The organism is Luteolibacter rhizosphaerae, assembly GCF_025950095.1.
Taxonomy (GTDB): domain Bacteria; phylum Verrucomicrobiota; class Verrucomicrobiia; order Verrucomicrobiales; family Akkermansiaceae; genus Haloferula; species Haloferula rhizosphaerae.
Genome location: NZ_JAPDDR010000004.1, coordinates 1 through 56,661 on the forward strand (window position 1 = coordinate 1; position 56,661 = coordinate 56,661).

General features: G+C 63.7%; 51 protein-coding genes (1 of these 51 only partly in view). 25 read left to right on the forward strand and 26 right to left on the reverse strand.

Translation table 11 applies throughout. The features are described 5' to 3' along the window. Positions 1-262: 262 nt before the first annotated feature. From OJ996_RS08180 to OJ996_RS08210, 7 genes are all read left to right on the forward strand, one after another. Entirely contained in the window at positions 263-910 is a 648-nt protein-coding gene (locus OJ996_RS08180) for a tetratricopeptide repeat protein (RefSeq protein ID WP_264513054.1), read from the forward strand. Then, entirely contained in the window at positions 907-1,254 is a 348-nt protein-coding gene (locus OJ996_RS08185) for a VOC family protein (protein WP_264513055.1), read from the forward strand. The genes OJ996_RS08180 and OJ996_RS08185 overlap by 4 nt, the downstream gene beginning before the upstream one ends. A 67-nt stretch (positions 1,255-1,321) precedes the next feature. After that, complete coding sequence (locus OJ996_RS08190; protein ID WP_264513056.1) at positions 1,322-3,694, forward strand: beta-L-arabinofuranosidase domain-containing protein; 2,373 nt, start codon at positions 1,322-1,324, stop codon at positions 3,692-3,694. Between the two features lie 51 nt (positions 3,695-3,745). Then, positions 3,746-4,255, forward strand: coding sequence for a hypothetical protein (locus OJ996_RS08195; RefSeq protein WP_264513057.1), 510 nt, complete (start codon positions 3,746-3,748; stop codon positions 4,253-4,255). A gap of 8 nt (positions 4,256-4,263) precedes the next feature. Then, complete coding sequence (locus tag OJ996_RS08200) at positions 4,264-4,725, forward strand: SRPBCC family protein (protein WP_264513058.1); 462 nt, start codon at positions 4,264-4,266, stop codon at positions 4,723-4,725. A 14-nt stretch (positions 4,726-4,739) separates the two neighbouring features. Further along, complete coding sequence (locus OJ996_RS08205) at positions 4,740-5,438, forward strand: gamma-glutamylcyclotransferase family protein (RefSeq protein WP_264513059.1); 699 nt, start codon at positions 4,740-4,742, stop codon at positions 5,436-5,438. Between the two features lie 10 nt (positions 5,439-5,448). Next, entirely contained in the window at positions 5,449-5,877 is a 429-nt protein-coding gene (locus OJ996_RS08210; protein WP_264513060.1) for a gamma-glutamylcyclotransferase family protein, read from the forward strand. 70 nt (positions 5,878-5,947) lie between these two features. Here the strand turns inward: OJ996_RS08210 and OJ996_RS08215 are convergent, their stop codons facing one another. Next, entirely contained in the window at positions 5,948-6,838 is an 891-nt protein-coding gene (locus tag OJ996_RS08215) for a phosphatidylserine decarboxylase (RefSeq protein WP_264513061.1), read from the reverse strand. A 122-nt stretch (positions 6,839-6,960) separates the two neighbouring features. Between OJ996_RS08215 and OJ996_RS08220 the strand changes: the two genes are divergently transcribed. The 3 genes from OJ996_RS08220 to OJ996_RS08230 are packed head-to-tail and all read left to right on the forward strand — an operon-like array spanning position 6,961 to position 10,909. Continuing rightward, positions 6,961-7,548 (forward strand): hypothetical protein, encoded by a 588-nt coding sequence (locus OJ996_RS08220; protein WP_264513062.1) that lies wholly within the window; start codon positions 6,961-6,963, stop codon positions 7,546-7,548. Positions 7,549-7,581: 33 nt separating this feature from the next. Then, complete coding sequence (locus OJ996_RS08225) at positions 7,582-8,883, forward strand: cytochrome c biogenesis ResB family protein (protein ID WP_264513063.1); 1,302 nt, start codon at positions 7,582-7,584, stop codon at positions 8,881-8,883. A 1-nt stretch (position 8,884) separates the two neighbouring features. Next, complete coding sequence (locus tag OJ996_RS08230; protein WP_264513064.1) at positions 8,885-10,909, forward strand: cytochrome c biogenesis protein; 2,025 nt, start codon at positions 8,885-8,887, stop codon at positions 10,907-10,909. 115 nt (positions 10,910-11,024) lie between these two features. Here OJ996_RS08230 and OJ996_RS08235 read toward each other — a convergent pair whose 3' ends face one another. After that, positions 11,025-12,311: an SGNH/GDSL hydrolase family protein gene (locus OJ996_RS08235; protein ID WP_264513065.1), complete on the reverse strand. Its 1,287-nt coding sequence runs from the start codon at positions 12,309-12,311 to the stop codon at positions 11,025-11,027. Between the two features lie 248 nt (positions 12,312-12,559). Between OJ996_RS08235 and OJ996_RS08240 the strand changes: the two genes are divergently transcribed. Then, positions 12,560-12,964 (forward strand): hypothetical protein, encoded by a 405-nt coding sequence (locus OJ996_RS08240; RefSeq protein ID WP_264513066.1) that lies wholly within the window; start codon positions 12,560-12,562, stop codon positions 12,962-12,964. A 9-nt stretch (positions 12,965-12,973) separates the two neighbouring features. Here the strand turns inward: OJ996_RS08240 and OJ996_RS08245 are convergent, their stop codons facing one another. Then, positions 12,974-13,438: a hypothetical protein gene (locus OJ996_RS08245; RefSeq protein ID WP_264513067.1), complete on the reverse strand. Its 465-nt coding sequence runs from the start codon at positions 13,436-13,438 to the stop codon at positions 12,974-12,976. A 111-nt stretch (positions 13,439-13,549) separates the two neighbouring features. Between OJ996_RS08245 and OJ996_RS08250 the strand changes: the two genes are divergently transcribed. The 3 genes from OJ996_RS08250 to OJ996_RS08260 are packed head-to-tail and all read left to right on the forward strand — an operon-like array spanning position 13,550 to position 15,423. Beyond that, positions 13,550-14,083, forward strand: a complete 534-nt coding sequence (locus tag OJ996_RS08250) for a glycine-rich domain-containing protein (RefSeq protein ID WP_264513068.1) — start codon at positions 13,550-13,552, stop codon at positions 14,081-14,083. Positions 14,084-14,086: 3 nt separating this feature from the next. Next, entirely contained in the window at positions 14,087-15,046 is a 960-nt protein-coding gene (locus OJ996_RS08255; protein ID WP_264513069.1) for a TIGR04222 domain-containing membrane protein, read from the forward strand. A 38-nt stretch (positions 15,047-15,084) separates the two neighbouring features. Continuing rightward, positions 15,085-15,423 carry a hypothetical protein gene (locus tag OJ996_RS08260; protein WP_264513070.1) on the forward strand — a complete coding sequence of 113 codons (339 nt, stop codon included), beginning with the start codon at positions 15,085-15,087 and terminating at the stop codon, positions 15,421-15,423. A gap of 186 nt (positions 15,424-15,609) precedes the next feature. Here OJ996_RS08260 and OJ996_RS08265 read toward each other — a convergent pair whose 3' ends face one another. From OJ996_RS08265 to OJ996_RS08305, 9 genes are all read right to left on the reverse strand, one after another. Next, positions 15,610-16,020, reverse strand: coding sequence for a DUF3471 domain-containing protein (locus OJ996_RS08265; RefSeq protein WP_264513071.1), 411 nt, complete (start codon positions 16,018-16,020; stop codon positions 15,610-15,612). Beyond that, positions 15,962-17,230, reverse strand: coding sequence for a serine hydrolase domain-containing protein (locus OJ996_RS08270; protein WP_264513072.1), 1,269 nt, complete (start codon positions 17,228-17,230; stop codon positions 15,962-15,964). Before OJ996_RS08270 ends, OJ996_RS08265 begins: the two co-directional genes overlap by 59 nt. Before the next feature lie 67 nt (positions 17,231-17,297). Further along, positions 17,298-18,446, reverse strand: a complete 1,149-nt coding sequence (locus OJ996_RS08275; RefSeq protein WP_264513073.1) for a hypothetical protein — start codon at positions 18,444-18,446, stop codon at positions 17,298-17,300. A gap of 16 nt (positions 18,447-18,462) precedes the next feature. After that, complete coding sequence (locus OJ996_RS08280) at positions 18,463-18,741, reverse strand: hypothetical protein (RefSeq protein ID WP_264513074.1); 279 nt, start codon at positions 18,739-18,741, stop codon at positions 18,463-18,465. A 3-nt stretch (positions 18,742-18,744) separates the two neighbouring features. Next, positions 18,745-20,028 (reverse strand): glutamate-1-semialdehyde 2,1-aminomutase, encoded by a 1,284-nt coding sequence (gene hemL, locus OJ996_RS08285; RefSeq protein ID WP_264513075.1) that lies wholly within the window; start codon positions 20,026-20,028, stop codon positions 18,745-18,747. Positions 20,029-20,074: 46 nt separating this feature from the next. Next, on the reverse strand, positions 20,075-21,586 hold the full coding sequence (locus OJ996_RS08290; protein WP_264513076.1) for an L-fucose/L-arabinose isomerase family protein: 1,512 nt from the start codon (positions 21,584-21,586) through the stop codon (positions 20,075-20,077). Positions 21,587-21,674: 88 nt separating this feature from the next. Then, on the reverse strand, positions 21,675-22,745 hold the full coding sequence (locus OJ996_RS08295) for a LacI family DNA-binding transcriptional regulator (protein WP_264513077.1): 1,071 nt from the start codon (positions 22,743-22,745) through the stop codon (positions 21,675-21,677). Between the two features lie 95 nt (positions 22,746-22,840). After that, complete coding sequence (locus OJ996_RS08300; protein ID WP_264513078.1) at positions 22,841-25,915, reverse strand: serine/threonine-protein kinase; 3,075 nt, start codon at positions 25,913-25,915, stop codon at positions 22,841-22,843. A gap of 56 nt (positions 25,916-25,971) precedes the next feature. Continuing rightward, positions 25,972-26,709: an RNA polymerase sigma factor gene (locus tag OJ996_RS08305; protein ID WP_264513079.1), complete on the reverse strand. Its 738-nt coding sequence runs from the start codon at positions 26,707-26,709 to the stop codon at positions 25,972-25,974. Positions 26,710-26,887: 178 nt separating this feature from the next. Here OJ996_RS08305 and OJ996_RS08310 point away from each other — a divergent pair, with 178 nt between their 5' ends. Beyond that, positions 26,888-28,357, forward strand: coding sequence for a sulfatase (locus OJ996_RS08310; protein WP_264513080.1), 1,470 nt, complete (start codon positions 26,888-26,890; stop codon positions 28,355-28,357). 6 nt (positions 28,358-28,363) lie between these two features. On the opposite strand, the gene OJ996_RS08315 is transcribed toward OJ996_RS08310, so the two are convergent. From OJ996_RS08315 to OJ996_RS08330, 4 genes are all read right to left on the reverse strand, one after another. Then, positions 28,364-29,542 carry a C25 family cysteine peptidase gene (locus OJ996_RS08315; protein ID WP_264513081.1) on the reverse strand — a complete coding sequence of 393 codons (1,179 nt, stop codon included), beginning with the start codon at positions 29,540-29,542 and terminating at the stop codon, positions 28,364-28,366. Between the two features lie 90 nt (positions 29,543-29,632). Further along, positions 29,633-30,229, reverse strand: a complete 597-nt coding sequence (locus tag OJ996_RS08320; protein ID WP_264513082.1) for a type 1 glutamine amidotransferase domain-containing protein — start codon at positions 30,227-30,229, stop codon at positions 29,633-29,635. After that, on the reverse strand, positions 30,226-30,555 hold the full coding sequence (locus tag OJ996_RS08325; RefSeq protein ID WP_264513083.1) for a DUF1737 domain-containing protein: 330 nt from the start codon (positions 30,553-30,555) through the stop codon (positions 30,226-30,228). Before OJ996_RS08325 ends, OJ996_RS08320 begins: the two co-directional genes overlap by 4 nt. A gap of 38 nt (positions 30,556-30,593) precedes the next feature. Continuing rightward, on the reverse strand, positions 30,594-31,073 hold the full coding sequence (locus OJ996_RS08330) for a hypothetical protein (RefSeq protein WP_264513084.1): 480 nt from the start codon (positions 31,071-31,073) through the stop codon (positions 30,594-30,596). 251 nt (positions 31,074-31,324) lie between these two features. Here OJ996_RS08330 and OJ996_RS08335 point away from each other — a divergent pair, with 251 nt between their 5' ends. Beyond that, entirely contained in the window at positions 31,325-32,620 is a 1,296-nt protein-coding gene (locus OJ996_RS08335) for a hypothetical protein (RefSeq protein WP_264513085.1), read from the forward strand. A gap of 6 nt (positions 32,621-32,626) precedes the next feature. On the opposite strand, the gene OJ996_RS08340 is transcribed toward OJ996_RS08335, so the two are convergent. Together OJ996_RS08340 and OJ996_RS08345 are read right to left on the reverse strand one after the other, a co-directional pair. Continuing rightward, positions 32,627-33,100 (reverse strand): hypothetical protein, encoded by a 474-nt coding sequence (locus OJ996_RS08340; protein ID WP_264513086.1) that lies wholly within the window; start codon positions 33,098-33,100, stop codon positions 32,627-32,629. Between the two features lie 131 nt (positions 33,101-33,231). Continuing rightward, positions 33,232-33,909, reverse strand: a complete 678-nt coding sequence (locus tag OJ996_RS08345) for an LURP-one-related family protein (RefSeq protein WP_264513087.1) — start codon at positions 33,907-33,909, stop codon at positions 33,232-33,234. An 87-nt stretch (positions 33,910-33,996) separates the two neighbouring features. Here OJ996_RS08345 and nagZ point away from each other — a divergent pair, with 87 nt between their 5' ends. Together nagZ and OJ996_RS08355 are read left to right on the forward strand one after the other, a co-directional pair. Further along, a complete protein-coding gene (gene nagZ / locus OJ996_RS08350; RefSeq protein ID WP_264513088.1) occupies positions 33,997-35,064 on the forward strand; it encodes a beta-N-acetylhexosaminidase in 1,068 nt (355 codons plus the stop codon). Positions 35,065-35,218: 154 nt separating this feature from the next. Then, a complete protein-coding gene (locus OJ996_RS08355; RefSeq protein WP_264513089.1) occupies positions 35,219-37,750 on the forward strand; it encodes a DNA topoisomerase 3 in 2,532 nt (843 codons plus the stop codon). Positions 37,751-37,850: 100 nt separating this feature from the next. Here the strand turns inward: OJ996_RS08355 and OJ996_RS08360 are convergent, their stop codons facing one another. Then, positions 37,851-39,395 (reverse strand): nitrilase-related carbon-nitrogen hydrolase, encoded by a 1,545-nt coding sequence (locus OJ996_RS08360; RefSeq protein ID WP_264513090.1) that lies wholly within the window; start codon positions 39,393-39,395, stop codon positions 37,851-37,853. Positions 39,396-39,546: 151 nt separating this feature from the next. Beyond that, entirely contained in the window at positions 39,547-43,122 is a 3,576-nt protein-coding gene (locus OJ996_RS08365) for a PVC-type heme-binding CxxCH protein (protein ID WP_264513091.1), read from the reverse strand. A gap of 113 nt (positions 43,123-43,235) precedes the next feature. On the opposite strand from OJ996_RS08365, the gene OJ996_RS08370 reads away from it, so the two are divergent. From OJ996_RS08370 to OJ996_RS08385, 4 genes are all read left to right on the forward strand, one after another. Continuing rightward, a complete protein-coding gene (locus tag OJ996_RS08370) occupies positions 43,236-44,000 on the forward strand; it encodes an AraC family transcriptional regulator (RefSeq protein ID WP_264513092.1) in 765 nt (254 codons plus the stop codon). Between the two features lie 19 nt (positions 44,001-44,019). Then, positions 44,020-44,391, forward strand: coding sequence for a hypothetical protein (locus tag OJ996_RS08375; RefSeq protein ID WP_264513093.1), 372 nt, complete (start codon positions 44,020-44,022; stop codon positions 44,389-44,391). Positions 44,392-44,460: 69 nt separating this feature from the next. After that, complete coding sequence (locus tag OJ996_RS08380; protein WP_264513094.1) at positions 44,461-45,264, forward strand: protein-disulfide reductase DsbD domain-containing protein; 804 nt, start codon at positions 44,461-44,463, stop codon at positions 45,262-45,264. 76 nt (positions 45,265-45,340) lie between these two features. Beyond that, entirely contained in the window at positions 45,341-45,949 is a 609-nt protein-coding gene (locus tag OJ996_RS08385) for a redoxin family protein (protein WP_264513095.1), read from the forward strand. Between the two features lie 127 nt (positions 45,950-46,076). Here OJ996_RS08385 and OJ996_RS08390 read toward each other — a convergent pair whose 3' ends face one another. Beyond that, positions 46,077-46,985: a M56 family metallopeptidase gene (locus OJ996_RS08390; RefSeq protein ID WP_264513096.1), complete on the reverse strand. Its 909-nt coding sequence runs from the start codon at positions 46,983-46,985 to the stop codon at positions 46,077-46,079. Positions 46,986-46,998: 13 nt separating this feature from the next. After that, positions 46,999-47,373 carry a BlaI/MecI/CopY family transcriptional regulator gene (locus OJ996_RS08395; protein ID WP_264513097.1) on the reverse strand — a complete coding sequence of 125 codons (375 nt, stop codon included), beginning with the start codon at positions 47,371-47,373 and terminating at the stop codon, positions 46,999-47,001. Positions 47,374-47,477: 104 nt separating this feature from the next. On the opposite strand from OJ996_RS08395, the gene OJ996_RS08400 reads away from it, so the two are divergent. Beyond that, positions 47,478-48,335 carry a hypothetical protein gene (locus OJ996_RS08400; RefSeq protein ID WP_264513098.1) on the forward strand — a complete coding sequence of 286 codons (858 nt, stop codon included), beginning with the start codon at positions 47,478-47,480 and terminating at the stop codon, positions 48,333-48,335. Between the two features lie 138 nt (positions 48,336-48,473). Continuing rightward, positions 48,474-48,947 carry a hypothetical protein gene (locus OJ996_RS08405; RefSeq protein WP_264513099.1) on the forward strand — a complete coding sequence of 158 codons (474 nt, stop codon included), beginning with the start codon at positions 48,474-48,476 and terminating at the stop codon, positions 48,945-48,947. 312 nt (positions 48,948-49,259) lie between these two features. On the opposite strand, the gene glnD is transcribed toward OJ996_RS08405, so the two are convergent. Continuing rightward, positions 49,260-52,004, reverse strand: a complete 2,745-nt coding sequence (glnD, locus tag OJ996_RS08410) for a [protein-PII] uridylyltransferase (protein WP_264513100.1) — start codon at positions 52,002-52,004, stop codon at positions 49,260-49,262. Positions 52,005-52,136: 132 nt separating this feature from the next. Continuing rightward, the gene (locus OJ996_RS08415) at positions 52,137-53,318 is read right to left on the reverse strand and encodes a zinc-dependent metalloprotease family protein (RefSeq protein ID WP_264513101.1); all 1,182 of its coding nucleotides are present in this window, start codon (positions 53,316-53,318) and stop codon (positions 52,137-52,139) included. A gap of 260 nt (positions 53,319-53,578) precedes the next feature. On the opposite strand from OJ996_RS08415, the gene OJ996_RS08420 reads away from it, so the two are divergent. After that, entirely contained in the window at positions 53,579-53,875 is a 297-nt protein-coding gene (locus tag OJ996_RS08420) for a DUF6172 family protein (protein ID WP_264513102.1), read from the forward strand. Here the strand turns inward: OJ996_RS08420 and OJ996_RS08425 are convergent, their stop codons facing one another. Further along, entirely contained in the window at positions 53,876-56,017 is a 2,142-nt protein-coding gene (locus tag OJ996_RS08425; protein WP_264513103.1) for a carboxy terminal-processing peptidase, read from the reverse strand. It abuts the gene before it with no gap. Between the two features lie 109 nt (positions 56,018-56,126). After that, positions 56,127-56,661, reverse strand: the 3' portion of a protein-coding gene (locus tag OJ996_RS08430; protein WP_264513104.1) for an RNA polymerase sigma factor. The gene runs 446 nt beyond the window's last position; 535 of the gene's 981 nt are visible here — the last part of the coding sequence; the start codon falls outside the window, past its right edge; its stop codon occupies positions 56,127-56,129.

Genomic DNA, 56,661 nt, shown 5'->3' on the forward strand with positions numbered 1-56,661 from the left:
GCGGGGATTGAGAAAGGAGAAGAACTGGAATGGGTACTGGAGGACCGGAACACGTTCGTGTTGAGACGGGTCAAACCGGCGAAGTCGGTGCTGAAAAAGCCGAAGGCTTAACCTGACGCGCATGCCCGTTGGGGCTTTAGAGATGGGCTGGTTGTCGGGGCTCGTCCCTGGCTTCTGCTGCTCCTGCCAAGGCTTTGGGCTGGATTCGTCGCGGGGGGATGGGCGAGGGTGGGGGCGAGATATGTCACGGGTCCTTTTGCTAATGGTTGCGGCGCTTTTGCTGGCGGGGTGCAAGAAGCCCTTGGTCGCGGCGAGCGATGACGAGAAGCGGCTGGAGCAGATCAATGCGCGCTTCCATGGCGGTGACCTTGCGGGAGCCGAGGAGGACCTGCTGAAGTACACGGTGGAGTATCCGAAATCGGGAGGGGCATGGGGCCTGATGGGCTGGGTGCACCTGAAGAAGGACGACTACGAGAATGCGGGGAAGTACTTCGACAAGGCGCTGGAGGTGGACCCGAACTGGGAGAATGCCCATGTGGGGAAGGGGGCGATGTATCGCGAACTGGGCGACACGGAGCGTGCGCGGAAGTCCTACCTGCAGGCGATCCGGATGAAGCCGGATGCCGCGGAAGCTTACTCAAGCTTGCTGGTGATCGAGCTGATGGAGGGCAACTACGAGAAGGCAGTGGAGCACGGGGAGAAGGGTTGGAGCTACCGCAAGGATCTGGGGACGATCGCGGCGAACCTCTCGGTGGCCTATCACTACACGGGGGACATGAAGAAGCGCCGCGAGTTCTACGACGAGGCGAAGAAGCTGGGCTATGCGAACCTGACCGTGCTTGAGGAAGTTTTCCGCGGCGAGCGGACGATCGGCCCGGGAACGCGGGCTACTGCCCCGGAGGAACCATGAGCGCGCGACTGAATCTCACGGTGATCCGGTGTGCGGATATCGAGGCCTCCGCGGCCTTCTACCGCTTGCTGGGCCTCGCCTTCGAGAAGCATCGCCACGGCAAGGGGCCGGAGCATTTCGCATCCACGGGAGAGGGGCCGACTTTCGAGCTCTATCCGGCGAGCGAGCGCTTCCCGGTGACTATGGGGACGCGGCTTGGCTTCGCGGTAGCCTCTTGCGACGAGGCGTGCCGGTTGTTAGAAGAGGCGGGTCATGTGATTGAGACGCCGGCGGCGGATTCGCCGTGGGGACGCCGGGCGGTGGCGATCGACCCCGGGGGGCATCGGGTGGAGATCGTTTCGTAGGTTGTGAACCCGGTTGAGAAGACGTCCATCGTTTGACAATTGGAACGCGTTTGTGCTCTGGTCGGGCATGAAGCTTGTTCCCGTTCTGATTGCTTCAGCGACCCTGCCGCTGCCCGTACTTGCCCAGGCGGTACTGCCCACGGAAGCGGTGCCGAATCGTGCGCCGCTGCAGCAGGCGCCCTTCGTGGCGCTGGCGCTCGGCAGTGTGGATGCGACGGGCTGGCTGGAGCACCAGCTCCGCCTGCAGACGAATGGTCTAACAGGTCATGCGGAGGAGGCGATTTCGGAGCTGGGGCCGGACAACGGCTGGCGCGGTGGCCCGGGCGAGGGTTGGGAGAAGGGACCCTACTTCCTGCGCGGTCTGGTGAGCCTGGCCTATGTGACGGATGACGCGAAGCTGAAGGCGCAGGGGCAGAAGTGGATCGAGGCGATCCTGGCATCCCAGACTCCGGAAGGACAGATCGGGCCGAAATCGAGCAACGACTGGTGGCCGCGGATGGTGATCTGCTGGACCCTGCGCGACTACTACGAGGCGACCAAGGACGAGCGGGTGATCCCGTGCCTGCTGAAGTACTGCCGCTACATGCTGCAGAAAATGCCGGAGCAACCGCTCTTCGAGTGGGCGAAGGCGCGCTCCGGCGACCAGATCGACACGGTGCACTGGCTCTACAACCGGACGGGCGAGGCATTCCTGCTAGATCTCTCCGCGCTGCTGGAGAAGCAGGCGAACCGCTGGAACTCCTTCTACCGCTCGCTGGATGGCAGCCCGGGCGATTTCCGGATCGTGCACGGGGTGAACGTCTCGCAGGGAATGAAGTTCCCGGTGACGAACTACGAGCGCACCGGCAGCACGGATGACAAGACGGCCTTCAAGGATGCATGGGCTACGCTGCGGAAGAAGCACGGGCTCTCCGTGGGGATGTGGAGCGGCACCGAGCCGCTGGCCGGGAAGTCCACCACGCAGGGAATCGAGATGTGCTCGATCGTGGAGCAGATGCTGAGCAACGAGGTGGCGATGGAAGCTTTGGGCGATCCGGAGATCGCGGACTGGCACGAGCGGATCGCCTTCAACCTGCTGCCCGGCGGGACGACGAAGGAGTTCAAGCAATTCCAGTATTACACGGTGCCGAACTGCCCGGTGGCGCGGAAGAACGAGAAGGGCACGCTGCCCTATGCGGACGATCACGGCGACGACCTGCTGGTGAGCCCGCACTCCGGCTTCCACTGCTGCTGCTACAACCTGCACATGGGCTGGCCGAAGTATGTGCAGCACGCGTGGATGGCGACGCAGGACGGCGGCCTGGCGGCGATGGCCTACGGGCCGACGAAGGTATCCGTGAAGATCGGCGGTACGCCGGTGACGATCGAGGAAGAGACCGACTATCCCTTTTCCGATGTGGTGAGGCTGACGGTGCGGCCGGGCAAGGACCTGGCCTTCCCGCTGAAGCTGCGCATCCCTTCCTGGGCGGTGAACGCGCGGGTGGCGGTGAACGGTGAATTCGTCTCCGGGGTGAAGCAGGGTGAATTCCTGACGATCCAGCGGACCTGGAAGGCGGGGGACAAGGTGTTGGCCGAGTTCCCGGCGGAGATCGAGACGGAGAACGGCTTCAACGGGTCCGCCTCGCTGTGGCGCGGGCCGCTGGTTTTCTCGCTGCGGATCAAGGAGCAGGTGGAGTCCGTGACGAAGATCGCGGGCGGGAAATTCGATGAGCTGGAATACAGGCCCGGCTCGGCATGGAACTACGCGCTGGATATCGAGCGCGGGAAGCCGGGCAACGTGAAGCTGACACGGGGCAAGATGCCGGAGAACCCGTGGCTGCCGGAGAGCACGCCGGTGACGCTGACGGTGCCGGCGAAGCGCCTGCCGAGCTGGGGTCTGGTGCGGCAGGAGCGGATGGCGGACGAGGTGCCGCTGAGCCCGGTGAAGAGCGAGGAACCGGTGGAGCAGGTCACGCTGGTGCCCTTCGGCGCGCAGACGCTGCGGATCACGGCCTTCCCGCTACTGCGTGGCGAGGCGGTGCTGGAACCGGGCTTCACGGCCTCGCATCATCACGGTGGGGATGCCACGGATGTAATCCTGAGGAACCCGACGCCCGCGTCGTCGCGGGGCGAGGGGATGCCGCGCTTCACCTTCTGGAACCATGTCGGAACCGCGGAGTGGATCCAGAACACCTACGAGGAGGTGAAGGAGATCTCCTCGGTATCGGTGTATTGGTTCGATGATTCGGACTCCGGCCGCTGCCGTGTGCCGCAGTCCTGGCAGGTGACCTACCTGGATGGCTCCGAGTGGAAGCCGGTGGCGAATGCGAGCGGCTACGGCGTGGCGAAGGATGCGCTGAACACGGTGAAATTCGATGCGGTGAAGACGCGGGCGATCCGGGTGGAGGTGAAGCTGCAACCGGAGTTCTCCGGCGGGCTGCTGCAGCTGAAGGCGGAGTGAGTCGAAGTTGCCGCTTGCGTGGAAATAGGGAGGAGATGAATCGTGGGGTCGATGAAAGCCCTCGTTCTATCCTCCCCGATCCTTGCATCGCTGGCTCTGCCGGGCCTGGCCGCGGATACACCTGCTCCGATTCCGCTGAAGACACTGGAGCCGGGCGTGATTCCCGCGCGGGCGGAGAGGGGTGGATTCTACCGCTTCTGGTACGGAACTCCCCTTTCCAATCAGGGGCTGAACGCGCGCAAGGCCTTCGTGCGGGTGCATGAGGTCCAAGGCGATTGGGTCTTCGCGGATCTGATCTACGAGGAGAGCATGGCGATGGCGATGCTGGTGGTAGCGGAATTGCAGAAGGGCGATCCGGCGCTGGAGAAGCTGCTGACGGATACCGGGAAGACGAAGGAGGAGCTGTTGGAGAAAGTCGCAAAAACGCCCCCGGGCGAGGCCGACATGCGCAGCCTGTGGATCAACCTGGTTCAGGTGGAAGCGGTCGAGCGGATCGACCTGAAGGCGGAGATGGAGAAGGCGAGGAAGAGAAAAGAGGACAAGGACATGAAGACGGAGTAAAGAGGAGCATGGCGACCATCTATCATCAGGTGTGGATCGAGGCTCCGGTGGCGAAAGTCTATGCGGCGATCGCGACGGCGGAAGGGCTGGGCAAGTGGTGGGCACCGCACACGACGACGGTGACGGACGACGGGCTGGTGCTGGCGCATGATCCGGGCGAGCGGCACGGCGAGGTGAAGCTGAAGGTGATCGACCTGATCGAGAACGAGCGGATCGAGTGGGAGGTGATCAGCAGTCATCCGGAGCAGAGCCCGGCCTCCGGGTGGATGGGCACGCGGATCCTCTTCGAGCTGGACGAGCGGGAGAATCCCGGCGGCTGGCTGGGGATGGAGGACGGCGAGAGGAAGCTAACGGTGCTGGAGTTCCGGCACTCCGGCTGGGCGGAGGACAGTCCGTTCCTGGGCTTCTGCAATTTCGCGTGGGGCGCGGTGCTGGGGATGCTGAAGGAGTGGGCGGAGAAGGAGGAGTGAACTCTGACAGGGTGATGGCCGAAGGGCTGGAAGAAGGGAGGGAGCTGGTGTTCGTCTACGGCACGCTCCGAAGCGGAGCTCCGGATGCCGTGCGGATGGTGGATATGGAGTGGGTGGGAAATGGCCGCGCGAAGGGTGTGCTCTACTCGATCGATTCGCGGCCCGCGCTGGTGTATGTGCATGACGAAGGGTGGAATGTCGTCGGGGAGATCCACCGGGCATCTGTCGCCTCGCTGCGGGAGTTGGATGAGTTTCACGGCATTCCTTCGGGAGAATCAAGCGGGTCACACTATCGGAGAGTCCGGAGAAGCATCGTGTCCTCGCGATCCTATTCCGAGCGACATGAGGTCTGGCTTTGGGAGTGGACTGGCGGGATGGAAGACAAGGTGAAGATCCGCTCCGGCAACTGGATGGAGGTGGCGATTCCGAGGACGACACCGATCATGACCTGGGTGGCATTCGGCTGCCTGCTGGCCGGGCCGCTGATGCTGTTTGCCTATCTGTATTTCGTATGGGACCCGATGGGGAGTTCCGACGATTTCATCGAGAATGTCGTCATGGTTTTGTCGCTGGCCTCGCCATTCGCGGGGTGTCTCGCCGTGTATCTCGCCGGGCGACGGAGGGAGCGGCAGAAGGTTTTCCGCTTGGTCTCGGGACTGCTGCTTGTCTCGGAAGCCTTGCTGGTGGTCTGGATCCTCGCGAACATGGGTTGAAGAACTTCCCATGAGCGACGAGGAATCTCACCGAGAATTGGTTTTCGTTTACGGCACGCTGCGGCGCGGCGGGTCGAATGCGTTCCGCATGGAGGGCGCGGGCTTTCGTGGTGCGGCGCGGGTGGAGGGTGAACTGCATGCGATCACGTGGTACCCGGGGCTGACACTGAAGCCGGGAGCGGGATGGGTGATCGGGGAACTCTATGCGGTGAGGCCGGAGCAGATGGCGGCGCTGGATGAGTTCGAGGGGCTTTCGGCCGGGGAGGTGGAGGGCTCGGAATACCGGCGGGTGAGGGTGCCGGTGGTCTCGGAGGATGGGGCCGAGGAGGAAGCTTGGGCCTACGAGTGGATCGGGCCGGTGGATCCGCTGCGGGTGGTGAGCTCGGGGGACTGGCTGCAGCGGGCGGAGGACGAAGGCACCGATCCGACGGTGAAATAGGACGGACGCGAGCAGCCGGAAGGACGAGAGTCCTTCCGCTACTATGAATGTAGTAGTACCTGCGGGCTGCTTACGGCGCGGCGTCGCCCATGGTGGTGCCGACCTTGGCGTAGAGTTCGACCTGGCGGGATGAGCATTCGACGAGATCGGGAGCGAGCGTGACCGCGCCGGGTTCGAAGATGGTGATGGTGGAGGAACCACCGAAGGCGAAGTAGCCTTTCTCATCGCCCTTCTGCACCGGCTTGCCGGGGGTGAAGGTCTGGAGGATGGAGCCGACGCAGGTGGCGCCGATTTCCATGAGCAGGACGGTGCCGAGGTCGCTGGTCTCCAACTTGGTGATCGTGCGCTTGTTCTCCCAGAGGTAGGCGAGGCGGCGGCGCAGGGCGATGGGGGAGACGGAGAAGAGCGGGCCGTTGATCAGCTTCACCGCGCCGGGGGTGCCGGTGGCGGGGAAGTGGAAGCGGTGGTAATCGACCGGGCAGAGGCGGGAGAGGACGAGCGAGCCGGTGGCGTATTTCGCGGCAAGCGAGTCATCGCCTAGAAGTTTCCCTAGGTCGAAGTTCTGGCCCTTCACGAAGACGCCCTTGATCTCGCTGGCATTCTGGAAGCCGAGGTGGCGGCCATCGGCTGGGAAGACGGCGGCACTGTCCGCGATGGGGCGGGCCTCCGGCTTGAGCTTGCGGTAGAAGAATTCGTTGAAGGTGGCGTAGCTGTCCGGGGCATCGGCGAACTCGGCGGGATCGAGGCCGTATTGGGCGATGAAGGGTGCGACTTTCGCCTTGGTGGCGGGGCTATCCATGCGGCGGCCATACCAGCGGGAGAAGCCGGCGCGCTTCACCATGGCGTGGAGCGGGAGGGCGCCGAGGGGGTTCCCGTAGCTGAATTTCAGGAAGCCCTCGCCGTAGACCTGTTCGGTTTCCTCGCGGCGGGTGTGTCGGTTGAAGTAGCGGATGGCGCTCACGTGGGGGAAGCTAAGGGTAAGAATTCCGGAATACTAAGCACGAATTCCCCTCCGCGTGCTGCTGCCGGATTGCAACCGGAATACCCTTGCCCGTACCGGAAGGGAGGGGTATCCGCAGCGCGATGAAAATCCGGGGAATCACCGCATGCCTCGGCGTGGCGCTCCTGCTGCCCGCCTGTCGCAAATCGGAAGAAACGGTCGATCACACGCGCGCGGTGACGCTGCGCGACCAGGATCTGCAGCTCGATGCGAGCAGCAACGAACGTTTTGAACGGCCCGGGACGGGGCCGATCGTGGCCGGGATGGTGCCGGAGGGCTGGCTGGAGCAGCCGGGCTCGCAGTTCCGCATTCTGAGCTACCGCTTCGGCACGGGTGGCGATGTGGCCGTGGGCTTGGCGGCGGGTGGCATGGCGGACAATGTGAACCGCTGGCTGGGCCAGTTCGACATGGATCCGCTGAGCGAGGCGGCGATCGCCAAGCTGGAGCAGGGGACCGTGACCGGGATCCCGGGGCTCTGGGTGGAGGCGGAGGGCGATTACATGCCGGGCATGGGGCAGGCCGCGAAACCGGCTCAGGCGCTTTACGGAATCATTGCCGAGAAGGATGGCCGGATCGTGACGGTGAAGATGACCGGCCCGACCGCCGAGGTGAAGGCGGAGAAAGAAAAGCTGAAGGCCTTCGTGGCCGCGCTCCGCAACCGTGCTGAATAAGTTCCCGCCCGCGACCCGTAACCTGCTGCCCTGATGAGTTCCTCCGACCCGGCAACCGAGCGTCCGAAGAAATCCTTTCCCGCGCACTTCATGGCGTGGCTGTCGGGCTTCGGCCTGGCGACCGCGCTGCTGGTGATCCTGATGGTGCTGACCTGGCTGGCCACGCTGGAGCAGGTGCACCACGGGCTGCACGCCACGCTGGAGAAGTATTTCACGCCGAAGGAACTCTGGGTCTTCCCGGATGCCGCGGTGATCTTCCCGGATCTGGCGGGCAAGGAGAAGTATCTGCCGCCGCTGCCGGGTGGCTACTGGGTCTGCGCGTTGCTGGTGATCAATCTCACTTTGGGCGGCCTGATCAAGCTGCGCAAAAGCCCGAAGACGATCGGCATCCTGCTGTCCCACTTCGGGATCGTCTTCATGATGATCGCGGGCGGTGTGGCGCAGCTTACCGAAGAGCGCGGGCTGATGATGCTGAGCGAAAAGGAAGGGGCCGGCCTGCCGACGACTTCCGACTACGCGCAATCCCTGACCGAGACGACGGTGGAGGTCATCGAGGTGAAGGACGGCAAGCCCGTCGGCCAGGTGCACTTCGTGGAGGACAAGTACTTCAAGGATCTGGAGAAAGCGGGAGACACACGGACCATCCGCATCCCGAGCCTGCCCTTCGATCTGGAGTTCGCCCGCTACGTGCAGAATTCCCGAGTGGTATCGGCGCAGAGCATGGCACCCTCCCGTGGCGAGCCGATTGTAGAGGGCTGGTTCCTCTATGGGCAGGACCCGGGCAAGATGACGGAGCAGGACACGCCGGGCGTGCACGTGAAGGTGCTGGGCCGCGATGGCAAGAACAGCGATCCCTTCATCCTGACGGTGCCGGAGGCGGATAGCTTCGCGCCGCGTGCTCCCTATACCTACCGCACGGGGGATCGCACCTTCGCGATCCGGATGGAGAAGCGGATCTGGCCGGTGCCGTTCCAGGTGCGCCTGAAGGATGCGCGTTCCGAGTATTTCCCGCACACCACCAAGCCGAAGTTCTTCGAGAGCGATATCGTGCGGATCGAGGATGGCCGCGAGTCGGACGTGTTCATCGAGATGAACGAGCCAATGCGTTACGCCGGGCTGACCTTTTACCAGCACACGATGATCAACAGCGCGCCGCGCGACGGCGGGGAAGCGACGATTTCAGGATTTGAAGTCGTGCGGAATCCGTCCGATCAGTGGCCGAAGTACAGCATTTACATCGCGGGTTTCGGGCTCTGCCTGCACTTCGCCCTGAAGCTGTGGAGCTTCATGACCCGCGGAAAGTCCAAGACCGCCAACGCCAACCAAGCCGCCTGAGATGAACGCGAAGACCGGACGCTGGATTGTATTCTTCCTGGGCCTCGCCAGCCTGGTTTACCTCGTGTCGCTCGTCTACAAGGACAGCACGCCGGAGGGAGCGGTGCGCACGATCCCGGCCTACAAGCCATGGGACGAGGAGACGGTGGAGAAGGCCTCGCTCCTGCCGGTGCAGGATGGCGGGCGCGTGAAGCCGCTGGGCACCTACGCGGGCTTCACCATGCTGAGCCTGCACGGCCAGCGCTCGATGGACATCATCGGCCAGGATGGCAAGAAGGTGCGCCTGAAGCCGCTGGAGTGGATGCTGGACTGCCTCTTCCGCCCGGAGCTGGCGAAGGATTTGCCGACCTTCCGCCTCGACAATGCGGACGTGCTGAAGGCGATCGGCGTGGCGACGAAGGACCGCCGCGACCGATATAGCTACAACGACATCGCGCCGCAGGTGGAGAAGCTGAAGCAATTCGCCGGCTCGTACAACCAGATCCCGGCGGCGAACCGAAAGACGATCGAGACGCAAACGATCGAACTCTATTCGAACGTGATGACCTTCGAGGCGCTGACGAACTACATGAAGTTCGCGCGCGAAGGCCTGCTGCCCGGCTCCGCCGAGCGCGAGAATGGCAAGAAGCTGCGGATCAGCGAGGTGATGGGTGCCGCGCCGAAGATCCGCCAGGCGGTGTCCGAATTCCAGCATCACGGCACGCCGCTGCCGGAGCAGGTGCAGACGATCCAGACGCTGATCGTGGAGCGTGCGAACGAGTCGAACTTCGGGCTGAAGCTCTTCCCGCCCTCGAACAAGGAGGATGTGACCTGGGTGAGCGCGGGCGACCGGATGTTCAACATCTTCACCGGCGTGACCCGCGAGCCGGAGCAATCGATCGCGGATGTGAAGCTGCTGGAGGAGACGGTGGAGGCGCTGGCCACGGGTGAGGGTGCCTTCCGCGACAAGTTTTCGGCGCTGGAAGATAGCATCGTGGCACGGGCGAAGGTCCGCGATGAATACAGCTCGATCCCGCTGGAGGCGGACTACTTCCGCAAGAACTGGCTGGTCTACGCGCTGGTCTTCTTTCTGATGGCCACGGTGACCTCGGGCGTCATGCTTTTCACCGGCGAGAGCAAGGCCGGGAAAATCAGCTACTGGGCGACGGTGATCACCCTCTCGCTCGGCCTGATCTACCTGATCATCCCGATCGTGAAGCGTTGCATCATCATGCAGCGCCCGCCGGTGGGTAACCTCTACGACACGATCATCTTCATCGACATGGCGATGGTCTTCTTCGCGCTGCTGGTGCTGTGGATGTCGAAGAAGAAGTTCGTGCTGGGGATCGCGCCGATCGGTGCAGCCTTCCTGGTGGTGCTGGCGCGCCGCTTCGAAGTGGGCGAGGGCAAGGACCATCTGGACCCGCTGATCGCGGTGCTGCGCTCGAATTTCTGGCTCTCCACGCACGTGATCACGATCACGCTGGGCTATGCTTCCGGACTGATCGCCGCGCTGATCTCGATCTGCTACGTGATGCTCCGCGTGCTGGGGCTCGACGAGGGCGATACCTCGCAGCGCCGGGCGGTGACCCGTGCGGCCTACGGCTGCCTGTGCCTCACGCTGGTGCTCTCGCTGATCGGCACGGTGCTAGGCGGGATCTGGGCGAACGATTCCTGGGGCCGCTTCTGGGGCTGGGACCCGAAGGAGAACGGCGCGCTGATGATCGTGCTGTGGACCCTGGCAATCCTGCATGCCCGCCTCGGCGGCTACATCAAGGAGTGGGGCCTGCACATGGCGTCGATTTTCGGTGCGGTGATCGTGGGCTTCTCCTGGTGGGGTGTGAACTTCCTCAGCGTGGGTCTGCACAACTACGGCTTCTCCGATAGCAAGAAGGGTGCGCTGCACTTCTTCTACGGCGCGATGCTGGTCTTCGTGGTTCTCGCGATCGTCGGTTGGGCGATGGAACGGGCCGAGAAGAAGGCGAAGGCGGATGCCTCCGCAGCGAAGAAAACGGAGGAAGGCGGCGGGAAGAAGCTGGAGGTGTGAGGGGTAGCGGGAGGACTCGCGTCCTTCCGCTAAGCTGAGTGTTGTGGCACTTGAGATGGCTTCGACCGCCTGAAGGCGGGACTACGTACCCTTGGTGGCGGGCTTCAAAAGCTTGTTAGAGGGGCTTCACCGAGATGCTGTGCTCGAGCGGTTGCAGTGCTTCGGCGATGGCCTTGGCGAGCGGGGCTCGGGCTTTCTCGGTGAGGGCGAAGGTGGCTTCGCGGTCGGCGGCACCTTCGGGGCCGTGGACGAGGGTTTTGATCTGGCGGGTCTCGTAGTTCTGCTTGGCTTCGACGGCATCCCAGACGCGCTTGAAGGCGGGCTGTGCGGGGTTCGTCTCGAAGTCCTTCGCGAGGTTGACGCCGGCCTTGATCTGATCGGCGCTGTAGGTGCGCGCGGTATCGCCCCAGCGGACCTCGTAGTTGGCGGCTGCAGGGGCATCGATCTTTAGGATGAAGCGGTTCAATTCTTCATCGAAGGGAATGAGTGCAAGCCCGGCGCGGATCACGTCGTCGTTCTTCACATCGCCGGGGCCGCCGCAGAAGGGGAGCTTCGCGCTGCGCAGGCGGATGGTGCCATCGGTGGCGGAGAGCACCTCATGGCCCGCGGTGGCGGTGGCCGTGTTGGATGCAGGGTCATAGGTGATGGTACCGATGTTGCCATCGAGCCCCATGCCCTTGAGGAAGGCGTAGGCCATCACGACCTGGCCGGCCCAGCCGGGGTGCACGCCGTCCTTGCCGGAGACCATGAAGCCGGGTCCGTGAAGCTTCTCCGCCTGATTGTCGGCCAGCAGCATCGAGCGATACACATCGGCGAAGCCCACGCCCTCCGCCTTGGCCACGGCGATGCCGATATTGCGGAACTTCGAGAGCGCGAGGTTCAGGTCCTCCTTGGTGCCCGCCGCGGACTTCACCCAGTGCGGCACGGTATCGATAATGCCCGGCGAACCTAACAGGACGCGCGCGCCCGTCTTCTTGAAAGCCTGGACCATCGCGGTCTCGTTCTTGCGGTATTCCTCAGCGATCGGTTCGTTGAAGGGCACGTAGCGGAAATCGTTCATGCCGTAGCAGGAGGTCGCGATGGTCGGCTGGAAGCGCAGGACATCGCTCTCCATGCGGCCGAGGAAGCCGCCCGCCTGTTCACCGCTCCAGCCGTACTGGCGGCAGCTCACCTGCAGCTCCGGCATGCAGGCGGCGAGGTAGGCCTCGATGATCACGGAGTAGCGCTTCTGCTCGGTGATCGAGTCGCCGCAGATCGCGAGGCGATCACCCTTCTGAAGAAGCAGGCCTGTAGGCTCCGGGGCGGCATCCAGCACGTAGGCAGAGAGCTCCGCGGGAAGCGGCGGGACTTCCTTGGCGAAGACCGGGGCGACGAGGGCAAGGCAGAGGAGCTGGCAGATCATGCACCCATGAGACGAGCGGGAAGCCGGGGATGTATCAAGGAACGAGTGCGCGGCGACGCGATGCCGGAGAGTTGCCTTCGCCGCAGGGGATGGATAGAAGGCGGATGATGAAGCCGTGGTGGATCCTCGCTGCCGGTGTCCTGCTCGCCGCCGGGTTGGCCATGGTCGGATGCCCGGGGCAGAACGGGAGGGATGCCGATGAAGAAGGGGAAGGCGGGCGCGGCAGGTCACCGGCACTTTCCGCGGGGATGGGGGGAGAAAGCGGAGGGCGTAAAGCCTCGAAGAGACAACGTAAGGAAGATGATGCGGCGCAGGCCGCCATCCGTGAGAAGCTGAAGTCCATCATCATTCCGAAGGTGGATTTCGAGGGTACGACGCTGGAAGAGTCGGTCGATTTCCTATGTTTACGAATGGCGGAACTGGATCCGGATCCAGATTTGGAGCCGACGCAGCGGGGGGTAAAGGTGGGATTCCGTGTGGCAGCGGGAGAAGACATTTTCGAGCGGCCCCTATCGGAGTGGTCTTCCCGGCGGATCCGGGACATAGCCCGAAACGATGTCTCGGCGTGGGAACTACTTTACGAAATCGCGCGCGAAACCGGGATGAAAGTGGAGATCACAGAGACCGGAATCGAGATGATGCCGCGCGAATGACCAAGGTTTTTATCCTGCCATCGTCCCTGGTTGTGTCGGGAACTCCGGTAGTGGCTTGCCGAGCGAGATGACCTTCGGCCCGCTGCTGCCTTTCGGGCTGACATAGAATAGCACGTCGAGCCCGGCATGTTCTCCGGTGAACGAGAGCGTCGCTTGCTTGCGGCAGCGTTCCACGACCTCGTCATGTTTCGCCCGGAAGTAATCCGGCATGATGCATTCCCACAGCGCCCGATCAGGAAAGATGAAGTGGCGATCATCGCTGCCGGAGAAGGTGAGCTGGCGGCCCTTGTCGAAGTATTCCAGCAAGGATCCATCGCCCGGCTCCCGCGGGCCGAAGATCCAGGCGCGCCGCCCGAAGCGGCGGCGGAGAGTCTCGACGGGACCGGCCCAGATCACCAGCGGCGCCAGCAAGGCGAAGACTGCTCCCGCGATCCAAGCCAAGGCATTCCAGAGGAAGTCGAGGAGCAGGTTCATCGAGTGGGACCTGTATTGAATCAGCTGGCCCGACGCGGAACAAGATCAGGCCGCATGGAATCGGGGCACTTGTTTTCCACCCGCGGGTCCGGGTATGAGACATGCAATCGCATGAGCCAAGGCAATGCCACGCTGCGGGAAAGGATCGAAGCCTTCGAACTCGATGAGGCCGGGGCCAGCCTACCCTTTACCAGCCGTCTGGCGCGCGAGCAGGGCTGGACGCATGCGGAGGCCGCGCGGGTGGTGCTGGAATACAAGCGCTTCCTGGTGCTGGCGATGGAAGCGGGTCATCCGGTGACTCCCTCCGAGTCCGTCGATCAGGCATGGCATCTCCACCTCGTTTACACGCGCAGCTACTGGCAGCGGCTCTGCGGTGAAGTGCTCGGCCGCGAGCTGCACCATGAGCCGACCAGCGGTGGCAGCACGGAAGGCGCGAAATTCCACGACTGGTATTCGCGCACGCTGGAGAGCTACCAGCGGATTTTCGATGAAGCGGCACCGGCGGAGATCTGGCCGCCCGCGGACGAGCGCTTCCACGAGTCCGGCAAGGGCCGCTGGGTGGATGCGGCGAGCCACTGGATCATCCCGAAACCTTTTCCATGGCTGCGTGCTGCACGCGGCAGTAAAAAGCAAAACCCCTCCTGAGCCATGAATGACTCGATTCCCCTCCTCGCTTTGAACCCGAACGTCTTTGACTGGGATGGTCCCGCCTTTCTGGCCTTCTACGCAATCTGCCTGATGATCGCGCTGATCTGGAGCTCGAAGCTCGGTGCACGCGTGATGAAGCGTTTCGATGTTCCGGGAGAGCCAACTCTCCACGATCCCTACGAGGTCGCCTACCTCTCCGGTGGTGCCTCTCGCGTGGCCCAGCTCGCCGTGGTGCGGCTGATCGCCGCGGGCAAGGTGAGGTGGGAAAAGAAGATCTTCGGCGACCGTCTGATCTTGGCAGGCGACTCCTCGCAATCCGGTCTCAAGACGGCGGAGAAGGCGATTCTGGATGCGATCCGCAGTCGTGGAGACAAGGGGCTGAAGGCCGCCGAAGCGGGCCTACAAGTCGGGCCGGCGGTGCAAGCGCTGGAGATCCGCCTGGCGAAGCTCGGGCTGCGCCCCACCGCTTCGGAGAAGGCCACGGCGGCGATCTCCAAGTCTTGGCCGGTCGCCCTTTTGCTGGTTCTCGGCGTGATCAAGTTGTTGGTGGGACTGTCTCGCGACAAGCCCGTGGCTTTCCTCGTGGTCGCGCTATTCGTAACCCTGATCCTGGTATTCGTGATGGGACGCACCGGTGGCTACCTGACGCCGGCGGGGGTGAATCTGTTAGGCAAGCTACGCCTCCAGCACCAGGACCGTCGCAGGATGCGGGTGAGCTCGGCTGCGGAAGACATGGCGGGCGTCTCGCTCGGGCTCGCGCTCTTCGGTGCCTCCAGCCTCTCCGCGGTCGCCGGCATGGAGCATCTGCAAAAGGATCTGGCGAAGCAGGTGGGCCCCGGCGGTGGCGATGGAGGGGGCGGCGGCTGTGGTGCCGGCGGAACCTCCGGTTGCGGGACTTCGGGTTGCTCCTCCGGCTGTGGTGGGGGTGGCTGCGGCGGTTGTGGTGGCGGGGGAGATTGATCGACTTCTTCTGCTGACTCGGCTAGGCAAGCGAACCGATGAAATGGAATCTGATCCTTCCGGCCTTCGCTCTGACTTTTTTGCCGGGCTGCGATGAAGCGCCTTCCGAGAAGGTGGCCAGCGAGGCCGCCAAGACGGAGGCGCGCAGCGAACCGCAGGAGTCTCCGGAGCTGAAAGCCGCGCGGGAGACTCTAGAGAAGGTGATCATCCCGGTAGTCGATTTCGATCGAACGTCTGCGGAAGAGGCCACGGGTTTCATCGAATTCAAGGTAGCGGAAGCGGTGCCGGATAACGCGGTGAAGATCGTTGCCAGACGACCTCGCATTTCGGATGAACGTCTGAAGGAGTTCGGGGTCACCCGGGAGCAGGGAGCATAGCGTAAAGTGCGAGTATCTTGCCCACGACTTCAGCGCTCGCGACATCTCCGCTTGGAAGCTGCTGGAACGGGTGGCCAGCGACAACCGCATGAAGATCGAGTGGACCAACGATCGCATCGAACTCCGACCGGTCGATGAGCATGGCCAGAGCATCGAGCCGCGGCCCTATTACGAGTAGCTTGGAGACTACTTCCGCTTCGCGCGTTGCTTGATGCCATTCTGGTGGAGCACGAGGCTTGCTACCTTGCCGTCATCTCCGCGCTCGAATTCCAGCGCCGCCTTCACAAGGTCGTATTCGAAGTGGTCGGGCTTGGTGGCGAAAACGGGCACGGCGGGTTGTCCGCTGAGCTGGGCGAAGAGGTTTCCGCCCTTGATCGTGATGGTGAAGGTTGCCAGCGGGCCGAGCGAATATTCGCCCGTGTAGGCCTGCAGCTCCTCCTCCGATGGGAAAAGGATCGCGGGTGGCGGTGCGTCTGTGCGCTTGGCCGCAATCTCGCGACCGTTCTGGTGGAGCACGACGGAGGCGACCTTCTCGTTCTCACGCGCGAACTGGAGTTCGGCGGGGACATCCAGATAGCGGAAGCGATCCTTCGCCACCGGCTTCACGCGCAGGAAGGTCTGGCCGGATTCGGACCCAGAGGGCATCATCTCGACGCAGGATGGTGAAGCTGCTGGCAGGGCCGATCTCGTAGGTGCCGGTGAAGGCATCGAGCTCGTCCGGTGCGAGCTTGATCTCCGGGGTGTCGGCAGCATTCGCTTGCTCGCGCGTGGCACCCAGCACGGCGGAGGCCGCGAGATCGGAATTGTTTACCAGCACCACGCGCACACGCTTGAGCGCGGGAATGACCTGGAGGGTAGAGCGATAGCCGCCGGTGCCGCCGTCGTGGGTGTATTCACGTTGGCCGTCGAGCTTGGCGATGATGATGCCCAAGCCGATCTCCGCGGACATGTCGCGGTAGGGGGCGTGGACTTCCATCATGCGGCGGATCGCGGGAGCGAGCGGTGCCTTTGCGGGGTCGATGAGTGCCTCGCCGAAGCGCAGAAGATCGCTGGCGGTGGAGCGCAGCCCGCCCGCTCCGACCATCGCTTGGAAGGTCCATGAGTGATTCGCCTTGTTGCCGGCGTAGGGCGGTGCGAGGCGGGACTTCTGTTCCTCATTAAGCACGACCACGGTATCCGACATGCCGAGGGGTCCGGTGATCTTTTCTTTCACCAGTTCTTCCCAGCTTTTGCCGGAAGCCTCCGCGAGCAGATCACCGAGCAGCCCCATCCCGTAGTTCGAGTAGGAGGCGGGGTAGGGCGGATCACCGGTGAGCTTGGCCTTGGCGAGATAGGTGCGGGCCTGCTTGCGGCCATAGTCGGCGTAGGGGTCTTCCGCAGTGTCGGGGCTCGGTCCGATGTTGTCCGGCAGTCGAGGTAGACCGCTGGTGTGGGTGGCAAGTTGGAGTAGGGTGATGCGGCCCACCTTGGGATCGGCGAACTTCAGCTCTTTGCCCAAGAGTTCGGCGAGCGTGGTATCCAGCCGGAGCTTGCCGCTCTCCACGGCATCCGCGAGGAGCAGGCCGGTGAAGACCTTGCTGATCGAGCCGATCTCGAAGATGCGCTTCTCCGTGGGAATGTCCGCGGGCTCGGCCTTGCCCGCGAGGGCGAAGCTTGCTTCACCCTTGAGAGATTCGCCGGTGACGATGCATCCGGCGGGGAGCTTCCCGGCGAGTTCGGCGGCAGCTTGCGCGAGGGGCTTGTCGGCCAATGCGCAGGAGATGCCTGCCACCGCTACGAGTAGTGCAGTGATCGGACGGGAAGACATGGTGGCGAGATTGGCCGGATGCTTGTCCTCCGGCGATCGGGAACTGGCCTCGCGTTTGGAATCGCGATCAGAACAAGCGGCGTCCCCGCTGACGTTTGTCAGCGGCCAGGTACTCGATCCTGGTTTCATCCGGCATGCCTGCGGCACGCGCGGACTCGCGAATGATGTCGATGCTGCGCTGACCGTCGAAGACCAGGAAGTCGATGTAGCTGCGCTGGATGCCGATGGCACCGCCGATGTGTTTGCCAGCCTGTGCCGCGGCAAGTTGGGCATCGATCCTCTCCTCGATGTCCCCGCGAACATCGACCGGGTTCCGGTCGCCGAAGAAGGAGGAGTTGAAGGACAGATAGATCCAATTGGCGCCAAGAGGGCAGAAGGGATCTTCAGCCGCCGCGGGATTGTCGAGAAAGCCGGCGAGCGGGCCGAAACAGAGACTGCTGCCGGAGATCGTGTCGAGACGTGGTCGGTTCAGGTCGATCTTGTCCTCCGGGATCCGATAGCCGCTCCAGAGATCGAAGGGCACGTGCATCTTCCACGCTCGCGATCTAACGGTCTCTTCCACGAACTCCTTCAGCTCGGTGATCGGAAGCGATTGGGCCAGCTTGTCCTTGCCGATGTCGATCGATCCGATCCAGCGTCCGGTGCCATATTCACCGAAGATCTCATCGAGGAAAAGGAAGAGAACCGTCTGGAATGCTCCTTTGTTCTCGCCATCGGCGAGCGGGTGCCAGACCGAGAGATCGACCCTTTCTTCCTCTTCGTCGATCACCGGGGTGACCCAGAACTCGATCGGCTTGAACTCGATCTCACCGATCCTAATGGTGAAATCGCCGGGATCCGGGGATGCCTGCCGCTCCGCGTAGAAGGTCCAACCCTCCAGTTTGGGCGCCCGTTTCCGCCATTCCTCGGCCAGGATTTGCTCGGGCTTAATGCCTTCTCCGGAGAGAGTGAGCGAATGGCCCCTCCTGTTTTCGCCGGGACCGTAATTCCATGCCAGACGGGGGAGGAAGCGATCGACGGCGGAACTCGTTTCATCGGTCAGGGTCGTGGACTGTTTGTCCTCGATCGTCTGATAGAAGCGGGGAGCCACACCTTCGAACCACTCCCAAAATCCTTCCACCCGCTGTTTGAAGGTGAACTCCGCGGGTCCCTCCGTGGAAGCGGGGGCGGGGAGGGGCTCCTGCTTCTTTCCGAACAAGCGCGATAGGAATGACATCGTGGGTGATTTCTCGTTAGCTTTCCACCGTGACGAAGGACCCCTTCACATACTTGCAGCGGAAGGGCTCGCCTGCAGCACGCGGGTTCCAGCCGTTGGCGAGGCCGCAGTCGATCGCCAGAGGGACCATCTCGCGGTTCACCACGCGCGGCACCTCGCCGATGAGATACTGGCCACCCACGGACGCGCTCATCTGGACCCAGAGCTCGTTCCTGCCGCCGCGGTTGCGGTAGATCCAGCGGTAGTGGATGTCCTTGTGGTTGAGCGGCGTGAGGCCTTTGGATGGGAAACTCATGAATCAGATTTTCGCGAGGACTTCGTCGAAGACGCCGAGGGTGTCATCGAGATCCGCTTCCGTGTGAGCCAGGCTGAGGAAGCCGGTTTCATACGGGCTGGGCGCGATGTAGATGCCCTTGTCGAGGCAGCCCCAGAAGAACTTCTTAAACAGCTCGAGGTCCTGTTTCATCACGTCGTTCACGTTCACGATCTCGCGGTCGGTGAAGAAAAGGCAGAACATCGAGCCGGTGCGGTTGAAGCGGTAGGGGATGCCCTTCGCGTCCATGATCGAGCGCAGGCCCTTCTCGAAGTAGGCGCCGAGTTCCTCCAGGCGCGGGAAGCCGGAGACCTTACCCAGCTCCTTGAGCTGCGCGAGTCCGGCGGCCATCGCCAGCGGATTGCCGGAGAGCGTGCCGGCCTGATAGACCGGGCCGATGGGGGCAAGCATGCTCATCACATCGGCACGACCGCCGAAGGCACCGACGGGCAGGCCGCCGCCGATCACCTTGCCGAAGCAGCTCAGGTCCGGTGTGAGATTCTCGATGCCTTGCACGCCTGCCTTGCCGAGGCGGAAGCCGGTCATCACTTCGTCGAAGATCAGGAGCGCGCCGTGCTTCTTCGTGATCGAGGAGAGCAGGTCGAGGTAGCCGGGGCGGGGGAAGATCAGGCCGGCATTCGCCGGATAAGATTCCACGATGATCGCGGCGATCCGGTCGCCCTGCTCGGCGAAGACTTTCTCCAGCGCTTCCGGATCGTTGTAGGGCAGCACGATGGTCTTCTCCGCGAAGGCGGCGGGGACCCCGGCGGAGTCCGGCTCGCCATGCGTGAGCGCCCCGGAACCGGCGGCGACGAGGAGCGAGTCACTATGACCATGGTAGCAGCCATCGAACTTCACGATGTAGTCGCGCTTCGTGAAGCCGCGGGCGAGGCGGATGGCGGACATGGTTGCCTCCGTGCCGGAGGAGCACATGCGGACCATCTCCACGGAGGGCACCCACTCGGTGATGGTGCGGGCCATCTCCACTTCGAAGGGATTCGGGATGCCGAAGGACACACCGTCCTTCGCCACCTCGTGGATGGTGTTTGTCACCACCGTCGGCGCGTGGCCGAGGATATTCGGGCCCCAGGAGCCGATGTAGTCGATGTAGGTCTTGCCATCCACGTCCTCGATCCGGCTGCCCTTCGCACGGCGCACGAAGAAAGGCTCGCCGCCGACATTGCGGAAGGCGCGGACGGGGGAGTTGACGCCGCCGGGGATGAAGCCCTTGGCGGTGGCGAAAAGTTTCTGGGATAGCGGACCGGTCACGGGGGGAGCTTGGAGCCCCTCCCCGGAAAGGTCCAGCGTGAGCTAATCAGCCTACGAAGCGGGATTGCGGGGTAAGTCCGGCGCGGAACACGTTCTCGCCGGGGTAGGGCATGCCATCGGGCAGCGGGGTATCGATCACCTCGATCCCCAGCAGCTTGAAGGCATCGTAGAGCACTCCGCCGACGTGCGCGAAGGCGACGGCGGCGTGGTGGTGGTAGCGGCCGAGCAGGACGTGGCGATAGAAGCGGTGGAAGCCCGGGATGTAGGCGGTGCCGGTGCAGCCGAAGGTCTTCGGGTCGAGATCGAGGAAGTGGCCCTCGCAGATGTAGGCGCGCAGCTTGTCGCCGTGGCCATGCACCTGGCAGACGGTGATAGGGGAGGCGGAGATCTGGCCCTCGATGGTGCCGCGGGTGATGTCCGGATCGGTATCCGGCTCCATCAGGCGCTTCATGATGAGCTGGTATTTCATTTCCGGATTCTTCAGCAGCTTGCCCGCGGTATTGCCGCAGTGGAACATGCCGACCATGTCCTTCAGCGGGTAGTGCTTCAGGGATTCATGGAGGTTGCCGGGGATCGAGTGGTTGATGTCGAGAACGGTGACGGTGTTGTCGCTGGCGTACTGCGCGAGCAGCTCGGCCACGAGCGAGTAAGCGTCGTTCTCGCAGGCGATGGGGAAGCCCTTGTCGGCCATGCGGCCGTTGATGAAGCAGGGCACGTGCTTCAGGGAGAACTCCTGCTCGGACCAGCACTGGCTGGCGGCTCCGGAGAGTTTGAGGCGTTCGCGGAAGTTGCGGATGGCCTGCTCGTAGTCGGAGAGGCGGGTCTTGAACTGCGGGTCCTCCGGGATCGAGGGCATGCCTGCCTTTTGCTCGCTGGCGATGGCGGAGGAAGCACCGGCTTGGATCGCCTTGATCTCGTTCTGCAGATCGAAGAGGCCGAGCTCTTCGATCTCCACGCCGATCGATTGGATCGAGGCGAGGTTGTAGTTGCAGGACTCGAAGTCGCGTGGGCGCGGTCCGAAGAGGCCGAGCGTCGCATTGCGGGCGCCCTTCACCACCTTGATCATCTTGATGAAGTGCTGGATCTCCGCGAGGCCTTCCTCCGCGGAGACGATCGGCAGTTCGGGGATGTGCACGCGGTCCTGCACGTCGCGCTTGCGGATCGCGAGGGCGGCGGAGAGCAGGCCGCAGAGGGCATCGCCGCGCTTTTGCAGCAGGGTCATCGCGTTCTCCTCGGCGGCGGCGATCAGCAGCACGGGGCCGGGGAAGGCTTTCACGAATGCGGCATCCTCGATCTCCGGGGAGAAGTTGCCGAGGAAGAGCACGGCGGCATCCACACCGGAGGCGATGAGCTCCGCGGCGGCATCCGCGGCGTGGGTGCGGGTCTCGATGATCGCACATTCACCTTCCGGGACGACAAGCTCGATCCCGGCGTCGCGGGACAGGGCGATGATGCGTTCCGAGCGCTCCGCGGCGAGGGCGCGGGGGAAGCAATTGCGGGATGCGGAAACGAAGCCGAGGCGGATATCGGGCGAGTATTGGCCGAGTGGCAGGTACATAGGGCAAGGAGGATGGGTAGGGCGCGGACGCTAAGGCAGCCGCGGTCTTCCTGCTATTATTGAAGCGACGAAGCGGAGCGGGATCGCATCATAGACGGCCCGCGGCATCCGGCGCGATCCTCGTGGGCAGGGTGCTGCCATCCTGCCATGAGCCGCCGACGAGAACTTGGCGGAAGATCTTCGGGATTCCCCGCACGCCTTCCTGGATCAGGGAGGCCAGCAGGAAGAGCGCGACGCGTCCGGTCTCCTCCGGCTCCTGGTTGATGCCCGCATCCGCCTGCGCATCGAGCACGGTGGTGGCAGCCACTCCCAGGTCTTCCGGCACGCGGATGCCTTGGCGGCCCAGCAGCTTCGGGATGCCGGGGATATCCGTATAGATCGCGTCCACCCCATGCTGTCGGACCCATTCCACGATCTGCTTGCCCATCGCGAAGCCGGGCTCGCCGCTTACCGAAAGCACCGGCACCGGGTTCGCCTCCTTCGCCTCGCGCTGGGCATACAGGAAGCCGGCGAGGAAGAGATGCCCGCGTTGGAAGGCGCGCTGCTCGTCCGTTATAAAGCCGATGCGGCGGTAACCGCGTTTGGAAATCTCCGCACAGGCGAGGCGGGTGTTGGCGACTTGATCGGAAGTCACGAGATGGGTGCGCGGTTCCGGCACCGTGCGGCCGAAGCGCACCACCGAATACTCGTGCCATGGGAAGTCTCCCCAATCCGGTGCGAAGCCCTGCGGCGGGATCAGCATGGCGCTGATGCCGCGCGCGGCGAGAATCTCGTGCAGCCGCTGTGGCGTGTAGTGGCCGCCGAAGCGGAACTCCTCAAGCCGGTAGCCGGATTGGCGGGCCGCGGCTTCAGCTCCCTTCCAGTAGAGATCGAACTCGCCGTGCTTGCGGAGATCCGCGGCATCCGGCCAGGCATTGATCCATGCGATGCAAGTGGCCACCGGGCGTTCGGACTTGCCCTTCCGGTAGTTCGCCAGCGCGGCGAGCATCGGGTCCGGCCGGTAGCCCAGCTCATCGGCCAGCTTGCGGACCCGCTCCTGCATCGGCTTCGAGATGCGGGGATGATTCCGCAGCGCAAGCGAGACGGTGACATGGCTCACGCCGATAGCTTTGGCGATGTCCCGCAGGCTCACGCGGCGCGGTTCGGGCTCCGGGTTCACGTCATCGAGCCTAGGTCCGCCCGCGGGCTTTGTCGATGGCGTGTGGCCGCGCGATCCGTCATCGCGTCTCTAACAGATCCGAGGCGGAGCGCGGCTTACTCCACATCCCTGATCTCACCGAGCGACTCCCACTTGCCGGGCGGAAACTTCATCCGTAACTGCGGAGGGCCGGTTTCGCCTTTGTCGGGCACGAAGAGCTGCATCTCCTTGTTCTCAGTGTTGGTGATGATGGTCCCGGAGAGGTTCCGGTGGCGCATGCGCTCCCCGACGCGGAATTCCGTCGTGGTGCCGGATGGCTTGGTCTCGACCCAGATGTCGCCCGTCCGCTTCCAGTGGCGCGGGCCCGGGTCGTCCGCCTGATAATCGAAGATAAAGCGGCTGGGGCTTTTGCCCTCCGGATCCGGAGCCGCTTCCTTCAAATTCCGGAAGGCGGGGTAATCGCGCAGAAAGGAGAAAGGCTCGTTTGCACCGTAGTCCGGGAGATTGGGACTGCCCCGATCTACCGCTTGTTGGAGAAGGGCGATGGCTTGCGCGGCGTGCCGCTCTGCTTGTTCTTGGTTCTTCAGCGAGAGATCCGCCACGAACACCTTCGCAACCAGCAGGGCGGCCCCTTGTGATTCCAGCCAGCCGCGCGCTCCCGTTTCCGGGATCTTGAGTGCTTCGGTCACCGCGAGCTCCAGATCGCCCTGCTCGATCGCCATCTGGGACAGGGAGTCGAGCCGTTCGGCGTGAAAGTTGTGATCGCTCAGCTCCGCCATGCCCAAGGTCCGCGAGTGGAGATGGCAAGCGATGGATTGCTCGTAGTAGCTCCGCGCCGCCGCCCACTCGCGGTTTCTTCGTTTGATCGCAGCGAGCACGTCGAGGGTAACGGCTTCCCTGCCCGGATAATCCGGATTGGTGGGAAACTGTTGGCTCAGCCGGTGATGTACTTCGACCGCGATCTTCAGTTCCGGTTCCGCTTCCCATGAGCGGTCGAGGCGGAAAAGGCACAGTCCGATCACGGTCCGGCACTTCGCGCCGGAGGCCGTGTGCTCGGGTGCGGAGGGTACTTGGATCGCCAGCAGATCGCTGTGTGCGGCAGACTCGCGGAGCATGGCGAGCGCCTCTTCGTAGCGACCCCTGGAGGAAAGGAGATGTCCGAGATTGAAGGTGGTGGTGGCCAGCAGCTCGCGCTGGATCTGGTCCCCCGGATGATCCCTGATCCACCGGTCCTGCAGGTCGCGCGCAATCCGGAAGTGCTCCTCGGCGACAGGATCGTTGGCGGTATGCAGCGCGACCGCATAGTTCGAGTGAACGTAGGCGAGCTGCTTCTTTACGACCTCATTGTCCGGGTATTCCCTCGAGAGTTGCTTGGCTTCTTCCAGTGCCTCTCCCATCAGCGCAATGCCTCCCTTGCGGTCGATGTCTTGCAAGGCCAGCATCTGGGCCAGGTTGACCATGAGCGTGATCATGGTGTTCCGGTGCTCCTTGCTCTCGGGATAGTCGCGGACGAGATTCCGGATGATCTCCAGTGATCGCTTCTGCGCTTCGAGCGCCTCGGACGTGCGTTTCAACGCGCCCAGCGAGGCCGCCATGTTGTTGTAGCCGGCCAGTTGGGAATCACGGTAATCGACTCCGGGTGCTGCCGTGCGGATCAGCTCCTCCACCACCGCGATCTGGCGCTGGTAGGAAGCCACCGCCTTCTCGGGTTGACCCAACTCGTGATACAACAGGCCCAGCCGGTTCAATGCCGTGGCACGTTCCTTCGTCGTCTTCCCACCCGGCGTGTTCTCGGCGGAGAGCTCCTCGTAGAAGGGCAGGGCTTTCTCTAACAGCTCGCTCCGGAGGTGGATGAAGTCCGCCTCATGCAGTCGCGGGTCTTCCGTGATCTCGTTGAGAAACGCATCGACCGCCGCGCGGGCCCGGTCCTGATTCTCCACGGCAAGCGCCAGGTTCTGCTCGGCCTGCAGCGCGTTCGCCTCCGCCTTGTGGCTTTCCCGCTTGGCGATCGCCGCCTGCTTCAGGCTCACTGCCGTGGCTGTGACCAGCGCCACGGCGACAACGCCGGTGCTGATGAAGACGACGCGGTTCCGGCGGGCGAACTTCGAGAACTGGTAGCTCCAGGTGGGTGCCGCGGCACTCACCGGTTCGCGATCCAAGTAGCGGCGCAGGTCCGTGGCGAAAGCGGTGGCGGTCTCGTAGCGGCGGCGGCGATCTTTCTCCAGCGCCTTCACCGTGATCCAATCGAGATCGCCGCGCAGCGCCCGGCGCAGGCGGCTGCCCTCGGTGCCGCGGATTGTCGTGGTTTCCGGCCGGGCCACCGTGCTGGGGCGCGGGGCTTCCTCGGTGCGGATGCGCCGCAGCGTCTCGTCGTAGGCTTCGCGCCGGGGCGCGGCAGCGAGAGGCGTCACGCCGGTGAGCAGCTCGTAGAGGATCACGCCCAGCGAGTAGACATCGCTGCGCGTATCCACGTCCGAGACACTGCCGGCCTGCTCCGGGCTCATGTACTGGAGAGTGCCGAGAATGGCACCGGCGCGGGTGTAGAGAAGGCTGGCGTCCAGCGCGGCCTCCGGTGTGGCACCGAGCGCCTTCGCGATCCCGAAGTCGATCACCTTCGGCACCGGCTTCCCGTCCACCTCGGTCACGATGATGTTCGAGGGCTTCAGATCGCGGTGAAGGATCGCCTTCTGGTGCGCATGCTGCACCGCCTGGCAGACGGGGATGAAGAGCTCCAGCCGTTCGCGCAGGCCCAGACTACGGGAATCACAGTAGCTCGTCAGCGGCTCGCCCTTCACCAGCTCCATCGCGAAGAAGGGCCTGCCGTCCGCCGTGGTCCCGGCATCGAAGACCGCCGCGATGTTCGGGTGATCCATCAGGGCCAGCGCTTGGCTCTCCGCGGCGAAGCGTGCCACGATCTCGCGGCTGTCCATGCCGCGGCGGATCAGCTTCAGGGCGATCGCCCGGTGAATTGGCTCGATCTGTTCCGCACTCCAGACGTAGCCGAAGCCGCCTTCACCCAGGGGCTCGACCAAGCGGTAGCGGCCGATGAGGTCGCCCGGCTTGTCCTCGCATTCCTGATCCGGTGTGCCCGGCTCCGGAGTCATGGTCCCGAACCCCAAGTCCAACAGGGCGGCGGCGTGTTCGCCCGTGAGCGGCCTTGGCTGCTTGCTGGTATCGGATTCGTCGGGCATCGGGGCTGGCCTTCAGACAAGCAGATCGCGAACCGCCGGGGGAGCGGATTCCGGCATCAGCCGCGCAGGGCGTCCCGCAGCGCCATCAGTTCTTCGTCCACCTGATGCTCGTCCGGCTCATGTAGGGTGGCGGCGATCTGCTCGCGCAGCGCATCGCGGAACTTGCGGCGCAGCCGGCTCACCGCCTTGCGCACCGCTTCCTGATTCATGCCCAGCGCCCGCGCCGCGGTCTCGTAGCTACCCTCGGCGACCGCCGAGGCATTCAGGAAAGGTTCCAGCACCTTGAAGTGAGGCTCGCGGCCCGCGAGTCCCTCCGCCTTGCCGAGTTCCTGCAGCGATTTTGCCAGCAGAGCCATCGCCCAACTGCGGTCATAGAGCGCCTCGGGGGTGAGGGGATCCGCCGGTTCATTCGCATAGCGCTCCTCGCCCTCGCGCAGGTCGAGCGAGATCAGCGTTTGCCCGCCACCGCGCTTGAGCGCACGGTCCCGGTCCCGGACGTCCCCGATGTAGCGCTGGAAGATCGTGAGCAGGAAAGTCCGCAGCTTGCCGAGGTCTTGGCTTGCCGAGGCGAAGAGATTCTTCTCGAGCAAGTAGTGGAAGAAGCCTTGGGTCAGATCCTCCGCATCCTCGCAGCCGACCCCTTGGCGCCGGGCAAAGACGTAAAGCGGATACCAGTAGGCGCGGCAGAGTTCCTCCAGGGAGCGGCGGCGCAGTTCCGGATCCTGGGCACGACAGCCGTTCACCAGCAGGGTCCACTGGGTCACGGGAAAAAGCGGCGAGTGGGTCGCGGTCATGGCAGGAGAATGGCCGAATCCGTAAAAAGGCTAAGTAGGCTTGTGAGCGTTTGGAAGGCCAAAGAATTCCGACGCCGCGGAACACCCTTGCCTCTCGCGAAACTCACCTGTGTGCGATCGTCTCCGGCGTTCGCAAGAAACCTTGGCCAAGCTCGCCCGAACCCATCACCTTTACTCCATGCGCCCGCTGCTTTTTCTTTTCGCATTCCTGCTTCCGCTGGCCGCTCAGGAAAACCGGAAGAACGTGCTCCTGATCTGCGTGGATGATCTCAAGCCGGCGCTCGGCTGCTACGGTGACGCTCTGGCCAAGACCCCGGGGATCGACAAGCTCGCCGCCCGCGGCGTGCGTTTCGATCGCGCCTACTGCAACCAAGCGATCTGCTCCGCCTCGCGCAACAACCTTCTGTTAGGCTCCCGCTCCACCTCGATCGGGATCTACGATCTCAAGGTGAATTTCCGTCAAGCGGTGCCGGATGCCGTGACGCTGCCGCAGTGGTTCATCAAGCACGGCTACCGCGCCGAAGCGGTCGGCAAGATCCTGCACACCGGTCACGGCAACGACGACGACGCTGCCTCGTGGAGCGTCCCCACGATCACCCACAAGGTGGTGGAATACTACAAGCCCGAGAGCAGCGCGGGCGGGCAACTGACGCGCGAGGAAGCTTACTTTTGGAACAAGGAGCTCGGCCGGATCAACCAGCTTCCCCGCGGGGCCGCTTGGGAGATCGCGGACGTGCCGGACAATGCCTATTCGGACGGGAAGATCGCGGACGAAGGCATCGAACGCCTGAAGGCTGCGAAGGAGCGCAAGCAGCCCTTCTTCCTCGCGCTCGGCTTCACCAAGCCGCACCTGCCTTTCACCGCGCCGAAGAAGTATTGGGACATGCACGATCCCGCCGCCTTCGAGCTGGCGAAGCTTGACCGCTACCCGCAGGGCGCACCGCCCTACGCCACCAAGCGTGGCGAGGAGATCGCCAACTACGAGCCGGTGCCGTCGGATGGGAAGGTGGACCCGGAACTCGCGCGCAAGCTGATCCACGGTTACTACGCCGCCAGCAGCTATGCGGATGCCCAGATCGGCCGCGTGATCGATGAACTCGATCGCCTCGGGCTCGCGGAGAATACCGTGATCGTCCTGTGGGGAGACCACGGCTGGCACCTCGGCGACCACGGCATGTGGACCAAGCACACCAACTACGAGCAGGCCAACCGTATCCCGCTGCTGGTGGTCGCCCCTGGCATTGCCAAGCCGGGCACGCAAGCGGGCTTCGCGGAGACCGTCGATATCTATCCTACCATTGTGGAACTCGCCGGCCTGCCAAAGCCGGAGGTGCCGCAGCCCATCGATGGCAAGAGCCTCGTCGCGACTCTCAAGGACCCCGCCGTGAAGACGCGGGAGCATGTAACCCATTGCTTCCCGCGTGGCGGCCGCCTCGGTCGCGCGATCCGGACCGAGCGCTACCGCATGGTGGAGTGGAGGGCCATCGGCGATCCGGCGGACAAGGCCGAGATCGAACTCTACGACTACGAGTCCGATCCCTTGGAATCGAAGAATCTCGCCACGGAGAAGCCGGAGATCGTGAAAGAACTCCGGTCGATCTTGGATGCCCAGCCTGCCCCGCTCCAAAAGCCGGGCAAGCGGTCTTGAGCCGGCTCAAGGCGCCGCCACCGGTGGCTTCCTCATCCGCATCGCGGGATCGCCAAGCATGGACCACATCTCAAGGTGCTCCTGCCGTTGGTCGGCCAAGCTCACCTTGCCGTTGCTGCCGTCCACCCGGTCGAAGACCATGAAGGTCAGGCCCGACATGGAAGTCCGTGTGATGGCGTGGCGGACCTTGCCCCACCACTCGCCGGCGGTCTGCGGGCTTTCGGTCTTAGAGACGCATTCGATCAGTCCTTTGCCTGCGAGATAGCCGATGGTGGAGTAGCTCACCCCGCTCGCCCCGATCACGGCGGCAGGTCCCGAGGGCGATCTCATCGCGCGTACCGCGTAGGCATCCTGCGTCTCCAGCGCGTGGCAGCCGCAGGTGAAGAAAAGGCCCCGCGCCGGTCCCTCGCTGGTGAACCAAGAATCGGACAGGCGATAGCTGCGACCGAGCGAATAGATTCCTTCCGGCCCGGAGTGTCCGAAGTAAGCAAGCGTTTCCCAGGTTCCGCTGGCCACGCGATCCATCGCCATCCCGAATTCCGGGGATGCTTCCGCGAAAGGGGACACCAGCAGATCGTCGGCTCCGGTCGTGGTCCAGCCGGAGTTGACCTTGAACAACATCAACTTCGTGTTCAACGCCACGAAGGCATCGGGCAGCCACTCGGCTTTCTGACCCATCGGGTTGCCTACCACGCAGCCCAGCTTGCCTTGAGACTTGGAGCTTTCTTTTTCATAGCGCAGGATCTTCGCGACCATGGTGCTCATATCCTCCGGAGACTCGGCGGGGAGCCTGCCGATCATGAGGGCGGCGCTATCTTCTCCACCCGCCAGCACGCCATCGCTCGGCTGATCCTTCATCCGGCCATGGGTGCCTTTCCCACCGGGCAGCACGCAGTCCTTCCGGGCCCCGCCCTTGGCATCGAGTGCCCCGGCGAGGACCACAACATCCCCGCTGCGCGGGGGAGATGCCCTGAGTCCGGCAAGCGTCTCCAGCAAGGTAGCGGAGTCGGCGCCTTTCACCTCAACCCACTCCACCTCATAGCCTTGGGAGACCCGGTGATCGGCCAGGGGCATGAGCGCCTTCTTCAACGCAGGGGCATGGATCACCGTCCAGCGCGGTGCCTCCTCGCCCTGCACGCGGCAGAGGGCGAGGAAGGGGAGAAGCAAGAAAATCTTGGGTCGCATGGGGGAAAGGAACGGAGCCCTCGTCCCAATTCATAGCCGGAAAATGTGAAACGCAACCTGTGAATGCACCCGCCGCCGGGCATTTCCCGGCTACTTGGAGGCGGCTGAGAAGCGGGATGCCCCCTCCTTCTTGTCCAGCACCTCGCAGATTTTAGTGCAAAAGGCGGGCAAATCGTCGGGGCTGCGCGAGGTGACCAGTGCCCCGTCCACCACCACTTCCTTGTCGCGCCAATCGGCTCCGGCGTTCTTGAGATCGTTCGCAATCGCTTTGTAGGAGGTCATCTTGCGGCCCTCTACCAGACCGGCATCGATCAGCACTTGGCCGCCGTGGCAAATCACGAAGGCAGGCTTGCCCTCTTGGAAAAAATGGGCCGCGAAGCTCTGCGCCTCTTCCAAAGTACGAAGGCTATCGGAGTTCATCACGCCGCCGGGAAGCAGGAGCGCGTCGTAGTCGGCCGGATCGGCATCTTCCAGCGCGAGGTCTGCATTCACGAACTGGCCCCAGTCCTCCTCATCCCAGCCGCGGATCGAATCACCCTCCGGCGTGATCACGTCCACGCGGGCACCGCAGCTCTCCAGCACGTCCACGGGTACCAGCAGCTCGGATTGCTCGAAACCGTGGGTGGCGAGCACGGCGACACGCTTGTCCTGCAAGTCGTGGCGTTCGGTGAGTTTGATCGTCTTCATGGTTTCTCGTCTTTTGCAATCTGCGTGCCGGAGGCCCCGGCGAGTGATCTGCCGTCACTCTCGGGATCGCGGGGTAAGCTGATGCTTTCCAAGTCCTTGGGGAGATCGAGCGCCTCCTCGGCTTCCGCTTCAAGCGCTGCGGCGGAGGCGGGAAGGATCAGCGCTTGGCTCCACTGGACATGCAGGATGCCATTGCCGGTATCCGGAAGAGTGCAGCTCGCCACACCTCCTTGTATCTGCCAGCCGTCGCCTAGCAATTGGTTTACCCGGTCCTCGAATTTGCCGAAGTCGTCCGAGGTGACCACGGTATACTTGGTGAGGTTCATGTGGCATCGGGGTGGGGAATCACTGTCCGCGGGCAGGTTTACACGCCGTTTGCGGTCAGCCTCTGCGTGTCCTGAGCTTGCTCGGACCGCAGTTTCTCCAATTCGGCCACATGCCTTTGCAGGCGCGGGATCAAGCGGCTGCGGAGATCCTCCTTCAGAGGCGCGGGAAGTTCCGGATCGGCCATCGCCGTGCGGCAGGCTTCAAGCGCTGCTGCCTCACCAGCCTCCAAGGCCATGAAAGTCGCATGCTCCCCGAAGGTGAGGGAAATGCTTTCCACTGCTTTCGAGAAGCGGTCGAGGGTTTCGCCATTCTCGGAACTCGCCCCCATGGCAAGCAGGTGATCGCTGATGCAGTCGATGTTCTCATCGTGTCCGGCCCGGATCGCCAGCAGCAGCGACTGCTCCGGGTCGGCGTGAAAGAAATCCAAGGCCTCGGTGTAAGTTTCGGAGGCTGCGGACTCGATGCCGATGAGATGGCGGCATGCATCCTCGTAGGCGCGGGGTTCGGGTGTGGTCATCCGTCTTTTTCCATCATCCGCCGCGCCAGTGGAGCAAGTGAAGTGTGATGCTGGATTAGAGCGGGTTGCGCAAAATCGTGGCTTTCAGCGAAGCTGCGACCGTGCAATTTTCCGTCCCGGGTCGTGCAATTTTGCAATTACCGGGTTCCCGGTCGTTTGATTCCCGCTTGAAATTGGAATGGGGCGCGCCGTTGATCTCTCTTATCCAGACAGTTCGTCGCCGTCGCGGCGTTAAATTCCACGAATTCCCGATGTCTTCTCGCACTCTTACCCTTGTGGGCGCAGTGGCCGTGGCCAGCGCCGGAGCTTTCTTTGCCGGTCGCATGACCGCTTCCGGCCCGGCGGCTGGCGAGCATGCGGCGGCCGATGCCGCACTCTCCGCGAAGTCGGGCGCGCGTGGCAGTGGCGCGGATGCCGGGGATGCCGCGGGCGGGCGCCGCTTCGGCAGCGACCGCGACGGCAAGGACAGGGCCGCCGCCAACCGCGGTGAGAAGGCGATCGCCCGCATGGAAGAGGTGATGCGCCTGACTGATCCGATGGAGCGCAGCAAGGCTTGGCTCGATTTCATCAACACCATCGACCCGGCGGAGTTTGAATCCGTGGTCGGTTCCTTCCGCGGGCAAGGCCTGACCAACACCCGCATGGCGGAGTATTCCATGCTCCTCACCGCGTGGGCGAAAAAGGATCCGCTGCAGGCGCTGGCCTATGCCGAGGCGAACACCGGCAACCGCTTCGCCCGGAATACGATTCTCACCAGTTGGGCCGCCACCGATCCGGATGCCGCGATCCGCTGGGCGCAGGAGCACCACACCGCCGGGGAGGGCGAAGGCAATCCATGGATGATCGGCGTGATCCAAGGGATCGCCGCCAGCGATCCGGAGCGTGCCTCGCAACTGCTCGCGGAGATGCCCTTCTCGGAGGAGCGGGGCGAAGCGATGGCGGCACTCCTGCCGCACCTGCTCGCCCAAGGCGCGGAGAAGGCCCAAGCTTGGGTCGAGAGCATCAGCGATGACCAGCTCAAGCAGGGGGCGATCAGTCGTCTGGCGGAGACGCTGGCAATCAAGGACCCCGCCGGCACGGCGGAGTGGCTGACCCGGAACCCGGGCGAAGCCTCGCAGCGCTCGATGGACGATGTGATCAGCGCGTGGATGGCGCAGGACCAGGATTCCGCCATCGCCTATTATAAAGCTTTGCCCGCCGGGCTGGACCGCAGCAACGCCCTGCGCGGCGTGGCGAATAACCTGGCGATGAGCGATCCCCAAGCTGCCGCCGATTTCATCGACGAGCACGCTGCCGATGCCAACGACCGCGTTTACCAGCAACTGGCGTGGAACGTCTACGGGAAGGATCCGGGCCTAGCGGCGAACTCCATCGCCAAGATCACCGATGCCCGCGAGCAGGAGCGGATGTACAGCCGCATGCTGGATGGATGGCTGCGTCGCGATCCCCAAGCGGCTACGACATGGATCAATGGTGCGACCCTGCCGCAGAACGTGCAGCAGCGCCTGCAGCGTCGCATGCAGGAGCAGCAGCAGCGCCAGCAGTGAAAGGCGCTACTTCTGCCCGGTCCACTCGACGGTGAAGATCACCGGATCCTTCAGGCTCGAGGCGGTGTAGTTCTCCTTCGTAAACGAGAACTTGCGCTCCTTGCCCGCATCCGTGTCCCGGTAGCCCGGCTTCACGATCTTATCGATCGTGAGCTCGACCCCGTATTCCGTCCCGGAGCGGGCCTTGCTCATGAAGCCGTCTTCCTTCACCCGCCCGACCGAGAAGATGCCGTCCGCCCCCCACGTGAAGTCCCAGCCCTTTTCGGGTTCATAGAAACCGGCCTTCTTCTTGACCGTGTAGTAGACCTTGGCCCGGCTCACCAACTGGCCGTCTTGATCCACCACCTTCCCGGCGAAGATGATCTCCGGGCCCATGGTCGCGCGGCTGACGACATGGTAGAGGATCAGCGCTCCAATCGCTCCGATCACGATGACATTGCGGATCTTCTCCTGCCGCTTCGTTTCCTGCGGGGTCTTCAAGATCAGGTCCTTCTTCGTCCCTTTTGTCGGACCACAGGTTCATACGCCGGTCTCCGCGCGCGCCACTGCAAAGAGGAGGAGAAGTTTCCACTTAGTAGGCCGCGCGGGACCGTTCGATCTGCTCGCGGGTATCAACCTCTGCGCCGTTCGAGGAGAACGAGCATGAGATAGGAGAGCAGCAGGTTCATCTCCTCGCGCGGCGAGAGATCGGCCAGCTTGTCGATGCGGAAGCGGCCCTCGAAGAAGGCGGCTTCCTTGGTCAGGCGCATCGCGGGCGTGCCATCGCTGCGCGAGGCCAGATAGCGCGGGTGGAAGAAGTAACCGCTGAACAAGCCGATGATCGGAAGTTCACCGAGAATGGCATCGGCTACCTTGGCGCCGGCATTTTCCTCGCGAATCGAGAAGTCCGGGCTGTTGTCGCCGGGATTGAAGGCCTCGTAGTGAGCGCGCCACATCGAGCGCCAGCCGCGGCGGCCCACGCTGCCGATCTCGCGACCGCTGGCATCGGTGGAGGTGTAGCGGGCGGACCAATCGATGATCTTGTTCGCGCGGATATCCGCGAGGGCCACGCTGCGGGTGGAGTCGGTGAAGATCTCCACGTGCTCGCGGAACTTCAGGAGCTTCTGCTTGGTGTAGAGCACCGTGCGGCCGGTGGCATCCGTCATCGTGGCCTGGCTTGCCAGCGCGAGAATCTTGAAGGAGAGGCGAAGGGGATACTGGAGGCCTTGGAGTGCCTTGGCGATGTCATCGGTAGCGACGGCATGCGCGGGCAGGGGAGGGGCGGACGGGGTTGCGTAAGGGTTGTCCATGCGCGGGCATTCCATCATCTCGGCTCGGAGCTGCCAATCCTCCTCTTTCCCGTTTGCTAGCGGCCTTCGGGCATTCATGCTCGGTCCGTGAACGGTCAACTGCTCCTGCTCGGCATTCGCGGTCCGGAACTCGCTCCGGACGAAGCGGCGCTCTTCCGCAAGCTCAAGCCGGCGGGTTATATTCTTTTCGGACGGAATATCACCAGCGCGGCACAGACCCGGAAACTGACCGATGATCTGCGGGACCTGAGCTATGAGGACCCGATCCTCGCCATCGATCAGGAGGGCGGGCGCGTGACCCGCACGAAGGAGATCGCACCGGTGATCCCTTCCGCGAATGCCTTCGCGGCGAAGGGGGATGTGAATCTCAGCGCCCGCGGCGGCGTGTTGACCGGTGACCAGCTCCGCCTGCTCGGCTTCAATCTCGATTTCGCCCCGGTCCTCGACCTCGATTATCATCCCGGGGTCCAGAATGCCCTGCGCGGCCGCTGCTGGGGTCGCGACCCGCAGAAAGTCATCGACCATGCCGGAAGCTGGAACCGCTGGATGCGCAAGCGCGGCATCCTCTCCTGCGCCAAGCACTTCCCCGCCTGCGGTCGGGCGCTCTCCGACCCGCACTTCGACCTGCCGGTGAGCGATGCCACCATCCCGGATCTGTTAAAGGAGGACGTGATTCCCTACACCGCGCTGATGCCGGAGCTGGACGGCGTGATGCTGGCCCACGTGCTTTTTCCCGCCATCGACCCGGACCGCCCGGCCTCCCTCTCGCGGCGGATCGTGACCGGCTTCCTGCGCGAGCAACTCGGCTTCGACAAACACCTCGTCCTTACCGACGACCTCGACATGGGTGCCATTGCCGACCGCTACCATTATAATAGCGACGTGGTGGCCGCCATCGAGGCGGGCAATGACTTGGCCATGATCTGCCATAAGACCGAGCGGGCGGAAGCCGCGGCCATCGAGCTGGGCAAGCTGCCGGGCCGGATCACCGAGGATGCGGAGAAGCGGATCGCCCGCTTCCGGAAGAAGCTGCAGGGTCCCCTGAAATGGTCCGAGGCCGCGTGGGAAAAGCTCTGCGGGGAGATCGCGGAACTTGCCGAGAAGGTGCCCGAACCGGGGATCGCGGCGGCGGGTTCGCCGGTGGCCGATTACTAAGGTTTCCCGTGCCAATCCGGCCGCCGCCTCGTTGGTTTCCGGGACAGGGTGAAAAAATCATCCCCTACGGGGATCGTCGACTCCGACCCGGAATCCCCTTGCCAAGCAACCGCCCCCCCGTCTAGTCCCTCGGCCGGAGACCGCCAGCCAATCCATGGGAAAAACCCTGATCATCGCCGAGAAACCGAGTGTCATGACCGACCTTAGCCGGGCATTGGCCAAGGCTTTGGGCAAATTCGACAAGGAGGGATCGGGGCGTGACACGTGGTTCGAGAACGATCAGGCAATTATCACCTCCGCCGTCGGTCACCTGGTGGAGCTGCGCATGCCGACCGGCCCGAACGGCAAGAAGCTGCCGTGGAATTTCGAGGTTCTGCCCGCGATTCCGGAGCGCTTCGAACTCGATCCGATCCCGGATTCCGAGACCCGCCTCAAGCAGGTGCTGAAGCTCGCGAAGCGCAAGGACGTGGATAATATCGTCAATGCCTGCGACGCCGGTCGCGAGGGGGAACTGATTTTCCGTTATATCATGGACATCGGCGGCGTCACCAAGCCGGTGAAGCGCCTCTGGATGCAGTCCATGACCAATCAGGCGATCATGGATGCCTGGGACCGCCTCCGCTCCGACGAGGAGATGCGCCCGCTGGCCGATGCCGCGAAGTGCCGCTCCGAATCCGACTGGCTGGTAGGCCTGAATGCGACCCGCGCCCTGACTTGTTTCCGCTCGCGCCACGGTGGCTTCAATATCACCGCGGCCGGTCGCGTGCAGACGCCGACCTTGGCGATCCTGGCGGCCCGGGAGGCGGAGATCCAAGCCTTCCAGTCGAGCCCCTATTTTGAAGTGCATGCCACCTTCGGCGTGGCGGCGGGCGAATACGCCGGTCGCTGGATCGACGAGGCGTGGAAGAAGGACGAGTCGAACCCCCATGGCCGCCAGGAGCGGATTTGGGACCAGTCGCTCGCGGAGGCGATCAAGGCCCGCTGCGAGGGCAAGCCGGGCACGGTCTCCGAGGAGACCAAAGCCCAATCCCAGATCGTGCCGCAGCTCTACGACCTGACCACGCTCCAGCGCGATGCGCCCTTCACCGCGAAGGGGACCCTAGCGATCGCCCAGGCGCTGTATGAGAAGCACAAGATGATCACCTATCCCCGTACCGACTCCCGCTACCTGCCGGAGGATTACGGGGACACCGTGCGCGACACGCTGCGGGACATCGCCAGCTCCGACCTCAGCGTGGCCGGTTACGCCCGTGCGGTGTTGGAGGGCAAGAACGAGAACGGCCCGCGCTTCTCGAAGTCGAAGCGCGTCTTCGACTCGAAGAAGGTTTCCGACCACTTTGCCATCATCCCGACCGGCAAGATCGCCAAACTCAGCGATACCGAGGAGAAGCTCTACGACATGATCGTGAAGCGCTTCATCGCGGTGTTCTTCCCGAACGCGGAGTATGAGCAAACCACGCGCCTGACCCGCATCACCACCGCAGAGGCCACGGATACCTTCCGCACCGATGGCCGCGTGCTGATCAAGCCCGGCTGGCTGGAAGTCTATGGCCGCCGTCCCGGTGTCGCCTCCGGCAAGGATGAGCTCACCGCGGTTTCTCCCGGCGAGAAGGCGGATACCAAGGAGATCGAAGTCCGCCACGAGCAGACCAAGCCGCCCGCCCGCTTCACCGAGTCCACCCTGCTTTCCGCGATGGAAGGTGCTGGCAAGCTGATCGATGACGAGGCCCTGCGCGAAGCGATGTCCGAGCGCGGCTTGGGCACCCCCGCCACCCGTGCCGCCACCATCGAAGGTCTCATCGCCCAGAAATACATCGTCCGCGATGGCCGGGATTTGCACGTCACGCCGAATGGCATGCGCCTGATCCATATCCTGAAGGAGATGGAGATCGTGGGCCTGACCTCGCCCGGCATGACCGGCGAATGGGAGTTCAAGCTTCGTCAGATGGAGCACGGCCAACTCCAGCGCGAGGTCTTCATGCAGCAGATCGAGGACTACACGCGCGACATCGTGAAGCGCGCGAAGTCCCTCGCCGCGGAGATCAAGAGCCGTGCTTTCCCGGACCTTCAGGCCGTATGTCCGAAGTGCGGGGCCCAGAACCTCAAGCAGACGGACGACACCTACGAGTGCCGGAATCCGGAGTGCAACTTCAAGACGAAGAAGTATATCGCGGGACGCCCCTTGAGCGAGGAGGAGGCCAAGGAGCTTTTCAGCAAGCGCTTTGTCGGTCCGTTGACAGGCTTCAAGTCGAAGTTCAACAAGCCTTTCGATGCGGGCTTGGAATTGGACGACAAGTTCAAGGTCAACTTCGTCTTCGAGGGTAAGGAGGACAAGGTCGTCGAACTCACCGAGGAGATGGTGCTCGGTACCGTGACTCTACGTGACGGCCGTACCGTGAAAGTCTACGGCACCGAGAAGGCCTACATGGTCCCGGACCTGAAGACCAAGAGCGACCCCGACGGCCTGCGCCTCGGCCGCGAGATTCTCCGTGCGGAGATTCCGCAGGACCAGGCCTTCAAGCTGCTCTCGGAAGGGAAGACGGATCTCATCAAAGGCTTCGTCTCGAATCGCACCAAGCGCCCCTTCGATGCGCATCTCCTCCTCGACCCCGCGAAGGGTAAGGTGGAGTTCGAATTCCCCGAACGCCCGCCACGGGCCAAGAAGGGCGCGAAGACGGAGGGCTAGTAAGGAGCAGCGACCTTACTGTCGCTGGCGCCGGTCGGGTGAAGCTGTTCTTGTGGTCGGCCGTCAGGGACCGTTCCGGGGACAGTTAGGTCCCCGCTCCTTATCCCACGACCGGCCTGCCTGCCTTCATGCGGCGGAAGTCATCCACCAGGAGGAACAGCGCCAGCGCTGCCGTCAGCCCCAGGCAGGGCCAGACCAGCCAGCGATCCAGCGGCCTGCGTCCCTTCCCGGAGGGGGTCACCTGACCGTGGATGACCTCGCCCTGCCCCGGCATGCTCGTCTCCGCGAGGAGCCGTCCGTTCGGCAGCGCGATCCGCGAGTAGCCGGAACTTGCGAGGCGGAAGAGGGGAACGCCATATTCCGCCGCACGCACCGCCGCGAGCTGCGCGCTCAGGGTGTGGGCTCGTTCGCCCCATGACTTGAGATCCATCGCGGGGATCACCAGCAGCTCCGCTTCCTTGCGGATCAGCCCGTCCATCACGCGGGCGTAGTTCATGTCATAGCAGATCGCGATGCCGACTTTGGCCTCCGGCGAATCCCACACCCGCTGCCGCCGTGCGGGCAGCCCGTCGTTCATGAACTGGATCGGCACGCTCTTGGCCTGCTTGTGGATCACCTTTCCCTCCGGTCCGATGACGTAGGTCATGTTGTAGACCTCCTCCTCCATGTGCTTTCCGCGGATCGTCTCGATGCCGCCCACCAGCACGTGCGCGGCATTCCGGTGGCACCACTCGAGCAGCTCCAAGGGCGGGGGAGCCTGGTAGGTGTATTCGCTCAGCACGAAGAAATGGGCACCGGGTGCCTTGGCGCGGGCGGCATCCAGATCCGCGATCACTTCGTCCGGAAATGGTTCCTCCCGCTGCACCCCCGCGACGAGCACCGACCCTTCCGGGCCTCCCGGCGCCTTCGCGTGCGGCAGCCCCATCAGGCCGAAAGGCAGCACCGCGGGCAGCACCCACTTGATCGGTCCGCGCGAGGTATCCGCCACCCAGGCAGCCGCATAAACCAGCAGCGCGCCCATGCCATACACGCCCAACCAATGGAAGGCGCCGGCATAAGTCTCCGCCGGCATCGCGAAGCCTGGCGTGAGCCAGGCAAACTTCAGCGGCCACACCTCGCAGCGCGCGAACTCGAAACCCATCCACAGCACCGGTGCCGCCACCACGCCCCACTCCCGCCCGAAGCGGCGCTCCACCAGCTTTCCCACCGCCACGAAGGCCGCGAACCAGATCGCCAGCAAGAACCACAGCGCGAACGCCGGCGGCCCGAAGATCCGGAAAAAGAACGCCAGTTGCGGTGCCATGATCCCGATGCCCACCAGCAGGCCACCGTAGAAGGCCCGCCGCACCGTCGCCGCACGCCTCAGCCGCAGCAGGAAGACGAGCGAGAGCATCACCAGCCAGCCCGCCGCCTGCGGCAGGAACAGTGCTGCTTGGAACAATCCCGCGGAGAGCAGCACCTCCACCGTCCACTGCCGCCACGAACTCCCGCGGCGGATCTCCACCGCTTCGACAACCGGGTCGGGGGCCTGTTCCGCTACAGGCACGATGCTGTTCTGGCAGGACTTCGCCCGATGCCAAGACTCCCGGCAACCCGCCGCGCCTTTTGTGCCGCGCCGCACATAACGCTCCTTCACTCTGGACACGGAGCGACCGTAGCCGTCATCGACCGAATCCCATTCTTGCCAACCGTCTGGATCGCAATGTGCCACGCGTCAGAGGTCTCAGACCCCCGAGGCGTGGCACCGCGTTCAATATAGGACGCACTTTTCGGGCAGGCGTCCGGCCCGGCATATCTCAGTGGCCCAGCTCGGCCGCCGTCCACGGGGTGGTGCGGTCCTTGTATTTGGCCCGGATTTCCTTCACCTGAGCCGGGGTCACCGGCGCGGCATCGTTCGACCAGCTCTGGCGGACGAAGGTCAGCACGTCCGAGATCTTCTGGTCATCAAGGTCCACGTGGGGCGGCATGATGCTGTTGAACTCCTTGCCTGCGACCTTCACCGGGCCTTGCAGGCCGCCGATGACGACACGGATCGGCACGCTCGGGTCACCGGTGGCCCACTCGGAGCCATCCAGCGGCGGGAAGGCGGCAGGAACGCCCTGGCCTTCCGGCTGGTGGCAGGCGATGCAGGTCAGCCCGTAGACCGCCTTGCCGCGCTCGTGCACCTCGGAGTCCGGCTTGAACTTCTTCTCCTTCGCTGCCACCGGGGCAGCGGGCTTGGCGTTCATCTCGGCCAGCAGCTTCTTGGCATAAGCCGTGTCGATCTTGGCCAGCTCGTCGGCGAGGGCCTGCTTGGCCGCGGCATCCGCCGTGGTGGCGAAGCGGGAAGCCACCTGCCCGACCATGCCAGTGATGCCGGAGCCTCCCGGGATCTCGGTGAGCGAGACGTCATCGAAGTAAGCCGTGCCGGTGGCACCGCCGTAGCCGCCGAAGAGGCAGTGGATCAGCAGTTCGCTGCGGTCGCCGGAATCCACCTCGGTGGAAACCTGCGTCCAATCCGTCGTGCCCTTCACGCCGTTCGTGCGCTCACCACCGTGGATGTTGAGCAGTGCGCCCGGACCGTTGCCCGCAGCCTTGAGATCCTTCGTCTTGATCCAAGCGGAGAGCTTGTAGCGCGTGCGCTTCTTCACCGGGATGGTGACAGCTGCACCGTTGTCCGAGTTCTGCGCGGAGGAGATGGCCAGGCAGGTGCTGCCCTCGCGGCCTTCCGGAGAAACACTGAGCTTCACGCCATTGCGATCGCCGCCGTAGAAGCGGTGGTCGGTCCAGCTCCCCGGCTTGCCACCGCTTACTTCGGAGAAGTCGGGATTCGGCATCAGGTTCGGCATCACCTTGTCGGCTTCGGAGCCACCCAGACCGGCTGCCGCCGCGGCCAGCAGCACGCCTGCGGCCTGGCGGTTCGCGGCGATCTGCCAGCCATCCTTGAGAGTCGTGTCGCTGCTGATCTTGGCGTCTTCCGCTTGCAGCAGGGCGAAGAGCGCCTTGCCGTAGGCCGGATCGGACTCGCCGCGGGACATCGCGACCAGCGCTTCCGCCAGATCACGCGGATCCTGCACGCGGATTTTGTTGTCCGCCACGAAGGTGTCGCGCAGTTGCTGCGGAGCGGCGCAGGTGATCGCGGCGCGGATGGTCGCACGCACGTTCGAGGTCAGGGCGGAAGTCACCGAGGCTTCATCCAGCGCGCCCAGTCCGGCCAGCGCGTAAACGGCGTGTGCGGCATCGCGACCGCCGGAGCTCACCAGCGCGGCCAGCTTCGGCGCATAGGCCCCCTTGTTGCCGCTCTCCACGATCAGGCGCTGCGCGTGCAGGCGCCAGAAGAGGTTCGGGTGATTCAGCGCGGCGATCAGCGTGTCGCCCTTTGCCGGGTCGAGGCCCGGGTTGCTGTCGTCCGGCGTGCCCTTCGGATAGATGCGGTAGACGCGGCCGAAGTGATCGTTGCGCAGCGGGGTCTCGTAGGCGTTGCCCTTGCCGTTCTTCGCATCCAGACCGGAGGACTGTTTGCTCGGTGTCGGGTTGTGCTGGATGATCAGGTTGTACCAATCGCAGACCCACACGGCGCCGTCCGGACCCGTCTCGGCGCAGACCGGGCCGGACCAGGCATCGGCGCTGTTGTAGAGGTTGTTGAAGAGCTGGGTGGCCTTGTAGCCCGCGCCCTCGCGCTCGACGTGGAAGACGCCCACCAGCTTGCCGGTGCCTTCGGTCACGAAGGCCGTCTTCTCGCGCCAGGCGGCGGGGAAGCGCTCGGAGGTGTAGAAGGCATGACCCGCGCCCGCGGTGTAGCGGTCGAACTGGTCCACCTGGCGGATGTCCATCGAGCTCGGGTTGAAGATCGGATTGTCATCCGCAGCCGGGGTGCGGGGACCGCGCAGGCCGGCGGCCTCGTAGTCCGAGCGATGGTGCGTGAGGTAGAAGGACGGGTTGCCGTTGGCAGTCGATCCCATCACGTCGAAGTCGGAGGTGGTGCCGAAGCCCCAGGTGTTGTTCGTGCTGTTCTGCAGGAACTCCAGCTTCGAGGCATCCGGCTTAAAGCGGAAGACGCCCGTGGAGAACTCGTGCTGCTGGCCGCCCACCGTGCCCTTGAAGCCGGAGTAGCCGATCGTGGCGTAGATCCAGTTGTCGTGGCCATAACGGAGGTTCGACACGCCGGCATGGGTGTCGCCCATGTTGAAGCCGCTGAAGAGCACTTCGCGCACGTCAGCCTTGTCGTCGCCGTTGGTATCTTTCAGGAACAGCATCTCGCTGCCATTGGTGCAGATCACGCCGCCGTTGGCGAAGACCAGCGAGGTCGGGATCGAAAGCTTGTCCGCGAAGGTGGTGAACTTGTCGGCCTGGCCGTCCTTGTTCGTGTCCTCCGCGACGATGATCTTGTCGTTGCCCAGATTACCCGCGTGCAGGTTGTTCGGGTAGTCCACGGTCTGGATAATGAAGGCGCGGCCCTTGTGGTCCCAGTTCACGAAGATCGGGTTCACGATGTCCGGCTCGGCGGCGAAGAGCGAGAGCTCGAAGCCCACCGGTACCTGCGCCAGCTTCATCGACTCTTCCGGGGAGATCGGCTTCTGCGCCTTGGTGATCAGCTCGCGCTTCAGGTAGCCCGGCAGCTCCACCTTTTCCTCCTCCAGCTTCGGCAGCTTCAGGTTCTGCAGCAGCTTGTATTTCTCCGGCCCCACGCCCCAGAAGATCGCGTTGCGGATGAACTCGTTGAACTCCGGCAGATCCCACACCCGGTGGTCGTGTCCGGCGGCGGTGTAGAAGACGCGGCCCTTGCCCTGCTCGCGCACCCAGCTCCAAGGTTCCTGATCGCGCTTCTCCAGGATCACGCGGTCGTCACCGTGGTTGTCATGCACGTAGGTTTCGTCCCATGCCTCGAAGCCTTTGTAGCCGCGCATGATCGGGTGGCTCCGGTTCACGTTGGTCACGCGGAAGACCCCGCCTTGGTGCTCCTTGAAGCGGCCGCCCACCAGCTTGATGAATTCCGGCGAACCGCCGTAGCAGGCGGAGGCGCAGTGGATCGGCAGGAAGGCACCGCCGTTGTTCACGTAATCGGTCAGGGACTTGAGCTGATCCGCGGGCATGGGGCCGTTCTGCTCCCAGTTCGCGTACATCAGCACCGCATCGTACTTCGCCAGGGTCTCCGGGTTGAAGGTTTCAGCCGGATCCTCCATGTAGGTGAAGTCGATCCCCTCGACGCCGAGGTGCTTCTTGATGGCACGGTAGCGGGTGACCGGATCGTGGTGGGGGCCGTTCTTGGTGGGGGCACCGAAGAACAGGACTTCAAGCCGCCGGGCTTCCGGTTTCGGCATGATCAATGGCTTGGCTAGCAGCGCCCCGAGGGCGAGTAGCGGCAGCAGCAGGGATAAGCGGAGCGCTTGCATGAATTTGGAGCTTGGACGATTGGGTTGGGGCTTTCAACCTGCCGTATCGTCACGTGCTTTCAAGCTGACGCGGAATAGAGAAGATCGCTTGTAGGATTGCGGGAAACACTTGTATGTTTCCGCCAGTGGACACTCCGCAGCACCTCCGCAAATGGATGGAAGAACTGCCTCCCGGGCAATTCCGCCACCTCTTCGATCACCTCCCCGGCACCCTCTTCTTCGCCAAGGACCGCGACGGGCGCCTGGTGGCAGGAAACCCCGCTTTCGTGAAACGCTGCGGCTACCAGCGGGAGGACCAGATCGTCGGCCTCACCGACAAGCAGATCTTTCCCCCGCGGATGGCGGACAAGTTCCACCGCGACGACGAAAGGATCTTCACCACCCGCCAGCCGCTGCTCGGGCTGATCGAGCTGTTTCCGAATGCGCAGGGGCGCCCGGAGTGGTTCATCACCGACAAGCTCCCGCTCTTCGACAAGCACGGGAATGTTTGCGGGCTCTGCGGCACCGTGCGCTCCTATGAGGAACAGCGCGCCGCGATCCAGCCCTACCTCGAACTCGCCGAGGTGGCGGAGCACCTGAAGGCGAACTTCCGCGAGCGCCTCGAAGTCTCCGAGCTCGCTGAGATCGCGGGTCTGTCCGTGCGCCAGTTCGAGCGCAAGTTCCGCAAGACCTTCCAGACCACCCCGCGCAGCTACTTGATGCGCATGCGCGTGATCAAAGCCTGTGAACTACTTGCCGGCACCAACCTGCCGATCACCGAGGTGGCCTTGGAATCGGGCTTCTACGATCACAGCGATTTCTCCCGCCAGTTCCGCAAGCACATGGGCCAGGCGCCCACCGCCTACCGTCGCGAGAAGAGGACCGGCGGGAAGCGGTAGGAGACGCAGGAGTCACGACATGAGTCCCAAGCTTCACTATCTTCTGAAGTGCATCGTTGTGGTCCTGATTCTCGTTGTCGGTTGGAAGGGTCTGTTTGCCGTCGACGGTTCTGCCTGTCCGCCAGCGCACCTAAAAACTTTGGCCGAGTTCGAGACGTGGTTGGGTGAGAGGAAAACCGATAGGGGGACCTTCGATCACGAGGGGACTCGCTACACGATCCTGATGGGGAAACCCGCGAGGGCGCTGGCCTCCGGCCCTGCTGCTTATATCTTCGATCCGTCTGATGATCTTGTCGATTGGACCCCGGACATGGGCGACTTCCGCACAGTGAAGCATGGCGTCGATCTCAGCAGTCGGAATGTGAAATTCATGGATCCGGTTGGCCCTTAGCGGTAGGGCGACGATGCATCCCGGGAATACCATTGGCGTCCCGCGGCTCTCTTGTCTTAAATGGCTGTGATGAAATTCTCGATCTTGATGGCGGCGGGCATTCCGCTGGTATCCCCGTTGATGGCAGCAGGGGTGAAATCCGGACACGCGGAGGCGGAGCTGCTCGTCAATACGGCAGGCTACAAGCCGGGCCAGCCGCTGACCCTCGGCATCCAACTGAAGGTGGAGCAGGGCTGGCACAGCTATTGGGTGAACCCGGGCGTGGGCGGCATGCCGCTCAAGGTCACTTGGACATTGCCGGAAGGGTGGCAGGCTGAAGAGCTGCGCCAGCCGATCCCGAAGCGCTTCATGACCGGCGATCTCCCGGGCTTCGGCTACGAGGGCACGGCGCTTTTCCTGGCGAATGTGACGCCGCCTGCCTCCGCGCAAGGCGAGGTGGAGCTGAAGGCGAAGGTGTCCTGGCTGACCTGCAACGACAGCGCCTGCGTTCCGGGCGATGCCGAGCTTTCCGTGAAACTTCCGGTGGGGGAGGGCAAGCCGGGTGGCGATGTCGCGGCGATCTTCCAAGCCGAGAAGAAAGTGCCGGTGAAAATGGAAGGCGCCGAACTGATCGTGGAGGAAGCGGGCGACACACTGACCCTGCGGGTCATCGCCCCGAATACCTTCAATCTGCAGGGTAGCACCGTGTTCCCGGCCACGCCGGAGGTGGTGGACCCCGCCGCGCCGATTGTCTTCAAGCGCGCGAAGACCGAGTGGATCGCCACGGTCAAAAAGAATGAATATGCGGAGGGGTCTCCGGCTCTACTCGATATCGTGCTCTTCGGCGGCATGCTGGAGAAGCCGTACATCGTGTCGTGGCAGGCGAAAAAGTGACCGGATTTCCGTTGGACAAACCGCATCACCTCTCGACGGTCATCGACGACCAGTAATCCCCACCCATCAAAGAAACATGAAGCAAAACACATTCCTCGGTGCCGTGATCGGTGCCATGATTTGCAGCGCCACCGCTTGGGCCGCCGAGCCGGGCGATGCGGCTCCCGCATTCACGGTGAAGAACGTGAAGGGTGAAGAAGTGACCCTCGCCAAGCAAAAGGGCAAGGTCGTCGTGCTCGAGTGGGTGAACTACGAGTGCCCCTTCGTGAAGAAGCACTACGGCAGCGGCAACCTGCCGAAGCTTCAGGAAAAGTACACCGGCAAGGACGTCGTCTGGATCACCGTGGCCTCGGGTGCGGAGGGCGAGCAGGGCTACCTGCCCGCCGGTGAACTCGCCGCCCGCTCCGAAAAGGAAGGCAACAAGGCCAGCGAGATCGTGCTGGATACCGATGGCAAGGTGGGCAAGGCCTATGGTGCCAAGACCACTCCGCAACTCATCGTGATCGATAAGGAAGGCAAGGTCGCCTACAACGGCGCGATCGACTCCAAGGCTACCACCGAAGCCGCCGATATCGCCTCCGCCGATAGCTACATCTCCGCCGCGCTCGACTCCGTGCTCGCCGGCAAGACCGTGGACAAGGCCAAGACCCAGCCCTACGGCTGCGGCGTGAAGTACGCGAAGTAAGTTTTTCTTCGCGAACGAACGATCGATTTGAACAAAAGCCCCGGGAGCAATCCCGGGGTTTTTCGTTTTCTTCGCCCCGTTGGCGATCGTGATTCACAATCCCGTCCGCGTCATCCGCGGTTTCACCTCACTCTGCCGGAAATGGATCCGCCTCCAAGCGCGTGCGGATCTCCTCGATCGGTACGACCGGGCGGGGAGGGGGATCGGCACGGCGCAGCACGACCAGACCGAGCGCGGTGAGCAGGGTAAGCACGATCAAGGTGCCGACCGCCCAGCGCGGGCTGGTGGGCACCGTGGAAAACATGCGCCTCACCCGCGCTTCCAGGCCGCTTTGGTGCGCCATCGCCAGTGCTGTAGCCGGTGAAGGTCTCGCGGCAGCGAGATCGCAGAGCACGTTCGCATAGCGGTTCGCAGGCATGCCCTCGGCTAGCAGGGCCTCGTCGCAGGCGAATTCGCATTGCTCGCCCAGACGCCCGGCCATCCACCAGACGAGTGGATTGAACCAATGAAGCGTGCAGGCGGCGGAAGCGATCGCGCGGAGCAGCGGATCGCGGCGCTGATGGTGCTTCATCTCGTGCGCCAGCACCGCCTCCTGCGTTTCCGTGCTCCACGAGTGCCAGTCTTCCGGCACGAAGATCACCGGCTTGAAGATCCCGGCCGCTACCGGGCCCGGATGCTCCTTGAGCAAGCGCACGTCCGCGATCAGTTCGCCCGCCTCACGCACGCCGATACGCTCGGAGTTCCGGCGCCAGCGGTTCAGCACGACGAGAGCGGCGAGCAGTCGCAGAGAAGCCAGCGCCACTCCGATTCCCCAAGCCCATGGCAGCCACTTCCACAGAGTCTGGGGGACCGCCATCCCGCTTTCGGGGGCATGCGGGAAGATCTGCCACTTCGGCAGGAAGAACAGCAGCGGGAAGACCAGCAGGAGGGCCAGCGCCAGGAAGGTCAGCCACGGATCCTTTGCCTGATCGCGCCGACCCGCCCACCACACGGCGGCGGCGGCTATCAGGGAAAAGGCGATGGCGGGCAAGAGCATGGCTTCCGGCGTCTCAGTCTTGGTTCTCGTCGATCAGCTTGCGGATCTTCTCGATCTCGTCCGTGCTGAGTTGTTGGTCCTTCGGATCGAGCAGGGCCGCAACCAGCTTCTCCGGCTTGCCTTCGAAGAAGGTGGAGAGGAGCTGCTTCAGTGCGGAGCGCTTGGCCTTCTTCTCCGAAACCGCGGGACGATAAACATAGCGGCGCGAGTCCTTGCGGAACTCCACCAGACCCTTCTCGGTCATGGTCGCCAGCAGGGCGCGCACGGCCGAGTAAGTGGGCGGATCGGTCATCGCATCCATCACCTCCTGGGCCGTTGCTTCGCCCATGCGGTAAAGAATATCCATGACCTGCCGCTCCCTTCGTGCCAGTGCTTCCGCGTTGCTCATGCAGGGGACTACAGCACCCTGCTGGAAAAGCTGCAATTCAAATGTTGAAAAAATAGCATTTGGTGTTGACGTCGGCTGGTTTTAAATGCTGTTTTTGCAGCACCATGAAATTCCTCATGAACTCGAAGGGTCTTTGGTTTCGCGCCGGACGGAACATCTCAGTAGCCCTGCTCGCCGCCTTCTGGCTGACGGGATGTGCCTCGAATGTGAGTCCAGGGTCAGGAGATGTCGGCGAGGCCCGGGGCGCCTACATCACGGCCCCGCCCGGCAGCCCGGCCAAGCCTGCGGCATCCCCCGAACGGGCCCGTCAGAAGGCGGCCGAGGAACGCCCCGGCTTGGCAACGGGGAAGGGCGAGCAAATCGAATCCCCATGGAACCGTCAGTCCTTCGTGCGGGCCTCCGCCACCAAACCGGCGGGCATGGGCGCGATCTACTACAACAACCGCGAAGGCATCGCGGCGATGACCGGCTACAAGGAGAAGGTCGACGGCATGCAACGCGCGGCCGGAGACATGATCGAGTGGGGGGTGAAGGGCGGCTTCGGTTATTTGCCCAGCTATCAGACTTATGGGCCCTCCCGTCGCTTCGTGGTGGGCAGCCGGGACTCGAATTACTCGATCGTCCTGAAGAACCGCTGCAAGAGTCGTCTGGAGGTCGTGCTTAGCGTGGACGGCTTGGACGTGATTGATGGCAATCCTGCCGGCTTCTCGAAGCGTGGCTATGTGATCGGCTCCGGCGAGACGCTGGAGGTCAAGGGCTGGCGCACCAGCCCGGAAACCGTGGCACGTTTCAATTTCTCCACGGTATCCGGTTCGCATGCGAACCTCACGCATGGCGATCACCGCAATGTCGGTGTCATCGGCCTCGCGGTCTTTACCGAGGAGGGAGTGGACCCCTGGACTTGGATGCCGCGCGAGGTGGACCAGCGGATCAACGCGGATCCCTTCGCTAGAAAACTCTAAGCTGCAGCGCCGGTGCAAGTCGTCCTTCGTTGGAGCCTCCCCGGCTGGATCGGAATGGGCGCGCTCTCCCTTATGGTGGGCGCGTGCAACACCTCACCGCGCTTTGAAAAGCCGGCCGAAGGGTTATCACCCGCTCCGATGTTTGCCGTTTGGCTCCGCAGCGATGGCATGCGTCTGGTGAAAGATCGGAAGGCACCGAGTCTGAGGTTCGCCATCTGGGAAGACGGTCGCGTGATCCGTGCCGACGATCCGAGGACATGGGGTTCTCCCTTACGCGAGGGCAGGCTATCACCCGAGCAAGTCACGGAGCTCAAGGCCCGCATGGCGGGCTCCGGTGTCTTCGCTTTGAAGCGCACCAATGCGGCCGTGCCGGATGCCCCGCTCCACGCGATGGTGGTCAACCTGGAGGGTCAGAGGCAGATCCTTCATTGGGACGAGCGTGAGATACCCAACTACGGGATCAACATCTCGCCGAATGCGGACGACTTGGCGTTCATGCGCTGCTGGAAGGCTCTCAACCGCGCCGGGACGGCCGTGAAGCCGCAAGGCCTCAAGCGGGCGGGGGACTCCTTCGTGTTCGAGCCTCGCTCATGGATGCCCCGGGGATCTTGAAAGAGTCCGGCGGGTGAGGGCGTAGAAAGAAGAAGAGCGTGAGCCGTCATCCCCCCCGGAATTTCGACTCACGCTCTTTCTGGTTTTGAGCTGATCCTCCCGGCTGTCGTGCCGACTGAAGTCCCCCCGGAATTCAGGCTCGAACAATGTGACAGGCCGCTTGGGTCGGCTTCCCGCATGCCTGCGTTGGCAAGCCTGCGGTTTCGGCAGGATGCCCGCCAAACCTGCTTTGGCTAGGAAGAAATCGGCTGAATCGCGCAAAACTTATGCGCATTTATTCCCAATTCGGCCCCATCAGCCGCTTGAAGCGGCTTATTGTGCATCCTTTTTCCCGATCAGGTCTTCAATGCTGTGCTGTAGCCGCTCCAAAAGTGCTTCATCCGCCACTTTCTTCCCGTCCGCGGTGGTGACGTAGAAGGTGTCCATCGCGGCTCCTTTTTCCGTCGAGATCCGTGCATTCGCCGTATTGAGACCGTAGGTGTTGATCGCGTGGAAAAGATCGTGCAGCAGGCCGATGCGGTCCACGGCCTGGATTTCGATCGCGGTGCAGGCCGGGTGCAGGTCGTTCGAGACATACGCGCGGACCGGGAAGGCCATGCCGTGATCGTCCTTCGGCCGCAGCAGGTTCGGCTTCCGGCGGAAGTAGCGTGCGTGCTCGTACTTCTCCAGCAGGCCTACCTCCCGCAGCGTGGAGGACAGGCGCTTGCGCAGGCCGAGGTCCGATACCGGCTCGAAGTTCGTCGTGCAGACGCGGAAGATATCCAGCACCACGGCATCGCTGCGGGTGAAGAAGTCGGCGGAGAGAATGTTCAGCTCCTCCGAGGCGAGCGCGCAGCAGATCTTCTCTAACAGGAGCGGCCGGTCGTGGGTCGCGATTACGAGTTCCGTGTAGCCCTTCTCGGGCATGTCGAGCCATTGCAGGGAGCAGTCGAAGACGTCTTCGTCCTTCTTCGGTTCCAGCTTGAGCACGGCCTTCACGTGGGCCGCCACGGAGGCCGCCTCGCGGAAACGGAAGTAGGAGTCCGGCATCCGCTTGAAGTGGTCATCCACCGCGGGCGCATCCTCGTCCTTGAGCAGATCCTTCACCTGCTGCTTCAGCTCCTTCTTCTCGCCGCGGATGGAAGCGGCATAGCGCTCGCGCCCTTCCTTCAGGAACACCCGCGTGCTGGAGTGAAGCTGCAGCATCAGAGTCTCCTTCCAGCTCGACCAAGTCTCGGTGTTGGTGCCGTTCGAGTCCGCGTAGCTGAAGAGCAGCAGCAGATCGAGCCGCTCCTTGGTCTTCACGATCCGCGCGAACTCGGCGACCACATCCGGGTCCTCGATGTTCCGCGTGGTAGCGTAGCGCCAGAAGCTCAGGTGGTGATCCACCAGGAACATGATCAGCGCCCGCCGCGGGCCATGGACCTGCAGACGGTTGCAAAGCCGCGAGGCGAGCATGGCCGAGCCATCGGTGTGCTCTCGCACGTTCTCCGCCCGGCCGGTGTCGTGCAAGATCAGGGCGAGATAGAGCGCGTAGGGGTCCTCCGCCTCGTGGAAGAGCCGGCGGTAGACTTCCTTCCGCGGTTCGTCGGTGCCGACCAGAGCGTCGAGCTCCTCGATGCAGCGCAGGGTGTGTTCGTCAGCAGTATAGCGGTGGAAGAACTCGTGCTGCACCAGGCAATCCAGCGCGCCGAATTCCGGCAAATAGCGGCCCAGGAACCCCACCCGGTGCATCTGGCGCAGCGTGCGCGAGACATCCCCCTTGCGCTCCAGGATGGCTTGGAATGTCTCGCGATTCGTCTTCGAGTAGCGGAAGGGCCGGTCTACATCCTCGCGGTGCGCCTTGATCAGGCGCCGCATCGGCGGGCTCAGGCGCAGGTTCCGCAACTGCGTGTGCTGGAAGAGCCGCATCAGGCGATGCGGGTCCTCGGTGAAGATCTCGTTGCTCTGCGGATAGATCCGGCCGTCGCGGGCGATGAAGCCGTCGAACTCCTCGCGCTTCTTCCGACCCAGCGTGAGGAAAGACTTCAGGCCGGTATCCGCCTGCTCCTGCTGCTCGATCTCGAAGGTTTCCATCAGCGAGCCGGTGTGCTGGTAGAGGCTCCGCGTGTGGCGGTAGTAGTCCCGCATGAACTCCTCCGTGCGGCGCAGGATGCTGCGCTGCGGATAGTGGAAGTTCGTCGCCACCACTCCTTGGAGCCGGAGCGTCAGTTGGTCGTTCGCACGACCCGTCTCGTAGTGCAGCTCGTTGCGCACCCGCATCAGGAAATCGTAAGCGGCATCGATGCGACGCAGCGCGGTGGCCGTGAGCAGCTTGTCATCCACCAGCTCGCGCAGGTCCGTGGTCCCCCGCTTCACCCGGGTCACCCAGCGGATATTGTGGTAATCCCGCATCCCACCGCAGCCTTCCTTCACGTTCGGCTCCTGCAGGAAGACGGTCTTGGAGAATTTCTTGTGACGCGTGCGAAGATCCTGGCGCCGCAGTTCGAAGAAGGCCTCTTGCCCCTTCTGCACGCACTCCTTCTCGAAGCGGGTCTGAAATTCGGCGAATAGCTTCTTGTCCCCAGCAATCATCCGCGCGTCGATCATCGCCGTTTTGTTCTGCGGATCGGCTTTCGATTGCTCCATGCATTCGGCGATCGAGCGGCACGCATGGCCCACCTTGAAGCCCACATCCCACATCAGGTACAGGATCTCTTGCACCAGTGCGGACAAGTCCTCCGGCAGCTTGTTCGAAGCCCGCGGCAGCAGGAACAGCAGATCGACGTCCGAACCCGGATTCAGGGTCCCGCGGCCGTAACCGCCGATCGCCACCAGCGCCAGCACCGGCGCCTCCTTCCGCTTTGAAAGCGCCAAGTCGAAGAGCGAGCGCAGCACCACATCCAGCAGCTCCGCCCGCGCCCCCGCGATTTCCAGCCCGCCCGCGCCGGCGCGGTGCCGCAGTTTGATCCGGTGTTCCTCGATCTTCAGGAAGCGGCGATACAGGGCGATGCGCTCGGCGGGCGAGAGATGACCTTGGACGGCAGGCTTGAGCGCCGTCTTCGCATGCGCTTGTAAGGTTTTAAGATGGGTGGACATCCGCTGCGTGCAGGGTGCGCGGATTTTCGCGGGGGTCAAGGCGGGGAACCACGGAGAGCCCTGCCGTGGGGACAAGCTGTGGATAAAATGTGAGCAACTCCGCCGCCCCCTGATCCTCAAATGGGAATAGCCTCACGGCGGGCTCAGCGTCATCCAGTCGATCGGCTCCGCGATTACCGCTGCCCCACCCTCTGATTCCCCTGCCGGAATGAAGCTCCCTGCCCCGCCCGAAACCGGGCTGGAATCCACCTTCAGGCGCATGAAACGCCGCCCACCGCCGGAGTTCAGCCGCACCGAGAGCGTGCTGGCATTATTCGTCACCACCGTGCTCCCGCTGTTTGCCGCGCCTGCCGCCAGCCAAGTCGTCAGGTTGCTGCCGGTTTGGATCTGATAGACCAGTCCGTCCGCCACTGCCTGCGCGTTCTTCGTCAGGGTCCAGGTCAGCCCGTTCGCCGCTGCCGCCGGAGCTGGCAGTACGCTCGGCGCATTCGGATTCAGCCCCAGCATGAATTCGATCACGTTGTCGATCCCGTCCACGTCGTCGTCTCCATCCGGCCCGTTGTCGATGCCGTTGGTCGTGGCCCACTGCTCGTAGTTCGTGGCAGCCGGCAGCGTCTGTAGGAAGTCGTAGCCATCGGTGCCGTTGTCGTTCGTAAAAACCGTGGTGCGCTGCGCCGTGGTCAGTTGGGAGGTCGTTCCCCCGGAACTCATCAGGTTCGGCTGGCCGTTCTGCTGCGTGTGGTCCAAACCGAGATTATGGCCGATCTCATGCGCGATCACGCGGGCAATCACATCCCGCCCGCCCTCGAATGCCGCCAGATTGGCGCCCACGTGCATGGTAATGCCGTTACCATCAATGTAGGCCAGACCGTTCGCGGTGTTGTCGCTCGTCTGCTGGAAGCCCGGAACGATCTCGATGAAGAACATGTTGATCACCAACGCGTTCGAACTCTTCGGCGGGGCCCCGGCGCCGCTGTTGATCGTCCCGAGATGGGCGGTCGGACGAGGGCTCGAGCTGTAGTTGTTTGCCGGATCGCTGAAAGCGAAGTTGTTCACATACTGCGTGAAGGGTAGCCAATCGATCCGCACCCCCGCCTGCGCCCAGATCCGGTTGATCTGCTCCTTGATGTAGGTGGACTGTGCCGTATCACCCAGAATCGTCGCCGCTGTCCCGTCGGTTTTGAAAACTTGGATCGGCTGGATCTGCACCCTGCGCGTGATCGTCATCGGGGCGTTCACGATCACCTCTGCAGCGGCAGAGTGAACGAGACCCGCCGCGACCAAGCAGCGGGCGATCAAAAGCGGGAAGGGCATCTTAGAATTCAAGGCCCCGCTACTATTCGGATTTCGGCAATCTTCAAGCCCACAGACCCCGGTCCGGAATTGTGCGTAGCTTGTGAACAACTCCCCGCGAATCCCTGTGAACAATCATGCGATAAGCTGTGAACAAGTCGCTTGTGAACAACGGTCAACAACTTGTGAACAAGCTCTCGGCTGGCTGGACCTCAAGCGGCACCGGTTAAAAACCCGGAAGGAGTGGACAAGCCCCCGCGTCACGGGCACAAGCCGCCCCTGTGAAGAAGACCTTTCCCTTGGTGCAACCGGATCGTCCCGTCGAGCGGCAGCTCGATGCGATCAAACACGAGCTCCGGAAGTATTTGAAACGGGAGCGCCGCAAGCCCTTGCCCGAAGGCGTGGACTTCTGGGACTTCGATTGTCAGGTGGGGAAGGGGGACTCCGCCCCCGAACCGAAGCACTCCGGCGATCTTGAGAAGGCCATTGAGGAAGCTGCCAAGGAAGGTGCCCTCTCGGTCTTCGTCGCCATCCAGTCCAAGCCGGGCAAGCGTACGAAGAAAGAAAAGGAAGCCTGATCAGATCTCCCGCTGCGTCGCCTCGACCAAGTCGCCCAGCACTGCCATTGCCTCGCGTTTCCACGGGTCCAGCCCGCTCGGCCAAGCCGGGCCCGGTCGCTTCTCACGCGCAGCGATCGCACCCACCTGGAGTCCGGCCCCGCTCTTCAGATCCGCCAGAGTGAGCCGATGGATCGCGAGCTTCGCGCCGTCTTCCTCCGCCATGCGCCCGAAGCGCCCCCGCCGCTCCTCCTCCCGCTGCCGGGCCGTGGCGCTCTCCTGCGCCATCTCCTTCCGCCGCTCGTCCAGATTCATGCTCACTTGGTTCGCCGCCAGCCGCTGCTTCATCCGGGCGGCATCCTCCCGCAGGTAGGCGAAGTCCTGATCCGCGGCCACCCGTGCGGCGCTCTTCCCGGTGATCTCCGGCAGGAATAGTCCCGCCCGCTCCAGCGGCCGGAAGCCATGCGCCGGCGCGATCCGGTCCTGCCCCAGCGCATGGTCCAGATCGCCCTCGCCCATCTCATGGCCATCGGCCAAGCCGGGCAGCACGATGTCCGGAATCACCCCGCGATTTTGCGTCGAAAGCCCGGAAGGCCGGTAGAACTTCTGCACCGTCAGCCGCAGCGCCCCGGCCCCCTTGCGCGGCGAAAAGAAGGGCAGGCTCTCCCCGAGATCCTTGATCGTCTGCACCGTGCCCTTCCCGAAGGTCGCGGCCTTCCCCACGATCACCGCCCGGTTGTCGTCCTGCAGCGCCCCGGCGAAGATCTCGCTGGCGGAGGCGCTGCCGCGATCGGTCAGCACCACCAGCGGTCCATCGAAGAGCGGCTCAGGGAAAGTCGAATCCAGGATGATCGTCTTGCCGAAGCCGTCCTTCACCTGGGTCACCGGCGCCTTGCCGGTGAACAAGCCCGTCATCCGCTGTGCCTCGGCCAAGGAGCCGCCGCCATTGCCACGCAGGTCAATCAGCAGGCCATCGATTCTTTCCTGCTTCAGCCGCAGGATCAGCTCTTCCACATCGCGCGAGCAGGAGGTCTGCTCCTTCTCGAAGTCGCGGTAGAAGCCGGGCAGCAGGATGTAGCCCAGCCTGCGCTCGCCTCCCGCATCCTTCACGCGGATGAGTTGCGCGCTGGCCAAGCTCTCTTCCACCGGAACCTGTCCGCGCAGCAGAGACACCTCCGTCATGCCCCCGCCATCCGCGCCAGCCACCTTCAGGCTCACCGGCGTGCCCGCCTTCCCGCGGATCAGCTCGGACACCCGGGCACTGCTCATGAAGAGGATCTCCACCGGCTCGCGTGGCCCCTCGGAGTCCGGATCGATCTCCATCACCCGGTCGCCCGCATGCAGCCCGCCAAGGAGATCCGCCGGACCTTTCGGGAAAATTCCGCGGATCACCGTGGGGCCGCCGGGGTCCGCTTGGATCGAGACGCCGATCCCATTGAGCTCGTTGCGCATCTCCTCGTTGAAGAGCTCCATATCCCGTTCACTCATGTACTGCGTGTGCGGATCGAAGGACCGGGCGATCGCACGCAGGAATCCGGCCGCCATCTTGTCCGGACTGCTATCCGCCACCACGTCCGCCCGGAGCCGCCGATAGCGCGCGGCAAGCTTGGCTTCAGGGCTATCCGTTTCGCTTTGGGCGGCGGGCTGCTCGCGCCGCAGGATCTCCGCCAGCAGCGATTCCTTCACCTCCTGTTGCCAGATCGTCATGGCCTCCGCCTCATCCTTCGGCCATGCCGCATCTTTCCGGCTCGCGGGGATGATCTCCTGCAAGCTGAAGTCGAAGTCAGGCTCGGCCAGCAAACGCTCGGCTTCGGCGATGCGTGCATCCACCCTCGCGACGAAGGTTCGCGAGATCTCCTCCGCAGCACGCATGCAGTCGCCTTTCATCAATAGATCATCCAGCGTGTCGCCATAGTCGCGCTCGAAGCGGCCGATGTCTTCGCGCGTGAAGTAGACCTTACCGGGATCGAGCGACTTCAGATAGCTATCAAGGAAACGCGGGCTCAGCTTCGAGAAGGGCAGGCGCGAGAAGTGCCCGTTCTGCAGCGCGATTGCCATCCACTTGCCCACCTCGTCGGGATCCGCCTGATCCGTGGGAGCAGCAGCGGAAGGACATGCGAGTGCGACGCAGAACAGGGCGAGGATACGGGTGCGTGGAGTCATACCTTTGGTTCGGATCGACAAGGCTCAAGCAAGCGGGTTCCCGGACACGGAACCGCGGATCTAACAGAAAAGACGCTGCCGCTCTCCTTGCGGGAGCAGACCGGTGGGATTAGACGAGCAAGCTCGCAGGGTCCGGCTCGGCGAGCCGGAGTGCTACTTCCAGTTGCGGGGCCGGATACCACATCTCGATATCCTCGGCAGGAGAGGGCTCGAAGCCCTTCAGCGGAAGCGTGGAACTGCTCGCCGTCTCACGCTCCGGCTCAGCCGCTTGCTCCGGCGGGGCGGGCAGCATTTGCAGCGTGCTTGCCTCCGCCGCGGTCGGAGAATTTTGCAGGCCCGTCAGCCCGATCAGCATGCAGGCCACCAGTGCCATCGCCGGAGCCGGACTTGCCAACCGTAGCGTGAAAAAGGAACGGAGCGCCACCAGCCACGGTCCGGGCGGCGGCACGCTCACCTGGGATACGTGCGCCAGCACTCCAAGCGGGAGAGGGGAGCTCGCACGGGCAGGCAAGCAGAGTGCGAGCAGCGCGGCGGAGGTCGTGATGCCGCGCCGCTCCAGCAGCACGCGCATCTTGTTCATCGCCCGCTTCAGGCGCATGCGCACCGCGTCCTCCGTCATCCCCAGGGTCCGGGCCATGCTGCCG

Bases quoted from the DNA above. Each gene is read 5' to 3' on its own strand.
- OJ996_RS08380 (WP_264513094.1), top strand. From the start codon at position 44,461: ATGAAATTCTCGATCTTGATGGCGGCGGGCATTCCGCTGGTATCCCCG.
- OJ996_RS08370 (WP_264513092.1), top strand. From the start codon at position 43,236: ATGTTTCCGCCAGTGGACACTCCGCAGCACCTCCGCAAATGGATGGAA.
- OJ996_RS08275 (WP_264513073.1), bottom strand. From the start codon at position 18,446: ATGTCATTCCTATCGCGCTTGTTCGGAAAGAAGCAGGAGCCCCTCCCC.
- OJ996_RS08400 (WP_264513098.1), top strand. From the start codon at position 47,478: ATGAAATTCCTCATGAACTCGAAGGGTCTTTGGTTTCGCGCCGGACGG.
- OJ996_RS08330 (WP_264513084.1), bottom strand. From the start codon at position 31,073: ATGACCACACCCGAACCCCGCGCCTACGAGGATGCATGCCGCCATCTC.
- OJ996_RS08235 (WP_264513065.1), bottom strand. From the start codon at position 12,311: ATGATCTGCCAGCTCCTCTGCCTTGCCCTCGTCGCCCCGGTCTTCGCC.
- OJ996_RS08270 (WP_264513072.1), bottom strand. From the start codon at position 17,230: ATGTCTTCCCGTCCGATCACTGCACTACTCGTAGCGGTGGCAGGCATC.
- OJ996_RS08390 (WP_264513096.1), bottom strand. From the start codon at position 46,985: ATGCTCTTGCCCGCCATCGCCTTTTCCCTGATAGCCGCCGCCGCCGTG.
- OJ996_RS08375 (WP_264513093.1), top strand. From the start codon at position 44,020: ATGAGTCCCAAGCTTCACTATCTTCTGAAGTGCATCGTTGTGGTCCTG.
- OJ996_RS08355 (WP_264513089.1), top strand. From the start codon at position 35,219: ATGGGAAAAACCCTGATCATCGCCGAGAAACCGAGTGTCATGACCGAC.
- OJ996_RS08205 (WP_264513059.1), top strand. From the start codon at position 4,740: ATGGCCGAAGGGCTGGAAGAAGGGAGGGAGCTGGTGTTCGTCTACGGC.
- OJ996_RS08300 (WP_264513078.1), bottom strand. From the start codon at position 25,915: ATGCCCGACGAATCCGATACCAGCAAGCAGCCAAGGCCGCTCACGGGC.
- OJ996_RS08200 (WP_264513058.1), top strand. From the start codon at position 4,264: ATGGCGACCATCTATCATCAGGTGTGGATCGAGGCTCCGGTGGCGAAA.
- OJ996_RS08220 (WP_264513062.1), top strand. From the start codon at position 6,961: ATGAAAATCCGGGGAATCACCGCATGCCTCGGCGTGGCGCTCCTGCTG.
- OJ996_RS08335 (WP_264513085.1), top strand. From the start codon at position 31,325: ATGTCTTCTCGCACTCTTACCCTTGTGGGCGCAGTGGCCGTGGCCAGC.
- OJ996_RS08180 (WP_264513054.1), top strand. From the start codon at position 263: ATGGTTGCGGCGCTTTTGCTGGCGGGGTGCAAGAAGCCCTTGGTCGCG.
- OJ996_RS08345 (WP_264513087.1), bottom strand. From the start codon at position 33,909: ATGGACAACCCTTACGCAACCCCGTCCGCCCCTCCCCTGCCCGCGCAT.
- OJ996_RS08395 (WP_264513097.1), bottom strand. From the start codon at position 47,373: ATGAGCAACGCGGAAGCACTGGCACGAAGGGAGCGGCAGGTCATGGAT.
- OJ996_RS08245 (WP_264513067.1), bottom strand. From the start codon at position 13,438: ATGAACCTGCTCCTCGACTTCCTCTGGAATGCCTTGGCTTGGATCGCG.
- OJ996_RS08280 (WP_264513074.1), bottom strand. From the start codon at position 18,741: ATGAGTTTCCCATCCAAAGGCCTCACGCCGCTCAACCACAAGGACATC.
- OJ996_RS08185 (WP_264513055.1), top strand. From the start codon at position 907: ATGAGCGCGCGACTGAATCTCACGGTGATCCGGTGTGCGGATATCGAG.
- OJ996_RS08305 (WP_264513079.1), bottom strand. From the start codon at position 26,709: ATGACCGCGACCCACTCGCCGCTTTTTCCCGTGACCCAGTGGACCCTG.
- OJ996_RS08260 (WP_264513070.1), top strand. From the start codon at position 15,085: ATGAAATGGAATCTGATCCTTCCGGCCTTCGCTCTGACTTTTTTGCCG.
- OJ996_RS08405 (WP_264513099.1), top strand. From the start codon at position 48,474: ATGTTTGCCGTTTGGCTCCGCAGCGATGGCATGCGTCTGGTGAAAGAT.
- OJ996_RS08385 (WP_264513095.1), top strand. From the start codon at position 45,341: ATGAAGCAAAACACATTCCTCGGTGCCGTGATCGGTGCCATGATTTGC.
- OJ996_RS08415 (WP_264513101.1), bottom strand. From the start codon at position 53,318: ATGCCCTTCCCGCTTTTGATCGCCCGCTGCTTGGTCGCGGCGGGTCTC.
- OJ996_RS08240 (WP_264513066.1), top strand. From the start codon at position 12,560: ATGGGGGGAGAAAGCGGAGGGCGTAAAGCCTCGAAGAGACAACGTAAG.
- OJ996_RS08230 (WP_264513064.1), top strand. From the start codon at position 8,885: ATGAACGCGAAGACCGGACGCTGGATTGTATTCTTCCTGGGCCTCGCC.
- OJ996_RS08425 (WP_264513103.1), bottom strand. From the start codon at position 56,017: ATGACTCCACGCACCCGTATCCTCGCCCTGTTCTGCGTCGCACTCGCA.
- OJ996_RS08310 (WP_264513080.1), top strand. From the start codon at position 26,888: ATGCGCCCGCTGCTTTTTCTTTTCGCATTCCTGCTTCCGCTGGCCGCT.
- OJ996_RS08365 (WP_264513091.1), bottom strand. From the start codon at position 43,122: ATGCAAGCGCTCCGCTTATCCCTGCTGCTGCCGCTACTCGCCCTCGGG.
- OJ996_RS08325 (WP_264513083.1), bottom strand. From the start codon at position 30,555: ATGAACCTCACCAAGTATACCGTGGTCACCTCGGACGACTTCGGCAAA.
- OJ996_RS08225 (WP_264513063.1), top strand. From the start codon at position 7,582: ATGAGTTCCTCCGACCCGGCAACCGAGCGTCCGAAGAAATCCTTTCCC.
- OJ996_RS08290 (WP_264513076.1), bottom strand. From the start codon at position 21,586: ATGTACCTGCCACTCGGCCAATACTCGCCCGATATCCGCCTCGGCTTC.
- OJ996_RS08320 (WP_264513082.1), bottom strand. From the start codon at position 30,229: ATGAAGACGATCAAACTCACCGAACGCCACGACTTGCAGGACAAGCGT.
- OJ996_RS08250 (WP_264513068.1), top strand. From the start codon at position 13,550: ATGAGCCAAGGCAATGCCACGCTGCGGGAAAGGATCGAAGCCTTCGAA.
- OJ996_RS08255 (WP_264513069.1), top strand. From the start codon at position 14,087: ATGAATGACTCGATTCCCCTCCTCGCTTTGAACCCGAACGTCTTTGAC.
- OJ996_RS08315 (WP_264513081.1), bottom strand. From the start codon at position 29,542: ATGCGACCCAAGATTTTCTTGCTTCTCCCCTTCCTCGCCCTCTGCCGC.
- glnD (WP_264513100.1), bottom strand. From the start codon at position 52,004: ATGTCCACCCATCTTAAAACCTTACAAGCGCATGCGAAGACGGCGCTC.
- OJ996_RS08210 (WP_264513060.1), top strand. From the start codon at position 5,449: ATGAGCGACGAGGAATCTCACCGAGAATTGGTTTTCGTTTACGGCACG.
- OJ996_RS08195 (WP_264513057.1), top strand. From the start codon at position 3,746: ATGAAAGCCCTCGTTCTATCCTCCCCGATCCTTGCATCGCTGGCTCTG.
- OJ996_RS08190 (WP_264513056.1), top strand. From the start codon at position 1,322: ATGAAGCTTGTTCCCGTTCTGATTGCTTCAGCGACCCTGCCGCTGCCC.